This window comes from Roseibaca calidilacus (assembly GCF_001517585.1).
Lineage (GTDB): Bacteria > Pseudomonadota > Alphaproteobacteria > Rhodobacterales > Rhodobacteraceae > Roseinatronobacter > Roseinatronobacter calidilacus.
In genome coordinates, this window is sequence record NZ_FBYC01000001.1 from 336,717 (window position 1) to 392,113 (window position 55,397).

General features: G+C 61.5%; 56 protein-coding genes (2 of these 56 cut by a window edge). 34 read left to right on the forward strand and 22 right to left on the reverse strand.

Features of this window, described 5'->3' with window-relative positions:
* From AWT76_RS01545 to hslO, 7 genes are all read right to left on the reverse strand, one after another.
* Positions 1 to 600: the 5' portion of a L,D-transpeptidase family protein gene (locus tag AWT76_RS01545; protein WP_072244406.1), read on the reverse strand. It extends 54 nt beyond the left edge of the window; the window shows 600 of its 654 coding nt (coding positions 1-600); it begins with the start codon at positions 598 to 600; its stop codon lies off the left edge, out of view.
* Positions 601 to 677: 77 nt separating this feature from the next.
* Positions 678 to 1,454, reverse strand: coding sequence for an ion transporter (locus AWT76_RS01550; RefSeq protein ID WP_072244407.1), 777 nt, complete (start codon positions 1,452 to 1,454; stop codon positions 678 to 680).
* 36 nt (positions 1,455 to 1,490) lie between these two features.
* Positions 1,491 to 2,702, reverse strand: coding sequence for a class I SAM-dependent RNA methyltransferase (locus AWT76_RS01555; RefSeq protein WP_072244408.1), 1,212 nt, complete (start codon positions 2,700 to 2,702; stop codon positions 1,491 to 1,493).
* A gap of 9 nt (positions 2,703 to 2,711) precedes the next feature.
* On the reverse strand, positions 2,712 to 4,592 hold the full coding sequence (locus AWT76_RS01560) for an ABC transporter ATP-binding protein (protein ID WP_072244409.1): 1,881 nt from the start codon (positions 4,590 to 4,592) through the stop codon (positions 2,712 to 2,714).
* Between the two features lie 49 nt (positions 4,593 to 4,641).
* The gene (locus tag AWT76_RS01565) at positions 4,642 to 5,775 is read right to left on the reverse strand and encodes a CCA tRNA nucleotidyltransferase (RefSeq protein WP_072244410.1); all 1,134 of its coding nucleotides are present in this window, start codon (positions 5,773 to 5,775) and stop codon (positions 4,642 to 4,644) included.
* Positions 5,766 to 6,350, reverse strand: a complete 585-nt coding sequence (locus AWT76_RS01570) for a CoA pyrophosphatase (protein ID WP_082700048.1) — start codon at positions 6,348 to 6,350, stop codon at positions 5,766 to 5,768. Before AWT76_RS01570 ends, AWT76_RS01565 begins: the two co-directional genes overlap by 10 nt.
* Complete coding sequence (gene hslO, locus AWT76_RS01575; protein ID WP_072244412.1) at positions 6,343 to 7,284, reverse strand: Hsp33 family molecular chaperone HslO; 942 nt, start codon at positions 7,282 to 7,284, stop codon at positions 6,343 to 6,345. The genes AWT76_RS01570 and hslO overlap by 8 nt, the downstream gene beginning before the upstream one ends.
* A gap of 82 nt (positions 7,285 to 7,366) precedes the next feature.
* Here hslO and AWT76_RS01580 point away from each other — a divergent pair, with 82 nt between their 5' ends.
* Together AWT76_RS01580 and AWT76_RS01585 are read left to right on the forward strand one after the other, a co-directional pair.
* Positions 7,367 to 7,801: an NUDIX domain-containing protein gene (locus AWT76_RS01580; RefSeq protein ID WP_072244413.1), complete on the forward strand. Its 435-nt coding sequence runs from the start codon at positions 7,367 to 7,369 to the stop codon at positions 7,799 to 7,801.
* On the forward strand, positions 7,801 to 8,253 hold the full coding sequence (locus AWT76_RS01585) for a GNAT family N-acetyltransferase (RefSeq protein ID WP_072244414.1): 453 nt from the start codon (positions 7,801 to 7,803) through the stop codon (positions 8,251 to 8,253). The genes AWT76_RS01580 and AWT76_RS01585 overlap by 1 nt, the downstream gene beginning before the upstream one ends.
* Before the next feature lies 1 nt (position 8,254).
* Here the strand turns inward: AWT76_RS01585 and AWT76_RS01590 are convergent, their stop codons facing one another.
* A complete protein-coding gene (locus AWT76_RS01590) occupies positions 8,255 to 9,562 on the reverse strand; it encodes a PP2C family protein-serine/threonine phosphatase (protein WP_245638746.1) in 1,308 nt (435 codons plus the stop codon).
* 185 nt (positions 9,563 to 9,747) lie between these two features.
* Between AWT76_RS01590 and AWT76_RS01595 the strand changes: the two genes are divergently transcribed.
* Positions 9,748 to 10,083, forward strand: coding sequence for an Hpt domain-containing protein (locus tag AWT76_RS01595; protein WP_072244709.1), 336 nt, complete (start codon positions 9,748 to 9,750; stop codon positions 10,081 to 10,083).
* An 8-nt stretch (positions 10,084 to 10,091) separates the two neighbouring features.
* Here AWT76_RS01595 and ilvA read toward each other — a convergent pair whose 3' ends face one another.
* Entirely contained in the window at positions 10,092 to 11,339 is a 1,248-nt protein-coding gene (ilvA, locus tag AWT76_RS01600; protein WP_072244415.1) for a threonine ammonia-lyase IlvA, read from the reverse strand.
* The gene (locus tag AWT76_RS01605) at positions 11,336 to 11,887 is read right to left on the reverse strand and encodes an acyl-CoA thioesterase (protein WP_082700050.1); all 552 of its coding nucleotides are present in this window, start codon (positions 11,885 to 11,887) and stop codon (positions 11,336 to 11,338) included. The genes ilvA and AWT76_RS01605 overlap by 4 nt, the downstream gene beginning before the upstream one ends.
* Here AWT76_RS01605 and AWT76_RS01610 point away from each other — a divergent pair.
* From AWT76_RS01610 to AWT76_RS01630, 5 genes are all read left to right on the forward strand, one after another.
* Positions 11,886 to 13,118: an argininosuccinate synthase gene (locus tag AWT76_RS01610; protein ID WP_072244416.1), complete on the forward strand. Its 1,233-nt coding sequence runs from the start codon at positions 11,886 to 11,888 to the stop codon at positions 13,116 to 13,118. The two genes, AWT76_RS01605 and AWT76_RS01610, sit on opposite strands and share 2 nt — an antisense overlap.
* Before the next feature lie 79 nt (positions 13,119 to 13,197).
* Positions 13,198 to 14,712 (forward strand): 2,3-bisphosphoglycerate-independent phosphoglycerate mutase, encoded by a 1,515-nt coding sequence (gene gpmI / locus AWT76_RS01615; RefSeq protein WP_072244417.1) that lies wholly within the window; start codon positions 13,198 to 13,200, stop codon positions 14,710 to 14,712.
* Positions 14,709 to 15,833 (forward strand): murein hydrolase activator EnvC family protein, encoded by a 1,125-nt coding sequence (locus tag AWT76_RS01620; protein WP_072244418.1) that lies wholly within the window; start codon positions 14,709 to 14,711, stop codon positions 15,831 to 15,833. The genes gpmI and AWT76_RS01620 overlap by 4 nt, the downstream gene beginning before the upstream one ends.
* A gap of 54 nt (positions 15,834 to 15,887) precedes the next feature.
* A complete protein-coding gene (locus tag AWT76_RS01625) occupies positions 15,888 to 17,219 on the forward strand; it encodes a S41 family peptidase (protein ID WP_072244713.1) in 1,332 nt (443 codons plus the stop codon).
* Positions 17,220 to 17,223: 4 nt separating this feature from the next.
* Entirely contained in the window at positions 17,224 to 17,709 is a 486-nt protein-coding gene (locus tag AWT76_RS01630) for an RNA pyrophosphohydrolase (RefSeq protein WP_072244419.1), read from the forward strand.
* 98 nt (positions 17,710 to 17,807) lie between these two features.
* Here AWT76_RS01630 and AWT76_RS01635 read toward each other — a convergent pair whose 3' ends face one another.
* Positions 17,808 to 20,000: a primosomal protein N' gene (locus AWT76_RS01635; protein WP_072244420.1), complete on the reverse strand. Its 2,193-nt coding sequence runs from the start codon at positions 19,998 to 20,000 to the stop codon at positions 17,808 to 17,810.
* Positions 20,001 to 20,079: 79 nt separating this feature from the next.
* Here AWT76_RS01635 and fsa point away from each other — a divergent pair, with 79 nt between their 5' ends.
* The 5 genes from fsa to AWT76_RS01660 all read left to right on the forward strand — a co-directional run bounded on the left by fsa (position 20,080) and on the right by AWT76_RS01660 (position 24,072).
* Positions 20,080 to 20,733, forward strand: coding sequence for a fructose-6-phosphate aldolase (gene fsa / locus AWT76_RS01640; RefSeq protein WP_072244421.1), 654 nt, complete (start codon positions 20,080 to 20,082; stop codon positions 20,731 to 20,733).
* Positions 20,734 to 20,790: 57 nt separating this feature from the next.
* On the forward strand, positions 20,791 to 21,504 hold the full coding sequence (locus tag AWT76_RS01645; RefSeq protein ID WP_072244422.1) for a DUF484 family protein: 714 nt from the start codon (positions 20,791 to 20,793) through the stop codon (positions 21,502 to 21,504).
* Positions 21,501 to 22,421, forward strand: coding sequence for a tyrosine recombinase XerC (locus AWT76_RS01650; protein WP_072244423.1), 921 nt, complete (start codon positions 21,501 to 21,503; stop codon positions 22,419 to 22,421). Before AWT76_RS01645 ends, AWT76_RS01650 begins: the two co-directional genes overlap by 4 nt.
* Positions 22,422 to 22,437: 16 nt before the next feature.
* Positions 22,438 to 23,127 carry a CDP-alcohol phosphatidyltransferase family protein gene (locus AWT76_RS01655; RefSeq protein ID WP_072244715.1) on the forward strand — a complete coding sequence of 230 codons (690 nt, stop codon included), beginning with the start codon at positions 22,438 to 22,440 and terminating at the stop codon, positions 23,125 to 23,127.
* A gap of 69 nt (positions 23,128 to 23,196) precedes the next feature.
* Entirely contained in the window at positions 23,197 to 24,072 is an 876-nt protein-coding gene (locus AWT76_RS01660) for a 3-hydroxybutyryl-CoA dehydrogenase (RefSeq protein WP_072244424.1), read from the forward strand.
* Between the two features lie 5 nt (positions 24,073 to 24,077).
* Here AWT76_RS01660 and copM read toward each other — a convergent pair whose 3' ends face one another.
* The 5 genes from copM to AWT76_RS01690 form a co-directional block, all read right to left on the reverse strand.
* Positions 24,078 to 24,473 (reverse strand): CopM family metallochaperone, encoded by a 396-nt coding sequence (gene copM, locus AWT76_RS01665; protein ID WP_072244425.1) that lies wholly within the window; start codon positions 24,471 to 24,473, stop codon positions 24,078 to 24,080.
* A 483-nt stretch (positions 24,474 to 24,956) separates the two neighbouring features.
* Positions 24,957 to 25,550, reverse strand: a complete 594-nt coding sequence (locus AWT76_RS01675) for a hypothetical protein (RefSeq protein WP_072244427.1) — start codon at positions 25,548 to 25,550, stop codon at positions 24,957 to 24,959.
* A 2-nt stretch (positions 25,551 to 25,552) separates the two neighbouring features.
* Positions 25,553 to 27,502: a DNA topoisomerase IV subunit B gene (gene parE / locus AWT76_RS01680; RefSeq protein ID WP_072244428.1), complete on the reverse strand. Its 1,950-nt coding sequence runs from the start codon at positions 27,500 to 27,502 to the stop codon at positions 25,553 to 25,555.
* 84 nt (positions 27,503 to 27,586) lie between these two features.
* Positions 27,587 to 28,639, reverse strand: a complete 1,053-nt coding sequence (locus tag AWT76_RS01685; RefSeq protein WP_072244429.1) for a permease — start codon at positions 28,637 to 28,639, stop codon at positions 27,587 to 27,589.
* A 41-nt stretch (positions 28,640 to 28,680) separates the two neighbouring features.
* Positions 28,681 to 28,995: an ArsR/SmtB family transcription factor gene (locus AWT76_RS01690; RefSeq protein WP_072244430.1), complete on the reverse strand. Its 315-nt coding sequence runs from the start codon at positions 28,993 to 28,995 to the stop codon at positions 28,681 to 28,683.
* A 342-nt stretch (positions 28,996 to 29,337) separates the two neighbouring features.
* Here AWT76_RS01690 and AWT76_RS01695 point away from each other — a divergent pair, with 342 nt between their 5' ends.
* A complete protein-coding gene (locus tag AWT76_RS01695; RefSeq protein ID WP_072244717.1) occupies positions 29,338 to 31,092 on the forward strand; it encodes an acetolactate synthase 3 large subunit in 1,755 nt (584 codons plus the stop codon).
* A gap of 9 nt (positions 31,093 to 31,101) precedes the next feature.
* Positions 31,102 to 31,662, forward strand: a complete 561-nt coding sequence (gene ilvN, locus AWT76_RS01700; RefSeq protein WP_072244431.1) for an acetolactate synthase small subunit — start codon at positions 31,102 to 31,104, stop codon at positions 31,660 to 31,662.
* Between the two features lie 55 nt (positions 31,663 to 31,717).
* Here the strand turns inward: ilvN and AWT76_RS01705 are convergent, their stop codons facing one another.
* A complete protein-coding gene (locus AWT76_RS01705; protein WP_072244432.1) occupies positions 31,718 to 32,146 on the reverse strand; it encodes an FKBP-type peptidyl-prolyl cis-trans isomerase in 429 nt (142 codons plus the stop codon).
* A gap of 160 nt (positions 32,147 to 32,306) precedes the next feature.
* On the opposite strand from AWT76_RS01705, the gene trmB reads away from it, so the two are divergent.
* Positions 32,307 to 33,005 (forward strand): tRNA (guanine(46)-N(7))-methyltransferase TrmB, encoded by a 699-nt coding sequence (gene trmB, locus AWT76_RS01710; protein WP_072244433.1) that lies wholly within the window; start codon positions 32,307 to 32,309, stop codon positions 33,003 to 33,005.
* A 56-nt stretch (positions 33,006 to 33,061) separates the two neighbouring features.
* Here the strand turns inward: trmB and AWT76_RS01715 are convergent, their stop codons facing one another.
* Entirely contained in the window at positions 33,062 to 33,784 is a 723-nt protein-coding gene (locus tag AWT76_RS01715) for a lipase family protein (RefSeq protein ID WP_072244434.1), read from the reverse strand.
* Between the two features lie 47 nt (positions 33,785 to 33,831).
* On the opposite strand from AWT76_RS01715, the gene AWT76_RS01720 reads away from it, so the two are divergent.
* The 5 genes from AWT76_RS01720 to AWT76_RS01740 all read left to right on the forward strand — a co-directional run bounded on the left by AWT76_RS01720 (position 33,832) and on the right by AWT76_RS01740 (position 39,477).
* A complete protein-coding gene (locus AWT76_RS01720; RefSeq protein WP_072244435.1) occupies positions 33,832 to 34,281 on the forward strand; it encodes an NUDIX domain-containing protein in 450 nt (149 codons plus the stop codon).
* Positions 34,282 to 34,377: 96 nt separating this feature from the next.
* Entirely contained in the window at positions 34,378 to 36,990 is a 2,613-nt protein-coding gene (gene topA, locus AWT76_RS01725) for a type I DNA topoisomerase (RefSeq protein ID WP_072244436.1), read from the forward strand.
* A gap of 103 nt (positions 36,991 to 37,093) precedes the next feature.
* Positions 37,094 to 37,789 (forward strand): CoA transferase subunit A, encoded by a 696-nt coding sequence (locus AWT76_RS01730; RefSeq protein ID WP_072244437.1) that lies wholly within the window; start codon positions 37,094 to 37,096, stop codon positions 37,787 to 37,789.
* A gap of 12 nt (positions 37,790 to 37,801) precedes the next feature.
* Positions 37,802 to 38,824: a PAS domain-containing protein gene (locus tag AWT76_RS01735; RefSeq protein ID WP_072244438.1), complete on the forward strand. Its 1,023-nt coding sequence runs from the start codon at positions 37,802 to 37,804 to the stop codon at positions 38,822 to 38,824.
* Between the two features lie 23 nt (positions 38,825 to 38,847).
* Positions 38,848 to 39,477, forward strand: a complete 630-nt coding sequence (locus AWT76_RS01740; RefSeq protein WP_072244439.1) for a CoA transferase subunit B — start codon at positions 38,848 to 38,850, stop codon at positions 39,475 to 39,477.
* On the opposite strand, the gene AWT76_RS01745 is transcribed toward AWT76_RS01740, so the two are convergent.
* Positions 39,474 to 40,313: a lytic transglycosylase domain-containing protein gene (locus AWT76_RS01745; RefSeq protein WP_072244440.1), complete on the reverse strand. Its 840-nt coding sequence runs from the start codon at positions 40,311 to 40,313 to the stop codon at positions 39,474 to 39,476. The two genes, AWT76_RS01740 and AWT76_RS01745, sit on opposite strands and share 4 nt — an antisense overlap.
* Positions 40,314 to 40,614: 301 nt before the next feature.
* Between AWT76_RS01745 and AWT76_RS01750 the strand changes: the two genes are divergently transcribed.
* The 12 genes from AWT76_RS01750 to AWT76_RS01805 all read left to right on the forward strand — a co-directional run bounded on the left by AWT76_RS01750 (position 40,615) and on the right by AWT76_RS01805 (position 52,327).
* Positions 40,615 to 40,848 carry a Flp family type IVb pilin gene (locus AWT76_RS01750; protein ID WP_072244441.1) on the forward strand — a complete coding sequence of 78 codons (234 nt, stop codon included), beginning with the start codon at positions 40,615 to 40,617 and terminating at the stop codon, positions 40,846 to 40,848.
* Between the two features lie 218 nt (positions 40,849 to 41,066).
* Positions 41,067 to 41,891: a Flp pilus assembly protein CpaB gene (gene cpaB, locus AWT76_RS01755; RefSeq protein ID WP_072244442.1), complete on the forward strand. Its 825-nt coding sequence runs from the start codon at positions 41,067 to 41,069 to the stop codon at positions 41,889 to 41,891.
* 232 nt (positions 41,892 to 42,123) lie between these two features.
* Entirely contained in the window at positions 42,124 to 43,482 is a 1,359-nt protein-coding gene (locus AWT76_RS01760) for a type II and III secretion system protein family protein (RefSeq protein ID WP_072244443.1), read from the forward strand.
* Between the two features lie 34 nt (positions 43,483 to 43,516).
* Positions 43,517 to 44,131: an OmpA family protein gene (locus AWT76_RS01765; protein WP_072244444.1), complete on the forward strand. Its 615-nt coding sequence runs from the start codon at positions 43,517 to 43,519 to the stop codon at positions 44,129 to 44,131.
* Positions 44,132 to 44,350: 219 nt separating this feature from the next.
* Positions 44,351 to 45,580 (forward strand): CpaE/TadZ family protein, encoded by a 1,230-nt coding sequence (locus AWT76_RS01770; RefSeq protein ID WP_072244719.1) that lies wholly within the window; start codon positions 44,351 to 44,353, stop codon positions 45,578 to 45,580.
* Between the two features lie 12 nt (positions 45,581 to 45,592).
* A complete protein-coding gene (locus AWT76_RS01775; protein ID WP_072244445.1) occupies positions 45,593 to 47,041 on the forward strand; it encodes a TadA family conjugal transfer-associated ATPase in 1,449 nt (482 codons plus the stop codon).
* A 2-nt stretch (positions 47,042 to 47,043) separates the two neighbouring features.
* Positions 47,044 to 48,012, forward strand: coding sequence for a type II secretion system F family protein (locus AWT76_RS01780; protein WP_072244446.1), 969 nt, complete (start codon positions 47,044 to 47,046; stop codon positions 48,010 to 48,012).
* Between the two features lie 28 nt (positions 48,013 to 48,040).
* A complete protein-coding gene (locus tag AWT76_RS01785) occupies positions 48,041 to 49,021 on the forward strand; it encodes a type II secretion system F family protein (protein ID WP_072244447.1) in 981 nt (326 codons plus the stop codon).
* Between the two features lie 86 nt (positions 49,022 to 49,107).
* Positions 49,108 to 49,602 (forward strand): tetratricopeptide repeat protein, encoded by a 495-nt coding sequence (locus AWT76_RS01790; RefSeq protein ID WP_141655848.1) that lies wholly within the window; start codon positions 49,108 to 49,110, stop codon positions 49,600 to 49,602.
* Positions 49,603 to 49,621: 19 nt separating this feature from the next.
* On the forward strand, positions 49,622 to 50,476 hold the full coding sequence (locus AWT76_RS01795; protein WP_072244449.1) for a tetratricopeptide repeat protein: 855 nt from the start codon (positions 49,622 to 49,624) through the stop codon (positions 50,474 to 50,476).
* Positions 50,476 to 50,967, forward strand: coding sequence for a prepilin peptidase (locus tag AWT76_RS01800; RefSeq protein WP_072244450.1), 492 nt, complete (start codon positions 50,476 to 50,478; stop codon positions 50,965 to 50,967). The genes AWT76_RS01795 and AWT76_RS01800 overlap by 1 nt, the downstream gene beginning before the upstream one ends.
* Before the next feature lie 55 nt (positions 50,968 to 51,022).
* Positions 51,023 to 52,327 (forward strand): P-loop NTPase family protein, encoded by a 1,305-nt coding sequence (locus AWT76_RS01805; RefSeq protein ID WP_072244451.1) that lies wholly within the window; start codon positions 51,023 to 51,025, stop codon positions 52,325 to 52,327.
* Positions 52,328 to 52,340: 13 nt separating this feature from the next.
* Here the strand turns inward: AWT76_RS01805 and AWT76_RS01810 are convergent, their stop codons facing one another.
* Positions 52,341 to 52,841 carry an Lrp/AsnC family transcriptional regulator gene (locus AWT76_RS01810; protein WP_072244452.1) on the reverse strand — a complete coding sequence of 167 codons (501 nt, stop codon included), beginning with the start codon at positions 52,839 to 52,841 and terminating at the stop codon, positions 52,341 to 52,343.
* A gap of 166 nt (positions 52,842 to 53,007) precedes the next feature.
* Between AWT76_RS01810 and trxB the strand changes: the two genes are divergently transcribed.
* Positions 53,008 to 53,967 (forward strand): thioredoxin-disulfide reductase, encoded by a 960-nt coding sequence (trxB, locus tag AWT76_RS01815; protein WP_072244453.1) that lies wholly within the window; start codon positions 53,008 to 53,010, stop codon positions 53,965 to 53,967.
* Here the strand turns inward: trxB and dprA are convergent.
* Positions 53,964 to 55,097 carry a DNA-processing protein DprA gene (dprA, locus tag AWT76_RS01820; RefSeq protein WP_072244454.1) on the reverse strand — a complete coding sequence of 378 codons (1,134 nt, stop codon included), beginning with the start codon at positions 55,095 to 55,097 and terminating at the stop codon, positions 53,964 to 53,966. The genes trxB and dprA overlap by 4 nt on opposite strands.
* A gap of 109 nt (positions 55,098 to 55,206) precedes the next feature.
* Positions 55,207 to 55,397, reverse strand: partial view of a hypothetical protein gene (locus tag AWT76_RS01825; protein WP_072244455.1) — the 3' portion only. It continues 196 nt past the right edge of the window; 191 of the gene's 387 nt are visible here — the last part of the coding sequence; its start codon lies beyond the right edge, outside the window — the gene reads right to left on this strand; its stop codon occupies positions 55,207 to 55,209.

Genomic DNA, 55,397 nt, shown 5'->3' on the forward strand with positions numbered 1-55,397 from the left:
CGTCAGCACCAACAGACCCGTGACCGGCGCCGCCGCAAGGCGAGGTCCGCTTGCCGCCATCGCCGGCGCGCTCATACCGCTGCGTTCCAGCTCTTGCTGTTTCGACGCAAAAATCGTGATGGGCGTGCCGTTGCGCACCATAGCGTAGATGTCTTCCATCTGTCGGTCGGTCACGGCAATGCAGCCGTTTGTCCAGTCGCCCCGCGCCCGCTGGTAGCGCGGCCCGCGCCCGTGGATGAAGATGTCACCTCCCGGCTCCCAGCCATTCGCCGCGGCATGGGCGCGGTCGGCTTCGTTCGGGTAGTCAAGCCCGATGGACAGATGAAAGGCGCTGTTGGGGTTGCGCCGGTCAATGATGTAATCGCCTTCCGGCGTGCGGCGGTCGCCCTCGCGCTCTTTATGGCCGAAGGGCTGGCCGCCAAGCTGCACCCGGTAGCTGCGCAGGACCGTGCCGAAATGCAGCAAGTCCATCTGGCGTTCGGCCTTGTAGACGACAACGCGGGTCACTTCGGGGCCGTCATAGGTCCGAAACTTCGTTGGCGCGCAGGCCGTCAGCAGGGCCAGAAACGCCACGGGCAGGAACAGGCGGAAAAGCTGCATCGAGGCCTCTGGGGTTTTTTGACAACTATGCCCGAACCCGCGCGGTCTGCCAAGCTGGCGCGGTGTTCACACACGCGTCATCCGTCGCGCTCTGCCAGCTTCTTCTCGATTTCGCGCAGGCGGGTCAGCACCTCGTCGCGGTATTCGTCGGTGGCCTTGTTGCTTTCGGCGGCATGGGCGTCTTGCATCGAATTCACAATCAGGCCGACCAGCAGGTTTACCACGGCGAATGTTGTGACCATGATGAAGGGCACGAAGAACAGCCATGCATAGGGGTATACTTCCATAACCGGGCGCACGATTCCCATTGACCAGCTTTCCAGCGTCATGATCTGGAACAGCGAATAGGCCGACGATCCCAGATCGCCGAACCATTGCGGGAAGCTGTTTTGGAACAGCTTGGTGGCCATGACCGAGCCGATGTAAAAGATCATGCCCATCAGCAAAAACACCGACCCCATGCCGGGCAGCGCTGTGATGAACCCTTCCACCACGCGCCGCAGGCTGGGGCTGACCGACACCACCCGCAGCAGTCGCAAGATCCTTAGCGCCCGCAGCACGCTGAAGCCTTGGGTCGCGGGCATTAGGGCAATGCCGATGATGATGAAATCGAAGATATTCCAGCCCGAACGCCAGAATTGCCAGCGATGGGCGTATAGCTTTAGCGCCAGTTCCACCACGAAAATGCCAAGGCAGATCTTGTCCAGCGTCAGGATGACCGGACCGATGGCATCCATCAGCGGGCGCGACGTTTCCATGCCCAGCAACACGGCATTGAACAGGATCACCCCGATGACCCCATTGCGCACCCAATTTTGGTCCAGAAATGCGGCGATGCTTGCGCGGCTGAACATGATATATCCCCGAAGAATGATTTCCGCGCAGATATGTTACCTTGCGAAGGCGGCTGCAAGCTCCACATGCGGGCTGAAGCGGAATTGATCGACCATCTGCACCCATTGCAGGCGATAACCCGCATCACACAGGATTTTCGCGTCGCGCGCGAAGGTAACCGGGTTGCACGATACCGCCGCAATACGCGGCACAGCACTTGCCGCCAGCGCGCGCGCCTGCGCTTCGGCCCCGGCACGGGGCGGGTCGATGACAACAGCGTCAAAGCGGGCAAGGTCTTCGGGCAAAAGCGGGTTGCGGAACAGGTCGCGGGTTTCATGGCTCAGGCGTTTTAGCCCGGTCGCATGCCGCCAACCGTGGTCAAGCGCGGCCAGCATGTCGGCCATGCTTTCGACCGCATGTATTTCCGCGCGTTCGGCCAAGGGCAGGGCAAAGGTGCCGCAGCCCGCGAACAGGTCGGCCACGCGCGGCGCATCGCCCACGGCCTTCGCCACGGCCGCTTGCAGCGCCGCTTGCGCATCGGCGGTGGCTTGCAGGAACGCGCCGGGCGGCGGAGTGACATGCGCGCGCCCAAAGCTGTGGACAGGCGGCGCGGCTTGGGCGATCACCTCGCCATCCCATGCCAGCCGGGCCAGCCCGTTTGCGCCGGCCCATTGCCCCAGCGTGGCTTGCAGCGGCCCGTCCAGCGGTTTGCCGCCTGTCACCGCCAGATCAAGCCCCACATTGGACAGGGTCAGCGACAGCGCCATCTCGCCCTTGCGCGATCCGGCCAGCGTGACCAGCTCTTCCAGCAGCGGCAAAGCGGCGGTCAGCTCGGGCCGCAGGATCAGGCAGTCGGGAACGGCTGTCACCGTATCCGATGCCCGCGCATGGAACCCCACCAAGGCCCCTTTTTTCAGTCGTCGGCCCGAAAACGCCGCCCGCCGCCGCGTGCCGAGCGGCGAGATATGAGCCGCGCGGAACGGCGCGTCCAACCCCTGCGCGGCCAAAGCCTGCCGGATCACGCCCTCTTTCCACTCGGTCACGAACCCCTCGCGGGCATGCTGCAACGCGCAGCCGCCGCAGGCCTTGTAATGCGGGCAGGGTGCGGCGATGCGCTCTGGCGAAGGCGTCAGAATGCGCGGGGCCGCGATGCGGCCATGCGTGACCTCGCCTTCCACCACCTCGCCCGGCAGGGCGCGCGGCACGAAAACTGGGCCATCGGCCACCCCGTCGCCATGGTGGCCAAGCCTAAGAATGGTCAGCCCCATAGCGCGGCCTTATGCGATTTCAGATGTCTCATCCGTGCCCAGAAACCCGCCCGATTGCCGTGCCCAGAAGCGCGCATAGGTGCCGCCCTTGGCCAAAAGCTGTTCATGGGTTCCTTGCTCAAGGATGCGGCCCGCGTCAAGCACGACAATCCGGTCCAGTTGGGCGATGGTCGATAGACGGTGCGCAATGGCCAGCACGGTTTTACCCTGCATCAGCGGTTGCAACGCGTCTTGCACAGCGGCTTCAACCTCTGAATCCAGCGCGGATGTCGCCTCGTCCAGCACCAGAATGGGCGCGTTTTTCAGAAAGGCGCGCGCCAGCGCAATGCGCTGGCGTTGTCCGCCCGACAGGCGCACGCCGCGTTCGCCCAGTTGCGCATCATAACCGCGGCGGCCTTCGTGGTCCTGCAAATCCTTGATGAAATCATGCGCTTCGGCCGCTTTGGCGGCGGCCTCAATCTCTGCCCGTGTGGCATCGGGGCGGCCATAGCGGATGTTTTCCAGCGCCGAACGGTTGAACATGGCCGTTTCCTGCGTGACCATGGCAATGTTGCGGCGCAGGCTTTCTTGCGTGATCTGGCGAATATCGCGCCCGTCCAGCGTGATGCGCCCGGCTTCCACATCATACAGCCGCAGCAAAAGCGCCACGAGGGTCGATTTCCCGGCACCCGACGCGCCGACGATCCCGATCTTCTCGCCCTTGGCAACCGCCAAGCTCAGCCCGTCCACCCCGCCTGCATCGCGCCCGTAAGCAAAGCCCACATCTTCGAAGGCGACGGCCCCTTCGGCGCGACCAATCTCGACCGCGCCCTTGGCATCGGTCAGGTCTGGGCATGGGGTTAGGGTGCGCATCCCGTCCTCTATTTCGCCAATGTTCGAATAGATCGCCATCAGCACGAAACTGACCCAGCCTGTCATCTGCGCAATGCGAATGGCCACGGCGCCTGCGGCGGCAATATCGCCGGTGCTGGCCATGCCCGCCGACCACAGCCACAATGTGCCGCCAATCAGCAGCACCGGCAAAATGCCCGCGACCAGCATCAGGCCAAAACGGAACCACACCTGCACTTCGCCAAATTCGACAGAGCGGTCACGGAACACGCTCATGGCGTTCAGCGCCGCGCGGTCCTCGAAATCGGCATGGGCAAACAGCTTGACCGTCTTGATGTTGCTGATCGTGTCCACCACCTGCCCGCTAACCTTGGCACGGGCACCCGCGCGCTTGCCAGAGCGTTCGCGCACTTGCGGCAGAAAATACCGGATCAACCACAGATACCCCACCAGCCAAACCGCCAGCACCAGTGCCATGCGCGGGTCGATGGTAAACAACAGCACGACCGACCCGATGATAGAAGACAGCGCGAAAGCCATGGTATTGATGGTTTCATTGGCCACATCGGTCAGCGCGCGGGCGGTCTGCACCTGCTTTTGCGCAATGCGACCGGCGAAATCATTGTCGAAGAATGTCACGGGCTGGCCCAGCGTCCAGCGGTTCAGCCGCGATTGCACCAGAACAAAGATATTGGGCTGCACCACGATGCTATTGGCCGCCGAGGATATGCCAAAGGCCAGCGGGCGCACCACCATGAAAAACACCACGAATCCGGTGATCAACCAGCCATGCGCAGCGATGAAACCCTGCGCGCCGGTGCCTACCGCCGCGTCAATGATCTGGCCCAAAAGCAGCGCCGAGATCACTTCGGTCGTGCCCACAATGGCGGAAATGACCGTGGCCAGTGCCAAGACCGGCCAAGACCCTTTGACCGACCACAGCATGAAGCGCAAAAGGCTTTGCGGCGGCGGCCCATCGGCATGGGCAAAGCCGTCGATCAACCCCGCCAGCCGAAAGGCAAGGGTCGGTTTTTGGGTGGGGTCTGTCTTTTGCAACATGGCCTATCCTTTGGGACAGGACATAGGGCGTTTGTCGCGCCCGCGCCAGTCAGCCCAGCAGATCGTCGCGCGTGGCGCGGAAATCCGACGTGATCCAGCGCGCTTCCAAGGCCTTCAGTCTTTGTCCCAAGGCTGCGCCGTCCAGCCCCGGCAGGTCTGCTGCGCGGATCGGGAAGCGCGCGGATGCGCCGCGCGCGATCTCTGCCTGCCAATCGGGGGGCAGGGGGCTTTCAAAGGTTGCAGCACGCGCCAGCACGGCATCCGTGCCCAGTTCCGCGCCCAAGCGGTAGCCCAGAAGGGCCGGTGCGGTCATGTCGCCCAACGCGCCGCGCAGGCAGGTCAGGTCACGCGCTTCAGCCTTGGTCAGGCGCAGCGCGCTGGTCTCTCCGCCCAGCACGGCCAGACGCCGCAGCCAGCGCGGCGGCACGCCCGCGTCCAAATGCACCAACGGGGCCAAGCCGCGCGGGTCTGCCCCTGGCAGCACGCGCACCAACACACTGGCATGATGCATTGCCGCGACCGAAGGGCTGGGGTCGTGCGCAGACAGCAATTTGCGCAACTCGCCCGTGACCCGTTCGGCGGATAGCCGCGCCAGCCCCTCGGCCCCATCGGCGCAGGCCGCCAGCCCGTCCGGGTCCAGCCCGTGATCGGGGTCGCCATATTGCGCGTGAAAGCGAAAGAACCGCAGGATGCGCAGGTAATCCTCGGCAATGCGCTGGGCCGGGTCGCCCACGAAGCGCAGCCGCCGCGCGCGCAGGTCGTCCATACCGCCCAGCGGGTCCAGCACATGCCCCGCCGCATCGGCATAAAGCGAGTTCATCGTGAAATCGCGGCGCGCCGCGTCGTCCTCCATCCGGTCGGAAAAGGCCACCTCGGCATGCCGCCCATCGGTTGCCACGTCGCGGCGGAAGGTTGTGACCTCGAATCCTTCGCCGTCCACCACCAGCGTGACCGTGCCATGCGCCAGCCCCGTGGGCACGGCGCGCAGGTTTGCTGCTTCGGCCAAGGCGATGACCTGTTGGGGCCGCGCCGATGTGGCGATGTCCACATCCGTCACGACCTCGCCCAGTGCGGCATTGCGCACGCAGCCGCCCACCGCATAGGCCGCATGGCCCGCGCCGGTCAGCAAGCCCAGCACTTTTTGCGTGCGGTCGTTTTCCAGCCAGTCGCCGCTTACGCGCATCGTGCCATCCGTTCTGCCAAGCCCCGCAGAATACGCGCGCTGGCCCCCCATATATAATATGGCCCCCATGGCACGGCATAGAAATGCCGCCATTGCCCGCGCCAGATGCGCCGTTCGATCACATAACAGGCCGGGTCGATGACATGCGCCAAGGGCGTGCGGAACACCTCTGCCACCTCGCCCGGTTCGGGGCGCGGGGTAAAGGCCCCGTCCAGCCGCGCCACGAAAGGCGTGACCAGAAAACCGGTGACGGTTTCATGCGTGGGCAGCGTGCCAAGGATGCGCACCTGTCCTGCATCTAGCCCGATTTCTTCGCGCGCCTCGCGCAGCGCGGTGGTGGCCAGATCGGGGTCGGTCGCGTCTTGCCGCCCGCCGGGAAAGGCGATCTGGCCGGGATGGTGGCGCAGATGCGAGGCGCGCTTGGTCAAGATAACGCCGCCCGCATCATCTACCGCGATCAGCACGGCAGCGGGGCGCAGCTTGCGCGCTGGTCCCTGCCTGAGCGCCGGGTTCAGGTCGAAATCGCTCGACGCATTCGCAGGCAGGGCCAGCGCCGCGCGCAGGCGATCATCCATCCTTGCCCTCGAAGCCCAGCGTTGCCGGGTCCATGACATAATGCGCGCCGCAGAACTGGCAGTCGGCGGTGACTTTGCCGTCCTCGGTGGTCATGGTGGCAATGTCCTTGGCCGAATAGATGGACAGCGTGCTGCGGACCTTATCCTCGGAACAGGAGCAGCCGAAATGCACCGGTTGCGGGTCGTAGACGCGGGGCGCTTCCTCGTGGAATAGGCGGGCCAGCAATTCGGGCGGGCCGACATGCGGGCCGATCAATTCCAGCTCTTCAACCGTGTCCAACAGCATGTTGGCGCGGGTCCAATTCTCTGCCTGCTCGGCTGTGTCGCGCTTGGGCGCTTCCGAATTGCCGGGCATGTGCTGCAACATCACGCCCCCTGCGCGCCAAGCTTGCGCCTGACCGGGCAGGGTGGCGCGCCCAAAGGACAGCGCAAAGCGGGTGGGCAACTGTTCGGATTGCGCGAAATAGGTTTCTGCGCAGGCGCTTAGCGATTGCCCGGCCAAAGGTGTAATGCCCTGATACGGCGTCATATCCGGCCCTTGGTCAATCAGTATAGCGAAATACCCCTGACCGATCTGGGTATAGGGATTGGTGTTTTCCGCCAGCCGGTCACCGTCGAAGCTGGCATAAGCGCGAATGCGCGCGGGCGCGCCCTCTTCTTCGGGGGCGTAATAATCGGTTGCGATCAGCCGCAGCGGGCCGTCGCCGCGAATCTGCAAGGACAGTTTCCAGCGCAGTTTGATGGTCTGGCCGATCATCGCGGTCAGCAACGTGGCCTCGGCCACCAAGGCTTCGACAAGCGGCGGATAATTGTGTTTTTCCAACACCTTTTCCAGCGCGCCATCCAGCCGCGCCACGCGGCCGCGAATGTCGCTATTGTCCAGTTGGAACGGCAGAACCGTGTCGTCCCAGGCGATTTGTTCGCCAATGCTCATGATGTATTTCCTTGCTGGTGCTGCGCGCGGCGCGCGCCTAGGCTTGCCCCCACATATAGGAATCACGACCGGAGGGCCAAGGATGATCCGCAGATTCGGAGAGGCGCGCGTGGATGGGCAACGCTACACCCGCCGCCACGGGGCCTATGCTATTGTCCTAAGCGGGGATTCGGTGCTGCTGACGCATCAGGCTTGGCCGGATGACGAATGGCAACTGCCGGGCGGCGGAATTGACGCGGGCGAAAGCGCGCTGCAAGCCCTGCGCCGCGAGGTGCTGGAGGAAACCGGCTGGCGCGTGCGCCCCGTGCGGCGGCTGGGTGCGTTCCGGCGGTTTTGCTACATGCCGGACTATGCGCTGTGGGCCGAAAAACTGTGCACGATTTACATAGCACAGCCCGTGCGGCCCGTCGCGCTGCCGTCAGAGCCGGGCCATTCCGCGCATTGGTGCCCGGTGGCCAAGGCCGTGACCTTGCTTGGCAATGATGGCGACCGCGCCTTTTTGGCGGCCCTGCTGTAATGATTCGACCCGCCATCTTGGCCGATGCCCAGACGATCCGCGCCTGCTCTCGCGCGGCTTTCGCGCGCTATGTTGGGCGGATGGGGCGCGAACCAGCGCCCATGCAGACCGATCCGGCAGCGGCGATCGTGGCTGCCGAGGCCTATGTCGCCACCGGCCCCGATGGGCGCATTCTTGGCCACGTCATCTGCCGCCATGCCGGGGGTGACATGGTGCTCGACACGCTGGCGGTCTGGCCCGACGACGCGGGGCGCGGCGTGGGCAAACGCCTTGTTGCGCATGTAGAGGCACTGGCTCGGCAACAGGGGCTGGACGCTGTAACGCTTTACACCAATGCGGCGATGACGGAAAATCTGCCTTTCTACGAAAGCCTTGGCTACACGCGCATTGCTCGCCAGATGCAGGACGGATTCGACCGGGTTTTCTTTCGCAAATCCTTGAGCGCGGGGTAAGCTAGCTGTCTGCCGGCTGCTCAGGGTAATAGCTGTGCGCGTTGGGGCAGACGGTTTTATAGGCGCTGAACTCCAGCAAGGCGCCGGAAACGTCATCGCTGAATTCATCGCGCCCGGACCACAGCGCCAGTTCCCATTTCAGGGCGTCCAGCAGGGACAGCCCGCGCTGGTCGGCCAGTTTGGTGAACAGCTCGCGCAGGCCATTTTCGCCGAATTCGTTGTCATCTTGATCCGCGCATTCGGTAATCCCGTCAGAATACAAGAACAGCCGATCGCCGGGCCGCAATTCTGCTTCGAAACTGGTATAGGTCGCGCCGTCGATCAGGCCGATGGGAAGCCCACCCTCGCCAATAAATTCGATCGTGCCGTCCTGCCGCTGAATGACCGGGTGCGGATGGCCCGCCTGCACTATAACCAGCCGCCCGGTGGTCAGGTCCAGATCGGCATAGGCCACGGTCAGATAGGCTTCGGTGTCGATTTCTTGCAACATCAGGCTGTTCATGCGCGCAGCGACATCATGCGGGGCGACCGCTTCCATTTGGCCGGTCGTGAAATTGCGGGTCAGCGCGATATTCTGTGACTGCGCACCGCCGAACATGCCGCCAATCCGCGCGCCCAGCAGGGCAGCGGCCACGCCATGGCCCGACACATCCAGCGAATAGATGCCGATTCGCTGCGCATTGATCGGGAATGTGCCGACCATATCGCCGCCCACATGGCCGGATGAATGCAACATCAGCGACAATTGGCTGCCCCCGAAGTCGTGGAACCGGTCGCGGATCATAGATTGTTGCAGCTTGCGCGCTTCCATCAGGTCGCGATCCACCGCATCGTACAAGGCCTGAAGTTTGCGCAGCGCGGCCTGCAATTCTTCATTGCGGGCTTTGACCTGCCGTTCCATTGCCAGCAAACGTTCGCCTGCAAAGATCCGCGCGCGCAATTCCGATGTGCCAACGGGTTTCGACAAAAAGTCATCCGCGCCAACGTTCAACCCTTCGGCGACCGCGTTCTTTTCGTTATTGGAGGTCAGCAGAATGAAATAGGAATAACTTTCGTGATCGAGCGCACGAAAGGCGCGGCAAAAATCCAGCCCGTTCATGCCCGGCATCATCCAGTCGGACAGAATCAGATCGAAGCGGTTGGTCTGGCAGAGTTGTAGCGCCGTGTCGCCTGACGCGGCCTGTGTGACCTGATACCCCCAGCGTTCAAGGTTCTTGGCCAATACAAGCCGTTGGGCCGCACTATCATCAACCACCAGCGCCTGTTTTGCGCCGATCGTCGCGGTCGCGAAGGTATCTTGTGGTGTCACACTGGTATCCACGCCAATCATCCATAGGTTCAGAGCCGCACAGGGGTCGAGCGGCACCAGTATTGCAGCGACGAATTAACACCCGATGAAAACGCGCCGCCCTGTCCAACAAACGGTCGCGTCCTTACGAATCCTTAGGGGCTTTGTCGCAGTCTTGCAGGTGCATGATGAATTGGGGGTCAGACGTGATAGATTGGTCAAGAGTATCCGAATTGCACGAAGAAGTTGGTGACGACGCCTTGGGCGAAGTGCTGGAGCTGTTCAGCTCTGAAGTGGCCGAGGGGCTGGCGCGGTTGGCGCAGGCCAACAGCGCGACGGCCATTGCAGCAGAATTTCATTTCCTGAAGGGTGCGGCGCTTAACCTTGGGCTGGACGAGGTCGCCCAAATCTGCGCCAAGGGCGAGGAAAACGCCCGCAACGGTGTGATGACCGAAGCACAACGGCTTGCCGTCACGGAACAATTCCCGGCCTCTTGCCAAGAATTGTCTAGCCAATGGCGCGACCGGATTGGCGCGAATTAGGTGCCGTTTCAGATCACGAAATTGGCCATGATCTCGTCTTCGGTTATATCGGAATAGGCAAAGCCTGCATCGTCCAGCCGCGAAAACAGCCCGCTGAAATTGTCGGGGTTCGTGGTTTCGATCCCCAGCAAAACCGTGCCGAAATTGCGTGCGGTTTTCTTCAGGTATTCAAACCGGGCAATGTCGTCTTCCGGCCCCAGAATGCCCAGAAAATCGCGCAGCGCGCCGGGGCGTTGGGGCAGGCGCAACAGCAGGTATTTCTTGGTGCCGGCGAATCGCATGGCGCGTTCCTTCACCTCTGGCAGGCGCTCAAAGTCGAAATTCCCGCCAGAGACGACGCATACCACCGTCTTGCCCGCGATCTGCTCGCGCAGGCTGTCCAGCACATCCAGCGACAGCGCGCCCGCCGGTTCCAGCACAAGCCCTTCCACGTTCAGCAGGTCCAACATGGTAATGCAGATGCGGTTTTCGGGCGCGATCAGCACATGGTCGGGCGCGACATGGCGCAGCCGCGCGAAGGTGCGCGCGCCGATCCGCGCCACAGAGGCACCATCGACGAAACTGTCGATGCGCGGCAAGGTCACGGGTTCGCCCGCGCGCAAAGCCGCCTGCAAAGATGCGCCGCCCGCGGGTTCGACATAGCGCAGCGCGCAGCCGGGCGCGGTTTGGGCCAGATAGCTTGTCATCCCCGCGCTCAGGCCGCCGCCGCCCACGGGCAGCACCACCATATCGGGCGCATGGTCCATTTGGGCCAGCATTTCGACCGCCACGCTGGCTTGGCCTTCGATCACGTCCTCATCATCGAAGGGTGACAGGAAATGCGCGCCGCGTTGCGTGCAAAACGCTTGCGCCGCCGCCAGCGACTGGTCGAACGTGTCGCCGGTCAGTTCGATCGTGACCTGCGCCCCGCCGAAACTGCGGGTTTTCATGATCTTCTGTTGCGGCGTCGTGACCGGCATGAAGATCGTGCCCTGCACCCCGAAATGACGGCAGGCAAAGGCCACGCCCTGCGCATGGTTGCCCGCACTTGCGCACACAAACGCGCGCCCCTCTGGCACCCGGTCCAACTGTTTGCGCATGGCGTTCAGGGCACCGCGAATCTTGTAGCTGCGCACGGGGCTTAGGTCTTCGCGCTTCAGCCAGATTTCGGCGCTGTATTTCTGCGACAGGTAGTCATTGCGCAGCAGCGGTGTGGGTGGAAACAGCGCGCGCATGGGCGCGCAAGCGGCGGTCGCGCGGGCGGCAAAGTCGGTCATACCAGCGCGGTCTCCAGCTTGCGGCGCACCGTGTCCGGCATGGCGGTGGACCCGCGCGTGGCGGGGTCGAAAAACACCTCGACCACTTCATAAGTGGCGTGCAGCGCGCCGGTATCGGCATGGCGCATCTCGAACAGGAAGGTGCAGCTTTTCGTGCCGATCTTGGTGACCACCCCGGTAATCACGATCAGGTCACCGGCCTGCAATTCGGCCACGAACCGCGTGCAGGCCTGCGCAGTCACGGTATGCACGCCGTGCTCGGCCAGCATATCACGGTAGGCCAGCCCCAGCCGGGTCCACATATGGTAGCAGGCATCGTCGAAAAATGGCGCGTAATGGCGCACGTTCATATGCCCGAAATGGTCGTGGTGCCACGGGTGGATCACCCCGCGCAAAAGCTCTGGCGCCATGTCGCCCCCTTTGTCGTTCAAACCCTTGGCATAGCATATCCGGGCGCGGTGCAAACCCCGTGCGGCCTCTTGCAGCAGGGGCGCAAAGCCAATAGACCGCTTGCCAACCGCGATCCTTGCAATGTTCGGAGCCACCATGCCCAGCCATGCCCCCAAGAAAGTCGTGCTCGCCTATTCCGGCGGGTTGGATACGTCCATCATCCTGAAATGGCTGCAAACCGAATACGGGTGCGAGGTCGTGACCTTCACCGCCGATTTGGGGCAGGGAGAAGAGTTGGACCCCGCCCGCAAGAAAGCCGAACTTTTGGGCATCGCGCCCGAAAACATCTACATTGAAGATCTGCGCGAAGAATTCGTGCGCGATTTCGTCTTCCCCATGTTCCGCGCAAACGCGGTCTATGAGGGGCTGTATCTGCTCGGCACCTCTATCGCGCGCCCGCTCATTTCCAAGCGGCTGGTCGAGATCGCGGCCCAGACCGGGGCCGATGCCGTGGCCCATGGGGCGACCGGCAAGGGCAATGACCAGGTCCGGTTCGAACTGTCCGCCTATGCGCTGAACCCCGATATCAAGGTCATCGCACCGTGGCGGGAATGGGATCTGACCTCGCGCACCAAGCTCTTGGAATTCGCCGAAGCGCACCAGATCCCGATCGCCAAGGACAAGCGCGGCGAAGCGCCGTTCTCGGTCGATGCGAACCTGCTGCACACCTCGTCTGAAGGCAAGGTGCTGGAAGACCCGGCAGAGGACGCGCCCGATTACGTCTACCAGCGTACGGTCGCGCCAGAGGCCGCGCCCGATACGCCCGAATACGTGGAAATCAGCTTCGAGCGTGGCGACGCCACCGCCATCAATGGCGAGGCGCTCTCGCCCGCGACCATTCTGACCAAGCTGAACGAGCTGGGCGGCAAGCACGGCATCGGGCGGCTGGATTTCGTGGAAAACCGTTTCGTCGGCATGAAATCGCGCGGAATCTATGAAACGCCGGGCGGCACGTTGCTTCTGGAAGCGCATCGCGGGATCGAACAGATCACGCTGGATTCCGGCGCGGGCCATCTGAAAGACAGCCTCATGCCACGCTATGCCGAACTGATCTACAACGGCTTCTGGTTCTCGCCCGAGCGCGAGATGTTGCAGGCACTTATCGACAAAAGCCAGGAACATGTCACCGGAACGGTGCGCCTGAAACTTTACAAAGGGTCGGTGCGCTGCGTGGGCCGTTGGTCGGACCATTCGCTTTACTCCGAAGCCCATGTCACGTTTGAAGACGACGCGGGCGCCTATGACCAGAAAGATGCCGCAGGCTTCATTCAGTTGAACGCGCTGCGCCTGAAACTGCTGGCCGCGCGCGACCGGCGGTTGCGGGGCTAAGCCCCGTCCTCTTGCCCCAAATGCTCTTGCCGGGGGCGCATTTTCGCCCCCGGCCCCTCTGCCAAGGAAAGGCCGCGCCATGACCAAACCCGTCGTTTTGTGCATCCTTGATGGTTGGGGATTGAACGCTCAGCGCGCGGGCAATGCGGTGGCGCAGGCGAATACCCCCAATTTCGACCGCCTTATGGCAGATTGCCCCAATGCCACGCTTATCACCCACGGCCCCGATGTGGGCCTGCCGCGCGGGCAGATGGGCAATTCCGAAGTGGGGCATACCAATATCGGCGCAGGCCGCGTGGTGGCGATGGATCTGGGGCAAATTGATCTTGCCATTGAAGAGGGCAGCTTTGCCCAAAACCCAGCCTTGGGCGAGTTCATCACCAAGCTGAAAACCACCGGCGGCACGGCGCATGTGTTTGGCGTGGTGTCGGATGGCGGGGTGCACGGCCATATCACCCATATGAAAGCGGCGGTGGCCGCACTGGCAGCGGCGGGCGTGCCGGTCGCCATTCACGCCATCACCGATGGGCGCGATGTGGCGCCCAAATGCGCCGAAGCATTCTTGGCCGATCTGCAAGCCAGCCTGCCGCAAGCTGCGCGTATTGCCACCGTCATTGGCCGTTACTGGGCCATGGACCGCGACAACCGATGGGAGCGCGTGGAACGCGCGTGGCGCGCGATCACGCTGGCCGAGGGTGAACAGGTCGCCAACCCAGCGCAGGCCGTGGCGCAAGCCTATGCGCGGGGCGAAACGGATGAATTCCTATCGCCTAGCATTATTGGCAATTACAGAGGCGCGCGCGGGGGGGACGGGGTGTTCTGCCTGAACTTCCGCGCCGACCGGGCGCGCGAAATCCTTGCGGCACTTGGCGCGCCCAGCTTCACCGGCTTCAACCGGGGCCAGCCGCCGCATTGGGCGGCGATGTTGGGCATGGTCGATTACTCGACCGCGCATAACGCGTTTATGACCACCGCTTACCCCAAGAACCAAGTCAAGAACGGTTTGGGCGAATGGGTGGGCGCGCATGGTTTGCGCCAGTTCCGGCTGGCCGAGACAGAGAAATACCCCCATGTCACCTTCTTCCTGAATGGTGGCACCGAAGCGCAAGCCGAGGGCGAGGATCGCGCCATGCCCGCCAGCCCCAAGGTCGCCACTTACGATCTGCAACCCGAAATGTCGGCGGGCGAGGTGACGGATAAACTGGTTGCCGCCATCGGCGCGGGCTATGACCTGATCGTGGTCAACTATGCCAATCCCGACATGGTCGGCCATACGGGCGATCTGGAGGCCGCGAAACGCGCCTGCGAAGCGGTGGATGCGGGGCTTGGGGCGGCCCTTACGGCGCTTGACGCGGCTGGCGGTGCAATGCTGGTCTGTGCAGACCATGGCAATTGCGAAACCATGATCGACCCAGATACCGGCGGCCCGCATACCGCGCATACGCTCAACCCGGTTCCGGTGGTGTTGGTCGGCGGGCCTGCGGGCGCGGGCCTGCGCGACGGGCGGCTGGCCGATGTCGCGCCCACCATTCTTGCCTTGTTGGGGCTGGACCAGCCATCCGAGATGACCGGTCAAAGCCTGATCGTCCCATGACATTGTGGCGCGCGGCCTGTCTGGCGGTTGCGCTATATGCCACGCCCGCGTTGGCGGACCCGGCAAGCCGCGCGCTGGAAGCCGCGCGTGCGCTGGAAGCGGCAACCGAAACGCTGCAAGCCGCCACCCGCCAGAAAGACCGCATAGAGGCGCTGACCCAGACGGTGCAAGCCTACGAGGTCGGGCTGGCCGCGCTGCGCGAAGGCCTGCGCGAGGCGCAACTTGCCGAGGCCGCCCAGACACGTGCCCTGTCAGACCGCAGCGCCGATCTTAGCCGGTTGCTGGCGGTGTTGATGGGCACGGCCAGCCTTGATGACGCCACGGTGCTGGCGCATCCCGAAGGCGCGCTTGCCGCGGCGCGTGCGGGCCTGTCGCTGCGCGACGTGGCCCCGGCACTGGGGGCCGAAGTGGCCGATCTGCGCGACGCGCTGGATGACATTTCCGCCCTACGCCGTGCGCGCCAATACGGGCTTTTGGCTTTGGAGCAGGGCCTGTCGGTTGCGCAACAGGCCCGGCTGGCACTGACACAGGCGATTGCCGAACGCGGCCCGCTTCCCAAGCGCCTGTCCGAAGACCCCGACGCAATGGCCGCGCTTGCCGCCAGCGCCGCGTCACTGGATGCCTTCGCGCAGGATTTGGCGTCGCGCAGCCCGGTTTTGTCCGACAGTGCGACGCATGCGATTCGGGGTTTTCGCAACGCCAAAGGGCGGCTGGCCATGCCGGTGCGGGGCAATGTGGCGCGCGGTTTCCAGCAGGCCGATGCGACCGGCGTAGAGCGTCCGGGGCTGGATATTGCAACGCTGCCGGGGGCGCTTGTCAGCGCGCCATGGGCGGGCACGGTGCGCTATGCGGGGCCATTGGCCGGGCGTGGTCAGGTTGTGATCCTTGAACCTGACGAGGACATCCTGCTGGTCCTTGTCGGCCTTGCAGAGCTCTTGGTCGAAACCGCCGCCATCGTGCCCAATGGCACCGCGCTGGGGATCATGCCGGGAGCAGATGACGCAAACGGCACCGGGTCAGAGGCTGGCGGTCACGGTCAAACACTCTATTTTGAGATGCGTGAGCAGGGAAAGCCCATTGACCCGGCGACATGGTTCGCATTGACTGGCGCTCGACCCTAAAGCGAAATTCTTGGCCGTCCGTGACCGGGCGTGCGACGAACGGAAAGCGAGATGATGACAAAATTTGCTCTGGCAAGCCTTGGCGGCGTTCTCGGCGGCGTGCTGATCGCGATGAATGTGACCGGTCCGCTGCTGGCGCAGGAACGCCAGCAGGCGCCGAATGTGTATGAACAACTGGACCTGTTCGGCAATGTCTTTGAACGTATTCGCAATGAATACGTGGAAGACGTGGACACGTCCGACCTGATCGCCGCCGCAATCAACGGTATGCTGACCTCGCTTGACCCGCATTCCAGTTATCTTCCGCCCGAGGATTTCGACGATATGCGCACCCAGACGCGCGGCTCTTTCGGAGGGTTGGGCATAGAGGTGACGCAGGAAGAGGGTTTCATCAAGGTTGTCACCCCCATGGATGACACGCCCGCCGACAAGGCCGGCGTGGAACCGGGCGACCTGATTACGCATGTCGATGGCGAGCCGCTGCTGGGCATGACCTTGGCAGAGGCGGTCGAATTGATGCGCGGCCCCGTCGGGTCCGAGATTATCGTGACGATTGCCCGCGAAGGGGTGTCCGAACCGTTCGACCTGTCGATCATCCGCGATACGATTCGCCTGCAAGCCGTGCGCGTGCGCACCGAGGGCGACACGGTCATCCTGCGGCTGACCACCTTCAACGAACAGACCTTTCCCAACCTGCGCGACGGTTTGGCCGAAGCGGTCGAGGAGCTGGGCGGCATCGACGAGCTTGGCGGTGTTGTGCTGGACCTGCGCAACAATCCCGGCGGGTTGCTGACACAGGCGGTCAGCGTGTCCGATGCTTTCTTGGAGCAAGGCGAGATCGTGTCCACTCGTGGCCGTGCCGAAGGCGAAGGCGAACGCTACAATGCGCAGGCGGGTGACCTGATCGAAGGCAAGCCCATGGTGGTGCTTATCAATGGCGGTTCTGCCTCTGCGTCCGAGATTGTTGCCGGGGCGCTGCAAGACCACCGCCGCGCAATCATCGTGGGCACGCGCAGTTTCGGCAAAGGATCTGTCCAGACCGTGATGCCGCTGCGTGGCGACGGCGCGATCCGCCTGACCACCTCGCGCTATTACACCCCGTCGGGACGGTCCATTCAGGCGCTGGGCGTGTCGCCGGATATTCTTGTGGAACAACCGTCGCGCGCCCCGATTGAAGAGGCTGAAACCCCGACGCCGAACAGCCGGTTCGAAGCCGATCTGCGCGGACGCTTGGACAATGGCGATAACCTGTCCGAGGAAGAACAGCGCCAGATGGAAGAAGAACGCGCCCGCGTCGAAGAAGTGGCGCAGTTGCGCGAAGAAGATTACCAGCTTGCCTATGCGCTGGATATCTTGCGCGGTCTGACGGCGTTGAACGGGCGGTAATGTCGTGACGCCGGAACAGGTTGCCGCCTTGCCCTACCGCCCTTGCGTGGGTGTCATGCTTATCAACGCGCAAGGGCTGATCTTTGGGGCGCAGCGCATCGACAGCGACAGCCCGGCTTGGCAAATGCCCCAAGGCGGGATTGATCTGGGTGAGAACCCCGGTCTGGCCGCCCTGCGAGAACTGGAAGAGGAAATCTCTGTCACGCCTGATCTGGTCGGCCCTTTGGCCGAAACGCCCGATTGGCTGCATTATGACCTGCCTGCGGAATTGCTGGGCAAGGTCTGGGGTGGCAAATATCGTGGCCAGAAACAGCGCTGGTTCCTGATGCGCTATTTGGGCCGCGACGACCAGATCGACCTTGCCACCGAACACCCGGAATTCAGCGCGTGGCGCTGGATGCAGGCAGATGAGATGCTGGCCGCCATCGTGCCCTTCAAGCGCGACATTTACGCCGCCGTCATGGACGAATTCCGCGATTGGCTGGCCTAGAGCATGTCGCGCAAAAGTGGTTCCCGGTTTTGCGCAAAAGACATGCGATCATAAAATGTTAGAGTGGGTCGCATGAACGCGACGCGCTCTAGGCACCTTCAGTAAAAGCTCTGCGGGTCGATATCGACCACCAGCCGCATATTGGCCCCCAGCTTGTGGGGGCGTGTCCAGTCGCGCAAGGCGGTCTGCAAGGGTGCGCCCTTGGCGGCCTTGACCAGCAGGCGCACCCTGTGTTGCCCGCGAATGCGGGCAATCGGGGCGGGGGCGGGGCCGAAGACCTGCGCATTGATCCGTCGCAAGGGCGCGTCATTCTGCGCCAGCGCGTTGCCCAGCGCGAACACCGCCTCTAGCTCTGGTCCCGACAGGATGATCCCCGCCAAACGCCCATAGGGTGGCATTCCCATGGCTTGGCGGGCGTCGGCCTCTGCCTGCCAAAAGGCTTCCTCGTCGCCCGACAGGATGGCGCGGATCACGGGGTGTTCGGGCTGGCTGGTCTGGATCAGCGCGCGGCCCGGCTTGTCGGCGCGCCCGGCGCGGCCTGCAACTTGGCGCGTCAGTTGAAACACGCGCTCCGCCGCGCGCAGGTCCGACCCCGACAGCCCCAGATCGGCGTCGATCACGCCTACCAGCGTCAGATGCGGAAAGTTATGCCCCTTTGCCACGATCTGCGTTCCGATGATGATATCGGCCCCGCCCTGCGCAATCTCCTCTATCTGGGCTTTCAGCGCGCGGGCGGACCCGAACAGGTCCGAGGACAGCACCGCCACGCGCGCGTCGGGCCACAGCGCGCGGGCCTCTTCCTCCAGCCGTTCCACGCCGGGGCCGACGGGGGCCATGCGGTCTTCGGCGCTGCATTCGGGGCAGGTGGTGGGGATGGGCGCGGTTGCGCCGCATTGGTGGCAAACAAGGCGCTGCAAGAAACGGTGTTCCACCATCCGCGCATCGCAATCCGTGCAGGCGATCTGGTGCCCGCACGCGCGGCACATGGTCAGCGGCGCATAGCCGCGCCGGTTCAGGAATAACAGCGCCTGTTCGCCTGCGTTCAAACGCGCCGTAACTGCCGCTTGCAGTGTGGGCGAGATCCAGCGGTTCGTGGGCAGGTCTTGCCCCCGCAGGTCAATCGCTGCCATCTCTGGCAAGGCATTCGGGCCAAAGCGCGTGGTCAGGTCCAGCCGCGTGTATTTGCCCGCTTGCGCGTTGGCCCATGTCTCTAGGCTGGGCGTGGCCGACGCCAGCACCACTTGCGCGCCGTTCAGCGCGCCACGCAGCACCGCCATATCACGGGCATTGTAGAACACACCCTCTTCCTGCTTGTAGGATGTGTCATGTTCCTCATCGACCACGATCAGCCCAAGGTTCTGGAAGGGCAGGAACAAAGCTGACCGCGCCCCCACCACCATTTGCGCGCAGCCTTGGCCGACCATGCGCCACAAGCGGCGGCGCTCCGCTTGGGTGACACCCGAATGCCATTCGGCGGGCTTCGCGCCAAAGCGCTTTTCGACCCGCGTCAGGAACTCTGCGGATAAGGCGATTTCGGGCAAAAGCACCAAGGCTTGCCGCCCTGCGCGCAAGGTTTCGGCCACTGCTTCCAGATAGACTTCGGTCTTGCCAGAGCCTGTCACGCCTTTCAGAAGCCATGTGCCATAGCCGCCCTGACCCTTGCGCAGGGCCTCTGCCGCGCGGGCTTGGTCGTCGGACAAAACGGGGCCGGGGCGCGCAGGGTCTAGCCGCGCGAATGGCTGGTCGCGCGGTGCTGCGCGTTCTTGCAACGCCCCCGCCGCGACCAAGCCGCGCACCACGCTTGTGCCAACCCCCGCCGCTTGCGCCAACTCGCCGGGCGACAGCCCCGCGCCGCCAAATTCATCAAGCGCGGCCATGACGCGGGCGCGCGCATCGGTCATCCGGTCGGGCAAGCCATCGCCGCGAAACAGCAGCTTGCGCGTGACCGGACCATCGGCCAGCCCCGGCACGCGGGTGGCCAGCCGCAGCACCATGGGCAGTTGCGTCAGCGTGTAGTCCGCCAGCCGGGTCAGAAATTCGCGCAACTCTGCGCGCATGGGGGCTGCATCCAGCACGCGGATGATCTGGCGCAGTTTCGCACGGTCGAACCGCCCTTCGGCAGGCCCCCAGACCACGCCCACCACGCGGCGCGGCCCCAGCGGCACCTGCACGAAAGCGCCCAGCCAGCAACCGCCTTCGGGCGCGCGGTAATCCAGCACCCGGCCCAAGGGTTCAGCGGTCAAAACCCCGCAGGGCATGCCTTCGTCATAGAATTCCGGGGCGTTTTGCATCGACGTTTCGGGGTTCCTTGAGGGCTTGGCTTACGGTATGACGCCCGCAGCACAAGGTCGCAAGCCGAAGGGAGCAACCATGAAATTCTTTGTCGATACCGCCGATGTTACCGCTATCCGGGAGTTGAACGATCTGGGCATGGTGGATGGGGTTACAACCAACCCCTCTCTTATTCTGAAGTCAGGCCGCGATATCATAGAGGTTACGCGCGAGATTTGCGAGATCGTGGATGGCCCGGTGTCTGCCGAAGTGGTGGCGCTGGAGGCGGACGCCATGATCGCCGAGGGCCGCAAGCTGGCCGAGATTGCACCGAACATCACCGTCAAGCTGCCGCTGACTTGGGATGGTCTGAAAGCCTGCAAGGTGCTGTCGGGCGAAGGCAAGATGGTCAATGTCACCCTGTGTTTTTCCGCAAATCAGGCGCTTTTGGCCGCGAAGGCAGGGGCGACCTTCATTTCGCCCTTCATTGGGCGGCTGGATGATATGGCACTGGATGGTTGCGAGCTGATCGAGGATATCCGCACCATTTACGACAATTACGGGTTCGAGACGCAGATCCTTGCGGCGTCGATCCGCTCTGTCAACCATGTGCTGGACGTGGCGCGCATTGGCGCAGATGTCATGACCGCCCCGCCAGAGGTGATCCGCAAACTGGCCAACCACCCGTTGACAGATGCAGGTTTGGCACAATTTATGAAAGATTGGGAAAAAACAGGTCAAAAAATCCTGTAAGCTTTGCTATAGTCCGCCAAAGAACACGAAAAACAGCAGTTAACGGACAGGCACATCATGTCATCAGCGGCCCTTGGCGCAGAGCTGGAACAGCTTCGCGCGCAAATCCTGTCGGACCCGGCCCTTATTCTGGATGACAAGGACGTTATGCGCGCCCTTGTCGCCGCTTCCGAGCGCGAGATGGGCACGAATATCGTGGACCTGCGCGGACTGGCCATGGAACGGTTGGAAGCGCGCCTTGACCGGCTGGAAGAAACCCACCGCGCGGTAATTGCGGCAGCTTATGAAAACCTGTCGGGCACCAATCAGGTGCATCGCGCCATTTTGCGCATGCTGGACCCCACCCAATTCGAGGAATTCCTGCGCAATCTTGGGTCGGATGTGGCCGAGATATTGCACGTGGATGCGATCAAACTGGTGCTGGAAAGCCCCGAAGCCGGGCCTGACCCGGCCTTGGAGCGGATTTCCGATGTGTTGGTCGTGGTCGAGCCGGGCTTCGTCGATGATTATATCAATCTTGGCCATGCGCCGACCTCGCGGCAGGTGATCTTGCGTCAGGCCGTGCCCGCGACCACCCGGCTTTATGGCCAGCGCGCCGCCGATTTGCGGTCAGAAGCCTGTTTGCGGCTGGACCTTGGCACGCAGCGCATGGGCGGGATGCTGGTCATGGGGTCAGACAACCCGCATACGTTCAAGCCGGGGCAGGGCACGGATCTGCTGTCTTTCTTCGCGGGCATCTTCGAGAGGTCGATGCGCCGCTGGCTGGCATGATCGCGCCGGCGCTGGGCGACGCGCTGACGCGCTTTTTGCAGCGCAAGCAAAGCTTGGACGGGGCGTCAGCCAATACGATCGCGGCTTATGCGACCGATCTGCGCGGCTTTCTGGGGTTCATGGCGCAGCATCTGGGCGGGCTGGACAGCCCCCGCGCCTTGGGCGGTATCACGCAATCCGACATGCGCGCTTGGATGGCGGATGCGCGCGGACAGGACTTGTCGGCACGCGCCTTGGCGAGGAAACTGTCTGCCGTGCGCGGCTTTGCGCGGTTCATCGCGGATGACACCGGCATAGACATTTCCGCCATTCTGGCCACCCGTGCGCCGAAACATGCCCGTGCATTGCCCCGGCCCTTGTCGGCCGCGGATGCCCGAGAGGTGCTGGACCGTGTTGCCTTGCAAACCTGCGCCGAATGGGCGGGACTGCGCGATATGGCCGTGGTCACGCTGCTCTATGGCTGCGGGTTGCGCGTGTCGGAAGCGCTGTCGTTGACCGGGCGCGACGCCCCCTTGCCAGAAGTGCTGCGCATCTCCGGCAAAGGCGGGCGCGAACGGTTGGTGCCGGTGCTGCCCGTGGCGCGCCGCGCCGTGGATGCCTACCTGCGCGCCTGCCCCCATGCGCAAGCCCCCGATCTGCCGTTGTTTCGTGCCATGCGCGGCGGCGCGCTGGACCGCCGCCATGTTGCCCGCGTGATGGAAGCAACCCGCCTGCAACTGGGCCTGCCCGCAAGCGCCACGCCCCATGCGTTGCGCCACTCCTTTGCCACCCATCTGCTGGCCAAGGGCGGCGATCTGCGCGCCATTCAGGAATTGCTGGGCCATGCCTCTTTGCGCTCGACCCAAGTCTACACGGCGGTTGACACGACCCGCCTGATGGATGTTTACGAACGCGCACACCCGCGTGCGCGCGGCTAACCTAAAAGGCCCGCCTGTGCTGCTGACCCTCAAAGCCTATTCCGTGCACTTGTTTACGGCTACCGGCGCAGTGTTCGCCATGCTGGCGCTGCTGGAAGCCGCCAAGGGCGATTGGGCGATGATGTTCCTGTGGCTGGTCGTGGCCTTCATTGTCGATGGCATCGACGGCCCGTTGGCGCGGCGCTACCACGTCAAGAAAAACGCGCGGGTCATTGACGGCGTGCTGCTGGACCTGATTATCGACTACCTGACCTATGTCTTCATCCCCGCTTTCGCGCTGTTCCAGTCGGACCTGTTGCCGGGCTGGACGGGCTGGGTGGCGATCATCGCGATCACCTTCACCTCGGCACTGTATTTTTCCGACTCGCGGATGAAAACCGCCGATAACAGCTTTCAGGGCTTTCCGGGCTGCTGGAACATGGCGGCATTGGTGTTCTTCGCCGTGCAGCCCTCTGCCGGGGTGATCCTGGCGGCGGTGGTGTTTCTGGCCGTGGCCATGTTCACGCCGCTGAAGTTTATCCACCCGGTGCGCACCGCGCGCTGGCGGGTGGTCTCGCTGCCCGTGGCGTTGGTCTGGACGGCGCTGGCAGGCTGGGCGGCTTGGGAAGGGTTCGCGCAACCAACGGCGGTCACATGGGGGCTGATCGTGACCAGCGTGTATCTGATGACCGTGGGCATCGTGCAACAACTGATCCCGCCACGCTAAGGCCATTCGCGCTTGCAGCATACCCCGCCACGGCCCTATGGTGGCGCCACCACCAGACAGGAGCGGCAGATGGAGATCAAGACAGTCGGCATCGTGGGTGCGGGGCAAATGGGCAGCGGCATTGCGCATGTCTTTGCGCTGTCGGGGCATGATGTGCTGCTCAGCGACATGTCCGCCGATGCGCTGACAAAGGCCGTTGCGCTGATTGACCGCAACATCGACCGGCAGGTGTCGCGCGGCAAGGTTTCGGCAGAGGATAAGGCGGCCGCGATGGCCCGCATCCGCACCACGACCAAGCTGGCCGATCTTGGCCCGACCGACCTGATTATCGAAGCCGCGACCGAACGCGAATCCGTCAAGGCCGCGATATTCGAAGACCTGCTGCCGCATATCCAGCCGCATACGATCCTGACCTCGAACACCTCGTCCATTTCCATCACGCGGCTTGCCAGCCGCACTGACCGGCCGGAAAAGTTCATGGGCCTGCACTTCATGAACCCGGTGCCGGTGATGCAACTGGTAGAGCTGATCCGGGGCATCGCCACGGATGAGCCGACCTATAAAACCCTGTTGGGCGTGGTCGAGAAGCTGGGCAAAACGGCGGCGAGTGCAGAGGATTTCCCGGCCTTCATCGTCAACCGCATTCTGGTGCCGATGATAAACGAGGCGGTGTATACGCTTTACGAAGGCGTGGGGTCGGTGAAGTCGATTGACGAGTCGCTGAAACTGGGCGCGAACCACCCGATGGGGCCGCTGGAACTGGCGGATTTCATCGGGCTGGACACCTGCCTTGCCATCATGAACGTGCTGCATGACGGGTTGGCAGATACCAAGTATCGGCCTTGCCCGCTGCTGGTGAAATATGTCGAAGCGGGCTGGCTGGGGCGCAAGACGCAGCGGGGGTTCTACGACTATCGCGGCGAAACCCCGGTGCCGACCCGTTAAGGGGGTCAATACCCCCGTTCAGCCAGCCACGCGCGCATCCATGCGATCTCGCGTTCCTGCGCCTCGATGATCTCGCGCGCAAGGTTTGCGGCGTCGGGGTCTGATCCGTGCTCCAGCACGATCTGCGCCATGGCGACCGCGCCTTCGTGATGGGGGATCATGCCGCGTATGAAATCGACATCGGCGTCGCCGGTGAAGTCTATCATCATGTCGGAATGCATGGCGTCATTCGCGGCCATATAGGCGGCGGTCGAGGGGGGCAGATCGGATGTGTCGCCATGGCCCATGGCGCTGTGGTCCATTGTGGAATGGTCCATATTGCCATGGTTCATCTGGGCATAAGCCACGCCGCCAAGGGTGAGGGCGGTGGCAATGGCGGCGATAAGGGTGGTTTTGGTCATGGGGGTCCTCCGGTTTGACTGTGTGAATAGCAGGTTCCAGTAGGGGGAAGGAAAGACACGTTGGCGTGAGGCATGGAGAATGTTTCACGTGAAACCTAAGCTATTGAATTTAAATGTAAATGATTTCTTTGTTGAGCGTGCGGTGGGGCAGGGTGCGTCGCGTCCCGGACGTGATCCGGGGCCTTGCCGCCCGCGCGGGTTGGCCCAGAGGCCCCGGCTCGGGGGCCGGGGCGTATGGTGCTGGAAGCCCCTGCGCCGTGCAACGTGAGGCACCAAGCGGCGCAAGCGACGTCGCGCGCGGTGGCGCAGCGCGGGGTGATCTGTGGCGCTTTATGGTGGCCATGTCCGAAAGACGGGGGATCGGCGCGCAGGTGGATGTCAAAGCGCCGCCGCTCGGGGGCGCGTCATGCCGCAGGCATGCTTTCAGCATGACGCTTGCGCGGCGGGTCTGACGGCCCTTGATTCCGCGCGCGTTGAGCGGTTCTAGTAAGGCGCTTCTTCAGCGATTCTTTGTGCTATGCTTCGCATTTCTGAAATGATTGACTGACACCTGCCCTGCGTTTTAAGATAGCTCCCAGCTGTTCCAATCCTCTGAGCGCCGATAGAATCTAAGGCGCGCTTTTTAGACTGACTTGAATCGTGGGCTGCATAGTTGCGCAAAGCTAATAATTTATTCAAAGTATCTTTGTACGATGGATCTTTAAGTACAGTTGTCAAAAAATTGTTTTCACCAACGAAACGCTTGCACTTGTTGACTATTTCCTTCTGCCCCTTAAAGTCAAAGTAGCCATTTCCAATTATAAGATATTCACAAACCTCATCTGTAAGGTTCTTAGGAAATTCAAATCCCTGATAATCTGAAAGCGCACTAGTATTCCTATTGAGACCAGCGATTAAACACTCCAAGAGCATTTGCTCAAACTCACGGTATAACTTCATTATCGCATATTCATGCGCCCAACTTATGTGTTTATCACTAGCATTATTTGAGATCGTAAACTCAAGAAATTCGGTGATTTCAGCGCACTCAGAAATAAAGCGCTCAGCTGGTATTCTCGAACTCTTTTTTTTAGCCATCTTTAAACATCCAACTCCTCCACAAACCGCGCGTTCTCGGAAATATACTGAAACCGCAATTCCGGCTTCTTGCCCATCAGCCGCTCGACAAGGTCCGACGTCTCGCCCGGCAGATCGTCATCCACCGACACGCGGATCAGGCGGCGTGACGCCGGGTCCATCGTTGTTTCCTTCAAATCCTTCGCGTCCATTTCGCCCAAACCCTTGAAGCGGGACACGTCGATCTTGCCTTTGCCGCCCAGCCCCTCGGCCAGAAGCCTATCCTTCTCAACCTCGTCCAAAGCGTAAACGCGCTTGGCCCCTTGGGTCAGCCGGAAGAGCGGCGGGCAGGCCAGATACAGGTGGCCCGCGTCGATCATGGGGCGCATCTGGGTGTAGAAGAAGGTCATCAGCAGCGCCGCGATATGCGCCCCGTCCACATCGGCGTCGGTCATGATGATGATCTTGTCATAGCGCAGATCATCTAGCCTGAACTTGTTGCCCAGCCCCACGCCCATGGCCTGACACAGGTCGTTGATCTCGGCATTCGTGGTCAGCTTGTTCGACGCAGCCCCCAGCACGTTCAGGATTTTGCCGCGCAGGGGCAGCAGCGCTTGGGTTTTGCGGTCGCGGCCCATCTTGGCGGACCCGCCCGCCGAATCGCCCTCGACAATGAACAGCTCTGTCCCTTCCTTGTTGGTGGCGGAACAATCGACCAGCTTGCCGGGCAGGCGCAGCTTTTTCGTCGCGGTCTTGCGCGAGGTTTCCTTTTCCTGCCGCCGCCGCAGCCGTTCCTCTGCCCGCAGCACCAGAAAATCAAGGATCGCGCCCGCCGATTTCGGGTCTGCCGCCAGCCAGTTGTCGAAATGGTCGCGCACCGCGCCTTCGACCATGCGCGCAGCTTCGGTTGTGGCCAGCCGGTCCTTGGTCTGGCCCACGAATTCGGGTTCGCGGATAAAGCAGGACACCAGCGCACAGCCGCCCGCCGCCATGTCCTCTCGGGTGATCTGGGCGGCTTTCTTGTTGTTGGCGAGTTCGCCGTAAGCGCGGATGCCTTTCAGCACCGCCGCCCAGAAGCCCGCCTCATGCGTGCCGCCTTCGGGGGTGGGGACGGTGTTGCAGTAGGATTGCACGAAGCCGTCGCGTGCCGGTGTCCAGTTGATGGCCCATTCAACGGAACCGGGCTGGTTGAACTTCTCCTGAAAGCTGACCTTGCCGGCGAAGGGTTTGTCGGAATAGGTGACATTGCCGGTAAGCTGTTCGTTCAGGTAATCGGCCAGCCCGCCGGGGAAGTGGAAGGTCGCTTCCATCGGGGTGTCGCCGTCGGGGATGGCCGATTTCCAGCGGATTTCCACGCCGGAAAACAGGTAGGCCTTGGAGCGCACCATGTTCAGCAGCCGCGCGGGGCGGAATTTCAGCGCGCCAAAAATCTCTGCATCCGGGTGGAAGGTGAAGGTCGTGCCGCGCCGGTTCGGGGCGGGGCCGATCTTGGCCACCGGCCCTTGCGGAATGCCGCGCGAGAAGTCTTGCGCATAAAGCTCTCGATTGCGGGCCACTTCCACGCGCAGCCGGTCCGACAGCGCGTTGACCACCGACGCCCCCACGCCGTGCAAGCCGCCCGATGTGGCATAGGCCTTGCCGCTGAACTTGCCGCCTGCGTGCAGGGTGCAGAGGATCACCTCTAGCGCGGATTTGTCGGGGAATTTCGGGTGCGGGTCGATGGGGATGCCGCGGCCATTGTCGCGGACGGTGATGGCGTAATCGGCGTGCAGTTCGACTTCGATGCGGTTGGCATGGCCCGCGACGGCTTCGTCCATGGAGTTGTCGAGCACTTCGGCCACCAAATGGTGCAGGGCGCGTTCATCCGTGCCGCCGATATACATGCCGGGGCGCTTGCGGACGGGTTCCAGCCCTTCCAGCACCTCGATGGACGACGCATCATAGCTGTCGGATTGCGGCAAAAGGTCGGACATGGGCGCGCGATTCCTGATTGGGGGAAGGACACCACCAATAGACCACCGCGCGCGGCAGGGCGCAAGGGATTGCGCCCTGTGTGGTTATAGGGTGAGCCAGACTTGGAACAGAAGCCCGGATGCAAACGCGCCGCCCAGCGAAATCGCGATATACAGCGCAAACACCCGCAGCTTGACCAGCGCCCAGACCGCTATCGCGGCGGGCAGCGAGGTCACGCCCCCCGCGATCAGGAACGCCATACCTGCGCCGCCCAACATGCCTTGGTCCATCAGCCCACCGATCAGGGGCAGTGCCGCGTAACCGTTGAAATAGGCGGGCACGCCAACCAGCGTGGCAATGGCGATGGGGGTCAGGCCCGCGCCGCCCAGGGTCTGGGTCACCATCTCGGCCGGGATATAGGCCAACATCAGGCTTTCCAGAAGGAACGCGAGCGACATCCATTTCAGCAGGAACAGGAAGGTGCGCGTGCCCTCCGTGCGGAATTTGGTCACGCGCGCGGGGTCGGTCCAGAAGGCCCAGACAGGCGGCTTTGGGTTGCGCGCCTTGGCACCACCGCAGCCGCCATTGCCAATGCCCTCGCGCAGCGGGTCACTCAGGCCGCCCGCGCGCACGACCAAATGCACCACCGTGCCGCCCAGCACGCCCATGCCCAGCGCGATCAGGGTTTTGGCCACGGCAAATTCCAGCCCCAGCACACCCGTGGTCAGCGCGAACATGGACGGGTCCATCAGCGGAGAGGCCAGCCAGAACGCCATGACCGGCGCCAGCGGCACGCCCATGGCCAGAAAGGCCGCGATCAGCGGGATCACCCCGCAGGAGCAAAAGGGCGACAACCCGCCCGCCAGCGCGCCCATCGCGATCATCATGGCTGGCGCGCCGGTAAACGCCTTGGCGATCAGGTTATCCGCGCCGGTTGCCCCCGCCCATGCTGCGATCAGGATGGATGCGGCCAGAAACGGGCCGACCGACAGCAGCGACGCCACGACCTTGTCGAAGGACGGCGCAAGCTGGCCGGGGTCTAGAAGCGCGATGGCCAGAACGATCAGCGCAAAGGCCAGCCAGACCCGTTCCTTGCGCCAGATATAGGCCCATGCGCTGGCAATTGGGCCGGGGCGGGGCAGGGATTGATCGGTCATATCTACATCTCCAGAAAAGTAGTTATTTAGCGTAAGCCTGTTCAGGCCGCATCGGTTACAGCGGGCAGGCCGGCACAGCAGTCGGTCAGCAAGAAATCGAGCACATGGCGCAGTTCATCGGTGCGGGCAGAGGTGCGCACCTCGCGGCCATGACGGGTCTGGGCGATCAGCCCGGCATCCTTCAGGCTGCGCAGATGGTGCGCCAGTGTCGAGAGCGGCATATCCAGATGCGCGGCAATTTCGCCCACCAGCAGCCCATCGGGGCCTGCGCGCACCAACAGGCGGAACACGTTTAGCCGGGCGGCGTGGCCAAGGGCGGCAAGCGCGATGGCGGCAGAATCGGGTGTAATACTCATGCGTGAAAAATAACCAAAATTCTGGTTATGTAAAGGTATTCTTCATGCGTGGCCCGATCGCCCATCGATGCGCAAGAAATGCAAAGAAACCCCCGGCCTTTGCGCAAGTTTGCGGCCATTTTGGCATTGACCCGCCCTGCATGGGCGCTTACTTTCCGCCTACGTTAAAGCAACGGATGGCGGCAATGCGGAACGCACTTGTAATTGTAGTAGGAAACACGCGCATGGGCCGGTAACGGACTTCCCAAATGGAACCCATGCGCCCCCGAGAAGACCGGGGGCTTTTTTATTGCCGCAACCCGCGCTAAAGCGCCTTTGACATGACGGTGGATGGAGCAAGCGATGACACGTCAGATGACCGGAGCCAAGATGGTGATAGAGGCCCTGAAAGATCAGGGTGTAGAGGTGGTGTTCGGCTATCCGGGTGGCGCGGTTCTGCCCATCTATGATGAGCTGTTCCAGCAAAACGATATTCGTCATATTCTGGTGCGCCACGAACAGGGGGCCATCCACGCCGCCGAGGGCTATGCGCGCTCTACCGGCAAACCGGGCGTTGTGCTGGTCACATCCGGCCCGGGTGCCACCAACACGGTCACAGGCATTGTCGATGCGCTGATGGATTCGATCCCGATTGTGGTTCTGACGGGGCAAGTGCCCACGTTCATGATCGGGTCTGACGCGTTCCAAGAAGGTGACACCGTTGGCATTACCCGGCCCTGCACCAAGATGAACTGGCTGGTGAAGGAAACTGACAAGCTGGCGGGCACCATCCATGAGGCGTTCCATGTCGCCACATCGGGCCGCCCCGGCCCGGTGCTGGTGGATATCCCCAAAGACGTGCAGTTTGCCACCGGGGTCTACAAGGAAAAGGCCGAAACGCGCACCGCGCATTATGCGCCGCGCACCAAGGGCGACCCCGAGATGATCGCCCGCATGGTCGAGTTGATCGAGACCGCAGAACGCCCGGTATTCTACACCGGCGGCGGGGTCATCAATTCGGGCGACCGGGCCACGGAACTGTTGCGCGCTTGGGCAGAGGCGACGGGCTTTCCTGTGACCAGCACGCTGATGGGCTTGGGCTGTTACCCCGCCAGTGGCAAGGCATGGCTGGGGATGCTGGGCATGCACGGCACCTATCAGGCCAATTGGGCGATGCATGATTGCGACCTGATGCTGAACATTGGCGCCCGGTTTGATGACCGGATCACGGGCCGGATCAACGCGTTCAGCCCCGGCTCGACCAAGGTGCATATCGACATTGACCCATCGTCCTTGAACAAGGTCATTCACACGCATGTGCCCATTGTCGGCGACGTGGCAGAGGTGCTGGAAGAGGCGTTTGCATTGTGGAAATCGCGCGGCTCGAAGGTGAACCGCGAGGCGCTGGCCAAGTGGTGGAAGCAGATCGACGAATGGCGCGCGGTGGATTGCTTGGCCTACAAGCCCGGCGTGAACGCCATTCGCCCGCAACATGCCGTGGCCCGGCTGGAAGCGCTGACCAAGGGGATGGACCGCTACATCACCACCGAAGTGGGCCAGCACCAGATGTGGGCAGCGCAGTATCTGGGCTTTGAAGGGCCGAACCGCTGGATGACCTCTGGGGGCCTCGGGACCATGGGCTATGGCGTGCCTGCGTCCATCGGCGTGCAGATTGCGCACCCGGAGGCGTTGGTCATCAACGTGGCGGGCGAGGCAAGCTGGCTGATGAACATGCAGGAAATGGGCACGGCGGTTCAGTATCGCGCGCCGGTCAAGCAGTTCATCCTGAACAACGAACGTCTGGGCATGGTGCGCCAGTGGCAGGAACTGCTGCATGGCGAGCGCTATTCAAGTTCCTGGTCCGAAGCCCTGCCCGATTTCGTCAAGCTGGCCGATGCGTTCGGTTGCAAGGGCATTCGCTGCGACAACGAGGCCGATCTGGATGACGCGATCCGCGAGATGCTGGCCTATGACGGTCCGGTGATCTTTGATTGCATCGTGGAAAAGCATGAAAACTGCTTCCCCATGATCCCCTCGGGCAACGCGCATAACGACATGCTGCTGGGCGATGCGGAAACCCAAGGCGTGATCGGCGCCAAGGGCGCGGTTTTGGTGTAAGGAAAGAACATGTCCCCCCTCAATATCCAAAAAGGCGCGTCCAAACATAGCGCCTATGACCTGCGCGACCCGAATGCGGATGTAATTGAAACGCATACGCTGGCCGTGATTGTCGATAACGAATCCGGCGTGTTGGCGCGGGTGATCGGGCTGTTTTCGGCGCGTGGCTATAACATCGACAGCTTGACCGTGGCCGAAGTGGACCATCTGGGCCATCTGTCGCGCATCACTGTGGTCACCTCTGGCACGCCGCAGGTGATTGTCCAGATCAAGGCGCAGTTGGAACGTATGGTGGTTGTGCACCGCGTGCATGACCTGACGCTGGAAGGCCCGAATGTGCAGCGCGAATTGGCGCTGTTCAAGGTCAAGGGCAGCGGCGAGCACCGGATCGAAGCCCTGCGCCTGGCAGAGATTTTCCGCGCCAATGTGGTGGATTCCACGCTGGAATCCTTCGTGTTCGAAATGACCGGCACGCCGCAAAAGGTCGATGCTTTTGCCGAACTGATGCAGCCCTTGGGGTTGATCGAAGTGGCGCGCACCGGAGTTGCCGCTATTTCGCGCGGGGTCTGACCCACGCAAAAGGCCGCCCAAACTGGGCGGCCTTTGTCACTCCGGGTCTGTGCCCTTAGGTGACAGAGACCAATTCAACCGCAAAGGTCAGATCCTTGCCCGCCAGCGGGTGATTGGCGTCCAGCGTGACGGTGGTGTCAGTCACTTCGGCCACCTGAACCGGAATTTGCCGACCGTCGGGCGTTTGCATGTTCAGCATGGTGCCGGGATCAAGCGGAATATCCGCCGGGATCTGGTCGCGCGGCACATCCTGACGCGCTTCGGCCTGATAGTCGCCATAGGCTTCGGTCGCCGGGATGGTGACGGTTTTCTGTTCGCCCGTGGCCATGCCGTCGATGGCGCGGTCCAGACCGGGAATGATCTGGCCGGACCCGACGATAAATTCCAACGGGTCACGGCCTTCGGAACTGTCAAAAACAGAACCGTCTTCCAACGTGCCGGTATAATGAATGCGAACAGTCTTGCCCGCGGTTGCGTGCGTCATGGGGTATCCTTCCAGATGTGGGGAGTGGGTTGGGCGAGGCGCGCAATCTCGCGCGGTAACTCTGGCCCCAATGCTGCCCGGAGTGTAAACCCCGCCGCTTTTGGGCGCTTGACCCCCCCGTTTCGGCGCGCCATACCCCCGCCGCGACAAGAGGTGCAAGATGACCGAACAGGCACGCAATTTCTACGGGCGGATCAAGGGCAAGGCCCTGAAACCGGCGCAAAAACGGTATCTGGACGAAGATCTGCCGGCACTCGAATTGCATGGCGTCAACCGCGAGGAAAACCCGGACCGCCAGACCGTGGACGCGAAGGGGTTTTTCGCCCAGCCGCGGCCCTTGTGGCTGGAAATCGGCTTTGGGGGCGGCGAACACCTTGTGTATCAGGCCAAGCGCAACCCCGAGATCGGGATCATTGGCTGCGAGCCTTATTTGAACGGCGTGGCCATGGCGCTGGGCAAGATCAAGGCGGCAGGGGTGTCGAACCTGCGCCTTTATACATGGGACGTGCGCGACCTGTTCGACGTGCTGCCCGATGCCTGCCTTGAGCGTGCCTTTCTGCTGTATCCCGACCCATGGCCCAAGGTGCGCCACCACCGCCGCCGCTTCGTGACACCCGACCACCTGCTGCCCTTGGCGCGGGTGATGGTGCCCGGCGGGATCTTGCGCGTTGCGACGGATATTGTCGACTATGTCCGCCAGACCATGGAAGAAGTGCCCCAAGCCGGGTTCGACTGCCTGTCACCGGACCCAGAGGAATGGCATATCCCATGGGAAGACTGGGTTTCGACCCGGTATGAGCAAAAAGCACTGCGCGAGGGGCGGCGCCCGCATTACCTGACCTTCCGGCGGCAAGGCTAGGGGCGCGCGGCATATCGCGCGAAACCGGGGTTCGGTATTGCGCAACAAGATGTGCGCTAGGGGCTTGCCAGTTTGCGCATTGCGCCGACAAAAGTAATGCCGTGGTCAAACTGCCCGTAGCGCAGGAATTCCAACACTTCGGCCATCACCACCGGGTTCGACATGATAAAGGTGTGGCTGGCCGCCAGCACGATATGGTCGGTCATCCCTGCCAGTTTGGTGCTTTCGACCGACACTTTGCCGTCATCCACCCCGTCAATCAGCGCAGAGGTGATGGGGTTCAGCGACAAATCCCCCGCCACGACACCCAGTTCGTAATCCGGGAAAGCGGGCAACTGGTTGGGGGTTGCGTCTTTTTGCGTGCCCAGTTCCAGCCCGGCGGGGCCGTTCAGCCATTCGAACGCGTCGATATCGGAAAGTACATCGACCAGTTCAGACCCATGGTTGGGCGGGGCCAGCATGACCACACGGCCCATCTGCGCGGGCCGGTGGCGGGCCAGCCATCCGCGCGCCAGAATCCCGCCCATGGAATGGGTCACGAAATGCACTGGCGCCGTGCCGCAGGCCGCAACGCTTTCGCCCACATGGTCCAGCAATTCGGCAATGGGTTTTGCGGTCGAAGGGTAGCCGTGGTTGACCACGGTGTAGCCGTGCAATTTCAGGGTTTCTTCCATGACCAACATGGAATTTTCCGTCCGCGCCAGACCGTGCAGCAGCACAACGCAATCGGCCATGGCCGTTCCCGGCAGCAACAGCAGTGACAGGATAATCGCTTTCATTGCGTTTATATAGTAGGGCAGGGCACCGCTTGCCAGAGGACGCCGCCATGACCTTTCCCCGCCTTGCCGTGCGCGCGCTGATTGTTCACGCGGGCCGGTTGCTGATTGTCAACGCATGGCCCGACGGCAAGAGCGACCTGTGGTGCGCGCCCGGTGGCGGGGTTGTGCGGGGCGCGTCGCTGCCCGACAACCTGAAGCGCGAGCTCTATGAGGAATGCGGGTTGCAGATTGCCGTGGGCGCGCCCTGCCTTGTGAACGAATTTCACGACCCGAAGGGCAGCTTTCATCAGGTCGACATCTATTTTTACGCGCGCATCACCGGCGGGCAGATCGACCCGGCATGGTCCGACCCCGAAGGCGTGGTGACACAGCGCCGTTTCGTGACCGAAGCGGAACTGCGGGCCTTGCGCTTCAAGCCCGACAGCCTGCCCGACCTGGCCTTTCATGGCGGGCAGATGGCCGCGTTTTATGACCCTTTGGAACCGATCGTTCTGTAGGCGGCGCGCGGCGGGGTGCATTGACATTCCCCCCTTGCGTCTCACATGTAAGCGCGCATCACCGGGGTAATCCCGCAAGACAGATTTGAGGAATTCATGGCCGTTGTCGTCGTCGAATCGCCTGCCAAGGCCAAGACAATCAACAAATATCTGGGCGCGGGCCATACGGTTCTGGCATCTTACGGGCATGTGCGCGACTTGCCGCCCAAGGATGGATCGGTCGACACGGATCATGATTTCGACATGAAATGGGAGGTGGCGAGCGATTCGCGCAAGCACCTGAAAGCCATTGCCGACGCGCTGAAAACCGATAACGAACTGATCCTTGCGACCGACCCCGACCGCGAGGGAGAGGCGATTTCGTGGCATCTGACCGAAGCGCTGACCAAGTCGCGCGCGTTGAAAAAGGACACGCCGGTCAAGCGCGTGGTGTTCAACGCCATCACCAAATCTGCGGTGACAGAGGCGATGAAAAACCCCCGCGACGTGGATATGCCGCTGGTGCGGGCCTATCTGGCGCGGCGGGCTTTGGATTACCTTGTGGGGTTCAACCTGTCGCCCGTGCTGTGGCGCAAACTGCCCGGCGCGAAATCGGCAGGGCGCGTGCAATCGGTCTGCCTGCGGCTGATCGTCGAGCGCGAGATGGAGATCGAGGCCTTCAACGCGCAGGAATACTGGACGGTCGAGGCCGAGTTGGCGACCCCGCGCGGCGTGCAGTTCAACGCCAAGCTGGTCAGCCTTGCGGGCAAGAAGCTGGACAAGTTCGATCTGGCCAATGCCACGCAGGCGGAAATGGCGGTTCAGGCAGTCACGTCGCGCGATCTGACGGTCACCTCTGTCGAAGCCAAACCGGCTAGCCGCAACCCGTCCGCGCCCTTTATGACCAGCACTTTGCAGCAGGAAGCCAGCCGCAAATTCGGCATGGGTGCCAAACACTGCATGAGCACGGCACAACGTCTGTATGAGGCGGGCTACATTACCTATATGCGGACCGACGGGATCGACATGGCGCCCGAAGCCGTGATGGCGGCGCGCGATGTCATCAAGGACCGTTACGGGGCCGATTATGTCCCGAAATCGCCCCGCATGTATAAAAACAAGGCCAAGAACGCGCAGGAAGCGCATGAATGCATTCGTCCCACGGATATGGCCGTCAGCCCCGACAAGCTGCGCCTGTCCGACAGCGACCAGCGCAAGCTCTATGACCTGATCTGGAAGCGCACCATCGCGGGCCAGATGGAAGCCGCGCGGCTGGAGCGCACGACCGTCGAAATCGGGTCCAAGGATGGGCAGGTCGGCCTGCGCGCCACAGGGCAGGTGGTGCTGTTCGACGGGTTCCTGAAGGTCTACGAGGAAGGCCGCGATGACGTGGTCGATGACGACGACAAGCGCCTGCCGCAAATGGCCGAAGGCGACGCGATGGACAAGCGCGCCATCACGCCAGAGCAGCATTTCACCCAGCCGCCCCCGCGTTATACTGAAGCGACCTTGGTCAAGCGCATGGAAGAATTGGGCATTGGCCGCCCGTCCACCTATGCCAGCATTGTCACGACCATTCAGGACCGGGGCTATGTCATCAAGGACAAGAACCGCCTTATGCCAGAGGACAAGGGCCGCTTGGTCACGATCTTTCTGGTCAATTATTTCCGTCGCTATCTGGAATATGATTTCACCGCAGCCCTTGAAGGGCAGTTGGACGATATCTCGGCGGGTCAAGCCGACTACAAAGAGGTATTGGACCGGTTCTGGCGTGACTTCTCGGCGGCGATTGCGGAAACCTCGGAACTGCGCATCACGGAAGTGCTGGAGAAGATCGACGAGGTTCTGGCCCCCCAGCTTTATCCCCCGCGCGAGGATGGCAGCGATCCGCGCATCTGCCCCAAATGCCGCGAGGGCCGTCTGCACCTGAAAACCGCGCGGTCCGGTGGCGCGTTCATCGGGTGCGGCAATTACCCCGAATGCCGCTTTACCCGCCCCATCGGCGTTGTGGACGAGGCGCAGGCCGAACTGTCGGGCGATGGCAAGTTGCTGGGCCATGATGCGGGCAGCCCCATCAGCCTGCGCACCGGGCGTTTCGGCCCCTATGTGCAGCGCGGAGAGGCCACCAAGGAAGACCCCAAACCGCCCCGCGCCTCTGTGCCCAAGGGGTGGGACGTGGACAGCATGGACCTTGAGAAGGCGCTGATGCTGTTATCCTTGCCGCGCGCGGTCGGCCCGCACCCGGAAGATGGCGTGATGGTCTGGGCCAATATCGGGCGCTATGGCCCGTATCTGAAACATGCCGAAACCACGTCGGATCGGGGTGGCACCAACGCCAACCTTGACAGCATTGATGAGGTCTGGACCGTCGGGATGAACCGCGCCGTGCAGCTTCTGGCCGAAAAGGTTGCCAGCCGTGGCGGGCGTGGTCAGGCCGCGGCGCCGCTGCGGTCCTTGGGCGCGCATCCCGCAGATGGCGAAGCCGTGGATGTGATGAAGGGCAAATACGGTCCCTATGTGAAATGGGGCAAGATCAACGCGACCTTGCCGGACACGTTAACACCCGAAGCCGTGACCATGGATCAGGCGGTCGAATTGCTGGATGCCAAGGCCGCGACCAAAGGCAAGAAGAAGGCCCCGGCCAAGAAGGGCACCAGCAAGAAAACTGCCGCCAAAAAGCCGGCAGCCAAAAAGCCAGTTGCCAAGGCGAAGCCAAAATCAGAAGAATAAAAGTTGATGTTTATGCTTGGCGCGACATGTGTCAGGCGTCACGATATTGACTCTGTGGTTCCCTCGGGCCACTGATATGGAAACAAATTCAGGGGCAAATGTCATGCAAAAGATTTTCGGTTCCGCTGCCGAGGCTCTGGATGGACTTCTGTTTGACGGCATGACGATCGCCGCAGGCGGCTTTGGGTTGTGCGGCATTCCCGAATTGCTGATCGCCGCAATCCGCGAGGTCGGGACCAAGGATCTGACCATCGCGTCCAACAACGCAGGTGTGGACGGCTTCGGGTTGGGCATTTTGCTGGAAAGCCGTCAGGTCAAGAAGATGATGTCGTCCTATGTGGGCGAGAATGCCGAATTCATGCGCCAATACCTGTCGGGAGAGCTGGAGCTGGAATTCAACCCGCAAGGCACCTTGGCCGAACGGATGCGGGCCGGTGGGGCAGGGATTGCGGGCTTCTACACCCGCACCGGCGTTGGCACGCAGATTGCCGAGGGCAAGGAGCACAAGGAGTTCAACGGAGAAACCTTCATTCTGGAAGAAGGCATCTTTGCGGACCTGTCCATTGTGAAAGCGTGGAAAGCTGACACCACGGGTAATGCGATCTTCCGCAAGACCGCGCGCAACTTCAACCCGCCTGCCGCGAAATGCGGGCGCGTCTGCGTGCTGGAGGTGGAGGAGATCGTCGAACCGGGCACGCTGGACCCCGACGCGATCCACCTGCCGGGGATCTATGTTCACCGCCTGATTCAAGGGGAACACGAGAAGCGCATCGAACAGCGCACTACGCGCGCCGCGTAACGAGGAGGGGCGATGGAGGGGCAATCACTTTCAAGGGCGCTGGGCACCAATGACGCTTTTTCCGGGTTCTCGCGGATGAGCATTGCCATGGTCCTGACGGACCCGAACCAAAACGACAACCCCATCGTTTATGTCAATGACGCGTTCGAGCGCACGACTGGCTATAGCAGTGCCGTGGCCGTTGGGCGGAATTGTCGATTTCTGCAAGGCGAGAAGACCGACAAGCGCGACGTGGACCGCATTCGCATGGGGATCGCGACCAAGCGCGAAGTGTCGGTCGATATCGTGAATTATCGCGCCAATGGCACGCCCTTTTTCAACCGCCTGATTATCGCCCCGATTCTGGATGACTGCGGCGAGGTGGTGTTTTTCTTCGGCATCCAGAAAGAACTGACCGAAAATGACCGTGGCGCCGATAACCGCATTTCCGGCGACAATCTGACGGTCGTTCAGAACTTGGTGCAGCGCGATCTGGCGCTTATCCTGACCAGTCTGCGCGAACCTGCGGCCGCCGACGAGATGTCGACCCGGCGCGAGTTGGAAGCCCTGCCGCGTCGCTTGGAAACGCTGCAACTGGTCTACGAGGAAATGCGCCTGACCGGCGGGGTTGATGGGCGCGGCAAGATTGACATTGGCACGCTTCTGGGGCGCGTGGCTTCGGCCATTGCGCATGACGAAGGGCGCGCGGGCATTCGCTTTGTGCAGACGGTAGAACGCGCCGAGATCTCTTTGGACCACGCGACCCGTCTGGCGATGATCGTGTCGGAAACCCTGCACAATGCGTTCAACCACGCGTTCAACCTGCAAGACGAAGGCCGGATAGAACTGCGCGTCACCAACCTGTCGGGCGGCGGCGTGCGGATCATGATTAGCGACGATGGCGAAGGCTTGTCCGCTGATCTAGCTTGGCCGAATGAAAAACACGCGGGCGGACGCCTGGTGCGCGGCTTGTTGAACGGCCTTGACGCCACGCTCAATGTGGTGCGGGGGGCCGCTGGAACGGTGGTGCTGTTGGACGTGCCAGTCAATTTATAGGTTTGAACCCAAAAGGATCACAAATGCCCTGGGACCGTAACCAGATGGCCGCGCGCGCGGCGCAGGAACTGCAAGATGGTATGTATGTCAATCTTGGCATCGGCATTCCCACGCTGGTGGCCAATTACATTCCCGAAGGCGTGCATGTCACCTTGCAATCCGAAAACGGGATGCTGGGCATTGGCCCCTTCCCAACAGAGGATGAGATTGACCCCGATCTGATCAATGCCGGCAAGCAGACCGTCACGGCGCTGCCCCACACGGCCTATTTCGACAGCGCCGAGAGCTTTGCGATGATCCGGGGCGGCAAGATCAACATGGCGATCCTTGGCGCGATGGAAGTGGCCGAGAATGGCGATATCGCGAACTGGATGATCCCCGGCAAGCTGGTCAAGGGCATGGGCGGCGCGATGGACCTTGTTGCGGGCGTGAAGCGCGTGATCGTGGTGATGGACCACACCAACAAGGCGGGCGAATCGAAACTGCTGAAAGCCTGCACCCTGCCATTGACGGCGACGGGTGTGGTCAAACGCATTATCACGAATCTGGGCGTTCTGGATGTGGTCGAAGGCGGTTTGAAGATCGTCGAATGCGCCGATGGCGTGTCAGAGGATGATATCCGCGCCGCGACAGAGGCCGCGATCGTCGGTTAACCCGATTGCGCGACCTTGAACACGCAAGGGTCGCTGGGCAATTCCGGCACGGTCGCGCATAGCCCGCGCGCGACCTGCCATGCAGCCAGCACCTTTGGCACATAGTCGCGGGTTTCGGCATAGGGCGGCACGCCGTCATTGCGCTCTACCGCGCCTTCGCCTGCATTATAGCCTGCCAAGGCCAGCACCACGTCGTTGTCAAACCGTTCCATCAGCCAGTTCAGGTATTGCACACCGCCGGTTATGTTCTGTGTGCTGTCGAACGGGTCCGTCACGCCAAAGCGTTCTGCCGTGGCGGGGATAAGTTGCATCAGCCCTTGTGCATTGGCGGAACTGACGGCATCTGCGCGCCCTGCCGATTCGACAGCGATCACCGCCAGCGCCAGCGCGGGCGATACGCGTGTGCCGATCGTGGCCAGCAAGATTGCAGGCGCGTGCGATTGCGCAATGTTCTGTAGGTCTTGCAGGCGCGGTGCGCGGATCGTCGCGCCCGTGGGGGGCGCCAAAAGCGCATCGCGCGCGGCCAGAAAACGCGACAGGTCTGGTCCGCCGGCAGCGGGCACAGCGCTCCAGAACCACGCGAATTGCCCTACATCCCCGGCATCCGGTCGCTCGGCCGTGGCAGGCGGCGGCGTTTGCGGAACACGGGGGGCTGCCGCCAGGCGCGCGGCCTGTTCCTCGGGGTCGATCTGCACGGTAATTCGTCGCCCAACACCGCTTTCGCCCACAGCAATGCGCCGAAAGGTGAAATCGCCCTGCCTCTGGTCCTGCGCTGGGGCAAATGCCGGGGCACATGCCACGCAAATTGCCGCCACGAGAATGCGTTTGGGCCTCATGTGATTAACTGCTCTTTTATGCTTTTGCGGCAGGATGCCGATAATACACCCACGAATCCAGCAGATTCGGCTTTGTGTGCTACGGAATGCGGGTTCTGTTGCTGACCGAACAGCGGTGCCTTGTGCTGCCGCGAACGGATGTACGAAAATCGTCAAATGCTCTGAAATGGTCTGAATCGTGCCCCATTCCTGCCATGCTCCGGGGGCTATATGGTCCTCAGCCAAGCGGTGAATGACAAATCACCTTTATGAGTAACCGGTTCGGCTGAGTAGAAACTGTTCAAATGTTGGAGACTTGAAAATGAAACTGTTCGCAAACATCAAAACCTTCGCCGCTGACGAATCTGGTGCCGTGACCGTTGACTGGGTTGTTTTGACCGCAGCTATCGTGGGTCTGGGCATTGCCGTTGTGACCTCCGTTCGCACTGGCGTGAACGATCTGGCTGGCGACATCAACACCTCGCTGGCAGGTGCGACCGTGGCCAACCTGACCGGGACCACCCTGGGCACGACCGGCGCAGCTGATCCCGACTGATACACGGCCCTTGCATGAGCTTCCTGAGCGCTCCTTTTTGGGGGCGCTCTTCCTTTTCATACCGCGTGGGTTCGATGCTTGGGGGCAGCTGTTCCAGCAGGGACCAGAGCTTCCAGTTCTTAACGCGGTGTGAACAATAATCTGCCATATTCCAGTGGCATAGGATTAACTGGTGCTTTCCCCGGCACGTCCGGGCGATTAATTGAAAGGAATTCGCAATGCGCCTTGTTTTCGGAGCTGTCCTTGTTGCGGGTCTTGGCTTGGCCGGTGCGGCCGCCTATCAAACCCATGGCTACATCTCGCAAATGCAGGTCGAACTGGCCCATGCTCGTGCCAATGCGAATACCGTCAAGATGGTTGATGTGTACTTGGCCAAACGCCCAATGACCTATGGCGAGCGGCTGACGCGCGATGATGTTCTGGTGGCCCCGTTCCCCGACTACGCCGTGCCAGCAAACGCACTGGGCAAGGTCGAAGACCTGTTCCCCGACAATATTGACCATCGCATCGTGCTGCGCACCATGGACGAGCGCGAGCCGATCTTACTGAGCAAGCTGACGGCTCCCGGCAAAGATGCAGGTATCACCTCGCATCTTAGCCCCGGAATGCGTGCCATCACTATTCCTGTCAACCAGATCAGCGGTGTCGCTGGCTTTCTGCGGCCCGGCGACCATGTCGATGTCTTCTGGTCCGGGCGGCGAAATGGGCAAGAGATGACGCAGCTAATCGAATCCCAATTGCGCATCATCGCGGTGGATCAGTCCGCGAATATGGACCGGTCCGAGAAGATCCGTCCCGCTGGCAACGTCACAGTAGAGGCAAGCCCAGAGCGGGCGGCAGCTTTGGCGCTGGCACAAAATTCTGGCCGCTTGTCGCTGGCGCTGGTCGGTGTCGATGACCGCGCGCAATCCGCCGCCGTTGAAATGACCCAAGACCGTTTGTTGGGTGTCGTCCCCGAAGAGCAGGTGGCGGAAGAAAAATGCCATATCCGCACCCGGCGTGGCAACGAGTTGGTCAAGATCGAAATACCCTGCACGAACTAGCCCTTTGGTGCGAAACGGGCGCAAGACGTGCCAGGTTGTGGCTGCGGCGTGATGCACCCTCACCAGATAGGGTAGTTGGTTGCGCGCGCCCCGCCAGATTTGCTGGGCTGTTGCCGAAAACACATAAAGAACGGCGCGCAACTGTCTGGAATCTTGATAAGTTGTCTTGGTTCGGGCATAGTGTTGGAAAATAATCGGCAAAGCCCGGGCAGTTTTCAAAGGCAGGCATCTAATGAGCATCAAGAGTTTGGCAGTCATGTTGCTGGCCTGTGCCGGTCTGGCGCTGGCACAGGGCGCGCCCGCGCTGGCCCAAAATGTCCGCGTTATCAACGCGGATTCCGCATCGACCCTGCGCGTTCCAATGAACCGGGCCGTGGTTGTCGAAACCGAACAGCCCTTTGCGGAACTGTCCATCGCGAACCCCGGCATCGCCGATATCTCGACCTTGTCCGACCGTTCGATCTACGTTCTGGGCAAGGCGCCCGGGCGCACGACCCTGACTGTTCTGGGCGTGAATGGCGACCTGATGTCGAATGTCGAAGTGCAGGTGACACCCGATATTGCCGAATTCCGCGAACGGCTGCGGCAGATCTTGCCCAATGAGCAGATCGAGGTGCGCACCGCGAATGACGGCGTTGTGCTGTCGGGCACCGTGTCTACACCCGCCCGGCTGGATGCTGCGATGCAGCTTGCGCAACGCTATGCGCCTGACCGCGTGTCAAACCTGATGAGCGTGGGTGGCACGCAGCAGGTGATGTTGAAAGTTCGGTTTGCCGAAATGCAGCGCGGCGTCAGCAAGTCCCTTGGTGGCAGCTTGCAGGTTACCGGTGGCACACATGGCACGCTGAACACCGGCAATTTCGCCACGGCAAGCGTGGGGGACCCCGCAGGAACGCTTGGTTTTCGGGTCGGCGGCGGTAGCCTGACGGCGCAAGTGCTGATAGAGGCGCTGGAAACCCAAGGCATGGCGCGCACGCTGGCCGAACCCAACTTGACCGCCTTGTCGGGGCAAGAGGCGTCGTTCCTTGCCGGTGGGGAATATCCCATCCCCGTGGTCGAAGATGGCAATGTATCGATCGAGTATAAACCGTTCGGCGTGGAACTGACCTTTACGCCCCGTGTGCTGGACGACAATGTCATCAATCTGGAAATGGAAGCGGCTGTCAGCTCGCTGGATGGCGCGAACACGGTGTCGGTCAGCGGCACGGTCGTCAATGCGTTCCGCCGCCGCGCGACACAGACCACCGTCGAATTGCGCGATGGCGAAAGCTTCGCCATCGCCGGATTGTTGGAAGACGACTTCCGCTCGGGGTCCACTGCCGTGCCGTGGCTGTCGGAATTGCCGGTTCTGGGCGCTCTGTTCCGCAGCGTGGATTATCAGCGCAGCCAGACCGAACTTGTCATCATCATCACCGCGCATCTGGTCACGCCCACACGCGGCGAGGCGCTGATGCTGCCCACAGACCGTGTGCGCCCGCCAAGCGAGCGAGAGCTGTTCCTGAACGGGCGCTTGTCCGCGCGTGGCGGCGGTGCCGTTGGCGAGGTGGCACGGCAAGATTTCGGTGGATCATACGGCTATGTGATGGAATGACCATCTTGCCATACCCTTGGTGCAGGAGCTTGCCATGGCTGTAGACAGACGTTTTTTCTTGCTTGGTGCTGCTGGCTTCGGCCTGTCGGCCTGTGGCAGCTCTTTCGAGCGCGAGGCCGGGATTGGTTTGGATGAGGGCGCCTTTGGCAACCCCACCATGCACAATCACCTTGTCCAGACGGGGCAGATCAGCTTGGCCGAGATCATGACCCGCCGCTTCCATGACGAAGTTCCCTCAATGGTGAATTTCGACTTTGGCAGTGCTGCGCTGTCGTCAGACGCCAAGAGCATCCTGCTAAAACAGGCCGACTGGATGAAGCGTTTCCCCGAGTTGCGTTTCACCGTTTATGGCCATACCGATGCGGTGGGCAGCACGGCATCGAACTATCGACTTGGGTTACGCCGTGCGCAGGCCGTGCGGAACTACCTTGTGGCGCGCGGCGTGCCGCATCGCAGCATCATCGCGATCGTGTCGCGCGGCGAAGAACAGCCGCTAATCGTCAGCGAAGGCCGCGAACCGGCCAATCGGCGCACCGTGACAGAGATTTCCGGCGCCATACGGCGGCACCCCAACGTTATGAATGGCGAATATGCGCGGATCATTCACCGCGAATACGTGGCATCTGGTGCGCAGGTCTCCACGCGATAACATCACGCCAAACGATGCCTGTTCAGTTATGCCCTGCAAGCCCGCGCCACCAACGCGGGCTTTTTCATGAAATCGGGTCTGTGCCGAACAATTCCGGGATTTAAGCCCAAATCTTGCCAGATTTATCGACAATCTTTGTTTCAGAGGTGCTCTGCCGAAGTGTCGCCAAAAACAGGCGGCACGGTTTTTGATATCTCGCAATATTTCAGGATGACCGCCATGACCGCCATATCGCCGACCAATACAGACCTGATCCGCGCCTGCACGGTGTCTCGCGATGTGCAGAATTTCGACCTTTTGATCGAAGACATGGAAACCGAGTTCGGAGAGTCTTGGGGCGATCTGACATTTGCAGAGGCGCATGCCTTCATGTCGGAACCCGATGCCGGCGCGTTGGAGGTGATCGCCATAGCGCTAGACGATGCGGACGAGCCATCTGTCAACATCGTGCGCGCCATTATCGAAAAGGCTGCGGCTCGTGGCATTCATATTCTGCTGATTGCAGAAGCTCTGTCGCCGATCCTGCTGCACCAGTTGTTGCGCGCGGGCGCAGAGGATTTCGTGCCATATCCGTTGCCGGAAAACGCGCTGCATGAAGCGATAGAGCGGCTGCACAAAACCGATCAGGCCCAGGTCGATTATGCATCCGCTATGGCCGCGCCCGGTGGCAAACATGGCTCTGTTCTTGCGGTGCAGGCACTTTGCGGCGGCGCTGGTGCCACGAATTTCGCCATCAATCTGGGGTGGGAACTGGTTCAGCTTTCCAAATCGGATAGCAGGTCCGTCTGCATTCTGGATTTCGATTTCCAGTCCGGGTCGGTGGCGACCTATCTGGATCTGGCACGCACGGAAAAGGTCTACGAACTTCTGTCGCAGACCGCATCTATGGATGCGGACGCGTTCTTTGCCGCGTTGCAGGTCTTCCAAGACAAGCTGCATGTGCTGACCGCGCCGTCCGACATGTTGCCGCTCGACTTGCTCAGCCCAGAGGAAATTGATCGCATTGTCGCCATGGCCTGCGCCCATTTCGACTATGTGATCGTGGATCTGCCGCGCGCGATCATGCATTGGACGGAAACGGTGCTGAACATGTCCGACACGTTCTTCGCCCTGATGGAACTGGATATGCGTTCGGCCCAGAACACGCTGCGCATGATTCGGGCGCTAAAGGCCGATGGCATCGACCTGTCCAAACACCGTTTCGTGCTGAACCGCGCCCCGAAATTCACCGATCTGGGGGGCAAGTCGCGGGCCAAGCGCATGGCTGAAAGCCTTGGGATAGAGTTGAATATCTACCTGCCCGATGGCGGATTACAGGTGCGCGATGCCAACGACCATGGGCTGCCCTTGGCCGAATTCGCGGCCAAGAACCCGCTTTTGAAAGAAATTCGCAAAACGGCGACAGAACTTCACAGCGTCGCCACAGCCACCAAGATGGCAGCAGAGTAACGAGGACCAAGTATGTTTGCACGTTATCGCAAGAACGCAGAGAATACCGCGCAGCCTTTGCGCACTTCGGCTGGAAGCACGCCCCGCGCCACGGTGCCCGACATGCGCAAGCCCCCCGTCAAGGCCCCCGTGGAACCAAAGACGCAGGCCGCTGCGGCACCCGTGCCCGGTTCCAAGGACGAGCAGCGCAAGCAGCGCATGAACAAGATCAAGTCCGATTTGCACCGACGCCTGCTGGACAACCTGAATCTGTCGGCGCTGGAAAACGCCAGCGAGGCAGAGCTGCGCGACGAAATCAACGCCATCGTTGTCGAGGCCCTGTCCGAGATGGATGTCGTGCTCAACAGCGAAGAGCGCTCGACACTGAATCGCGACCTGTTTTTCGAGGTGATGGGTCTTGGCCCGCTGGAGCCCCTGTTGCAGGATGACACGGTAAACGACATCTTGGTGAATGGCCCGAAGAAAGTGTTCGTCGAACGTGCGGGCAAGCTGGAATTGACCGATGTCACCTTCCGTGACGAACGCCACTTGCTGCGCATTATCGACAAAATCGTGTCGGCCGTGGGCCGTCGGGTTGACGAATCGAACCCGTATGTCGATGCGCGCCTGGCCGACGGATCGCGCTTTAACGCCATGGTGCCGCCGGTTGCGGTCGATGGGTCGCTGGTTTCCATCCGGAAGTTCAAGAAAGAGAAGCTTTCGGTGCAAGACCTAGTCAATTTCGGGGCGTTCTCTCCGGAAATGGCGCTCTATCTGGAAGCGGCGGTTTCCACGCGGCTGAATGTGATCGTCTCTGGCGGCACGGGGTCGGGCAAGACCACGACACTGAACGCATTGTCCAGCTTTATCGGCCATTCTGAACGTGTGCTCACGATCGAGGATACGGCCGAATTGCAGTTGCAAGGGGACCATGTGGGCCGGATGGAAAGCCGCCCTGCCAATATGGAAGGCAAAGGGGCGGTCACCCAGCGCGACTGTTTGCGCAACGCACTGCGGATGCGCCCTGACAGGATTATCGTTGGCGAAACCCGCGGCGAGGAGGTGATCGACATGTTGCAGGCCATGAATACCGGCCATGACGGGTCAATGACCACGATCCACGCCAACTCTGCGCGCGACGGGATCAGCCGTCTGGAAAACATGGTTGCCATGGCTGGAATAGAAATGCCGCTGAAGGCAGTGCGCAGCCAGATCGGCTCTGCTGTGAACATCATCGTGCAGGTCTCGCGCCTGCAAGACGGCTCGCGCCGGATGATGTCGATCACAGAGATCACGGGCATGGAAGGTGAAATCATCACCATGCAGGAACTGTTCCGTTTCGAACGCACCGGCATCGAACCTGATGGGACCATCCTTGGCCATTTCACCGGGACCGGCCTGCGGTCGCATTTTGCCGATCGTTTCAAGCGTTGGGGGTTCGACCTGCCAGCGGCGATCTATGACCAAGTGAAAGGAAACTGACTATGGAACTTTCGCTTAGCCCTCTGATCTACATTGCGATTTTCGGTTCGGTCCTGCTGGTCATACAGGGGCTTTACCTGCTTCTCTACGGCAAGAGCATCCAGCATGATTCGAAGTTGAATCGTCGGCTTGAATTGATGTCCAAGGGCAAATCCAAGACCGATGTCATCGAACAGCTGCGCAAAGAGCGTTCGGTGCATGTCAAGCGCGATATGATTCCGCTTTATGGGTTGCTCTCGGACCGCGCGCAAAAGGCCAATATTGCCTTCACGCCCAAAACGCTTCTTATGCTTATGGGTGGGCTTAGCCTGTTCAGCTTTGTCATGCTGACCTTGGGCACCAGTGCGCCCTTGCCCGTGCGCTTGGTGATCGGCATTGCCATGGGTGTGGGGGGCGTGTTTTTCTGGGTGTCCAGCAAGGCCAAGAAACGGATTTCCGCAATCGAGGAACAACTTGCGGAAGCTGTCGACCTTATGGTGCGCAGTCTGCGCGTTGGCCACCCGTTCAGCGCCGCGCTTGCCATTGCCGCAGATGAAATCGCCGACCCGCTTGGCACCGAATTGGGCCTGATCGCGGATGAGATTGCGTATGGCCGCGATGCGGGCGAAGCGCTTGCTGAATTTGGCAACCGCGTCGGTCTGCCCGATATCGGGTTTCTGGCTGTTGCGGTTTCCATCCAGCAGAAATCCGGCGGCAACCTGGCCGAGATTCTGAATGGCCTGTCGAAGGTCATTCGCGCGCGCTTCAAGCTGTTTCGCCGCGTCCGTGCCATCACCGCCGAAGCCAAGTGGTCCGGCATGTTCCTGTCCGGCTTCCCAATTCTGGCCATGGTCATGATTCAGATCATCAAACCTGACTACTACGATCCGGTGAAGGGCACGCCGCTCTATATCCCATTGGCCATTGTTGTCGGGCTATTTCTGGTCGTCAACGTGCTCTACATGCGCAAGATGACCGATATCAAAGTATAACTGCGTCAGCAGAAAAGGAAGTTTTCCGATGTTCGATATCTTTCAAGGTGGGTTTGGCACGATCCTGCTGCTGGGGATTGTTGGTTTTGGGCTGGTGGCGATTGCAGGTTTCGCGGCGGTCAATGACAAATCCAATGATCCGATGAGCAAGCTGAAGGAACAGGTGCAAGTGGCGGATACCGCTAAGCCTGCAAAGCCGAATGCAAGTTTGCGCCGCAAACAAAGCAACGGCCTGAAGGTTCTGGAAAAATATGCCAAATTTCTAGAACCAGAGGACGCGAAAGAACTGTCTGCCGCACAGCAACGGATGATTCAGGCCGGCTATTACGGCAAGCACGCGGTGCGCGACTTTCAGGCACTCCAATTCATCCTTGCGGTCGGGCTTTTGTTGTTGTCCCTGCTGGTGGTCTTCGTCATCGCGCCGGACAATTTCGAAAGCACGCCAATGCGGGCGGCGGCGATCATTATTCCCATGCTGATCGGCTATTATGGCCCGCGCAAATGGATTGATGGACGGGTTGAGGCGCGCAAGGAAGAGATCCTTTCGGGCTTCCCTGACGCGCTTGATATGTTGCTGATCTGCGTCGAGGCTGGGCAATCGCTTGACCAATCGATTCAGCGGGTCGCAACCGAGATGAAGAACACCTACCCGGCCTTGAGCGAGGAATTCACCACTGTCGGCGAACAGGTAAAGGCGGGGCGCGAGCGGAGCGAGGTGCTCAAAGACCTTGCCAAGCGCTGCGACATTTCTGACATCACCAGCTTCACAACGGTGATGATCCAAGCGGCGACCTATGGCACCTCTATCACCGATGCGCTGCGGGTCTTTGCGGCAGAAATGCGTGACAAGCGCATCATGCGGGCCGAAGAAAAGGCGAATATCTTGCCAACCAAGATGACGCTTGGCACCATGATGTTTACGGTTCCGCCCTTGCTGATTATCTTGATCGGTCCGTCCATCGTCGGCATCGTAACGGAACTGAACAGCAGCAATATCTCGGGCATGTAATGCAACGATACCTCTGGCTTGGCCTCGTATTCGCGGTCGCGGGCTGCACGCCCCCCGGTGACGGGGGGCGCAATGGCGTGCGCGACATGGGCGCAGGGCCAGATCAAATCGTGTCGCAGCGCGCCGATGTTGCGGAAGCGGTGGACGGGCTTGTGGTCGGGCACAGGCTGATGGCCGCAGGGGAGTATGAACTCGCTTTGCGGGCCTATTACCGGGCCTCTGCCGAACGGGGGGTCAATGTCGATATTTTGTCGGCCATTGGCTCTGCGAATCTGCGACTCGGCCGGGTTCAGCAAGCCGAACAGGTGCTGCGCCGCGCGCTGGAACAAGACGAAACCTTCGTGCCTGCCCATAACAATCTGGGGGTTGCGCTGGGTGAACAGGGCAAATGGGGCGAAGCCGGGCTGCATTTTCGCAACGCTTTTGCATTCGATGGCGGTCGATCCTCGGAAATTCGAGAGAATCTACGTTTGGCAATCGAAAAAACTCAGGAAACGGGGTATGGTGAGGCCGAGGCACACCAGCTTTCGCTGGTGCGGCGTGGGCAGGGCAGATTTTTGCTGCTGGACACGCCGTTATAACGAGCAATGAGGACGCAAAATGCGCCAACCCGTATTGTTGACGCTGCTTCTGGGCAGCGCAATCGTGATTTCCGCGTGCAGTGGTAGCAAGCCTGCAAATGTCAGCCGTGCTATCGACGCTGTAAATGCCGTTGACCAGAAGAATGTTGCCGAACTGATGTTGGCTTCGGGTAACCCGGAAGAAGCCGTGACCTATTTCGCAACACAGGTCGAACGTGACCCCGAAAATCTGGCCAGCCAGCGTGGGCTTGCACGGTCGCTGGTGCGCGCAGGCCGCCTTGCCGAGGCGATCCCGGCATGGCGCAAAGTAACCCAGCACCCTGATGGCACGCAGGATGACAAGGTCATGCTGGCAGAAGCTCATATGCGCGCCAATGACTGGGAATCCGCAGAATCTGTCTTGAACACGGTGCCGCCCACCCATGAAACCTTCGACCGTTACCGGCTGGAGGCGATGATCGCAGACGGCAAGAAAGATTGGGAAAAGGCGGATCATTTTTACGAAACCGCAGCCGGGCTGACCACGCGCCCGTCGGGCGTGTTCAACAACTGGGGCTTTTCGAAACTGACGCGCGGCGCCCCGCGCGAAGCCGAACAATTGTTTGCACAGGCCTTGCAGCACGATCCGCAATTGTTCACAGCCAAGACCAATATGGCGCTCGCCCGCGCTGCGCAGGGCAATTACAGCTTGCCGCTGGTGCGCATGACCCAGCAAGAACGTGCGATGCTGCTGCACACCATGGCGATTGCCGCCATTCGCAAAGATGATGTGAATGTCGGCCGCACCTTGCTACAAGAGGCAATTGATACGCATCCGCAGCATTTCGACGAAGCGGTGCGCGCCTTGCGGGCGCTGGATGGGGGGCTTGGCTGATGGCGCTTTCAGGCACTGCTGCGCTTTGGTTTTTGCCCTTCGTGGCCCCGATTGCGCTTTGGGTCGCGTTCAGCGACCTGAAATGGATGAAAATCCACAACTACGCCGTGATTGCGCTGGTTGCGGTTTACTTGGTCATCGGGCCGCTCGCCTTGCCATTGACGGTATGGGCCTGGGGCTGGGCCGGGCTGGCGCTTGTGCTGGTCGTTGGGTTCGTGCTTGCGTCCGTGGGCTTGTTGGGCGCGGGCGATGCCAAATTCGCGGCAGCCATGGCACCGTTCATCGCGCTGGCAGATCTGGGCAGTTTCATGCTTTTATTGTCCGGCGTGATTGTTGTCAGCTTTGTTGCGCATCGGCTGGCGCGCAGTTCTGCGGCCATCGTGGGCATGGCGCCGGATTGGGAAAGCTGGCAGCGCCGTGAATTTCCGCTTGGCTTGGCACTTGGCCCGGCATTGTTGTTATATCTGATCGCGGCTGTTTTAGCGGGCTAAGCCGCTTTGGGATTTTCCCGTGCCGGGTGGCAGGGTTGGAGTATCGGTCAAGATTATGCATAGCACCACCATTAAGGCGCCCAGCGTTCCGCGCAATTTGGACGATACCGGCCTGACGCTGGTGATGATGCGGGATATCCTGCTCAAGACGATGTATCGCATGAACCTGTCGCGGATCTCGGAAATCGCGCGCACGATCTGTTTGCCGATCCCGCAAGCCATCGAATTGATCGACCAGTGTCGTCACGGCAAGCTGCTAGAGGCAGTGGCGAGCGTGACGGCAAGCACATCAAGCGAGGCGAGCTTTCAATTGACCGAGGCGGGCAAGGCGCGCGCCATGGATGCGCTGTCGCAATCCGAATATTACGGCGCAATGCCCGTGCCGCTCGACCGCTATGCCGAGCAAGTCAAACAACAGTCGATCCGCAATGTGCAGATCACGCGCCGCCAGCTACAGATTGCGATGGGTGATCTGATCTTGCCGCCGACCTTGTTGAGCGACCTTGGCCCGGCGGTCAGTTCCGGGCGCTCCATTCTGATGTATGGGCCGCCGGGCAATGGTAAATCGTCGATTTCCAATGGCATTCGTGCGGCGATGGGCGACCGGATCTATGTCCCCCGCGCGATCACCCATGCCGGACAGGTCATCAGTGTGTATGACCCGATCGTTCACACGATTGTCGACACATGGGAGGACGACCCGAACCTGTTGCGCCAGACCGGCAACCGGTTCGATTCTCGTTATGTGTATTGCGAACGCCCCACCGTCATAACCGGGGGCGAGCTGACCTTGTCGATGCTTGATCTGACCTTCAACCCGGTATCCCGGACCTATCAGGCGCCCTTGCAGTTCAAGGCGACAGGCGGCGTTTTCATCATTGATGACCTTGGGCGCCAAGAAGAGCCACCTCAATCCATCGTGAACCGCTGGATCGTGCCGATGGAAATGAATTACGATATTCTTTCAATGCAATCGGGCGAGAAATTCGTGGTGCCGTTCGACACACTGGTGATCTTCTCGACGAATTTTCACCCGAACGAGATTTTCGACCAAGCCGCGCTGCGCCGGATTTTCTACAAGATCAAGATCGACGGGCCAAGCCAACAAGATTTCCTGAAGATTTTTGCATTGATCGCCAAGAAACGGGGCATGCCGTTGGATGAGGATGCGATCATCCACCTAATCAAGAACAAATATCCGACGATCAGGAATGTTTATGCAAACTATCAGCCGGTTTTCCTGATCGACCAGATGATCGCGATCTGCGATTTCGAAGGCACGCCGCGCCGCATGTCGCCAGAGTTGATCGACCGTGCGTGGAAGAACATGTTTGTCGAGATGGAAGACATCCTGCGCTAGTTGACCAGACCTCCTAGTCGACTTCGGCGGCGCGGGCTTCCAGAACGTCGAAAGGGACGCCGGGTTCCAGCTTGGCGCCGCGAATAACCAGCGATGTCTTGACCGTTATCACATTGTCCGCCGCCAGCAGGTCCTCTGTCAGGAAGCGTTGGAAGGTGGACAGGTCAGGGGCCACGCATTTCAGGATGAAGTCAATCTCGCCGTTCAGCATGTGGCATTCGCGCACAAGCGGCCAGTCGCGGCACCGTTGTTCGAAGCGCGACAGGTCAGCCTCTGCTTGGCTGTTCAGCCCGACCATGGCAAAGACTTGCACTTCAAAGCCCAGATCGCGGGTATTCACTTGCGCGTGATAGCCGCGAATGAACCCGGCTTCTTCCAATGCGCGGACACGACGCAGGCAGGGCGGGGCGGAAATGCCCACGCGCTTGGCCAGTTCGACATTTGTCATCCGGCCATCGGCCTGTAGTTCCGCAAGGATCTTGCGGTCAATCGGATCAAGCTTTCCGCCCGACATGGTTGTTCCCCTTGTTTTGCACTTATGTAAGCCGCCTTGCGGATTTGCGCAATAATATTTCAATTTCGGGCAATTTTAATTCTACTGCCAACGGTTGCGCTTGCCCTCTTGTGTCGCAAAGGGCAATGCCTAGATTGCAAGGTGATTACAGCCGAAAGGAAAGAAAATGTCAGAGCCGCGCCACACCCGATTGCTGATAATCGGTTCCGGTCCAGCCGGTTATACCGCTGCCGTCTACGGGGCGCGCGCGATGCTGGAGCCTGTGCTGGTGCAGGGCATTCAGCCCGGTGGACAGCTGACGATCACGACAGAGGTCGAAAACTGGCCGGGTGATACAATGGTGACCGGGCCGGAACTGATGGTGCGCATGGAAGCGCATGCGCGCGAAATGGGAACAGAGATTATCAGCGAGCATATTGCGTCGCTGGACCTGTCGGTGCGCCCGTTCCGCGCGCTGGGCGATAGCGGCGCGGTCTACACGGCCGATGCGGTGGTGCTGGCGACCGGCGCGCAGGCGCGCTGGCTTGGCCTGCCATCCGAGCAGAAGTTCCAAGGCATGGGCGTGTCCGCCTGCGCGACCTGCGACGGGTTCTTTTACCGGGGCAAGGAAGTGGTGGTTGTCGGTGGGGGCAATACAGCGGTAGAGGAGGCGTTGTTCCTGACCAACTTCGCCACCAAAGTCACGCTGGTGCATCGCCGCGATAGCTTGCGCGCGGAAAAGATCTTGCAGCACCGTTTGCTGAACCATCCCAAAGTGCAGGTGATCTGGGATCACACGCTGGAAGAGGTGCTGGGCGACACGGCGGGCGGCGGCGTGCAAGGCGTTCGTTTGGCCCATGCGACGAGTGGCGCCACACAAGAGCTGTCTTGCGACGGTGTTTTTATTGCCATCGGCCACAGCCCGGCGAGCGATCTGGTCAAGGACCAGTTGAAAATGCAGCCGGGCGGCTATGTCTGGGTCGAGCCGGGCAGCACGCGCACCTCGATTCCGGGCGTTTTCGCGGCGGGCGACCTGACCGATCACACCTACCGTCAAGCCGTCACAAGTGCCGGCATGGGCTGTATGGCCGCCCTTGACGCCGAGAAATTCTTGGCGGAACTGGGGCTGGATGCCGAAGCCGCCTAAGCGCGGCTGACCAGCCCGCCGGGATGGCGCTGCACGGCGCCATCCAGTTCCAATGCAACAAGGGCCGGAGAGATCACCGCCGCCGACAGCCCCATGTCGCGGATGACCAGATCTTCGTGGATGGGAGTTGGTCCAAGCAGGTTCAGGATTGCCGCGTTCAGGTCCGATGGCGGGGCGGTGCCTGTGGGCGGGGCCGGTTTGGCGGTCGGGTTACTGTCCCGTGCTGTGTCGCGGCGCAGGGTTTTCAACGCCTCCAGCACATCCTCGACATTGCGAACCAGCGTCGCGCCTTCGCGGATCAGCCGGTTGCAACCGCCTGCGCGCCCGTCGACCGGGTGGCCGGGCACTGCCATCACCTCGCGCCCCTGTTCGAGCGCGTCCTTGACGGTAATCAGGGTTCCGGATTTCTCTGCCGCCTCGACCACGATCACGGCCATCGACAGGCCCGAAATGATCCGGTTGCGCGGCGGGAAGTGGCGCGCTTGCGGATAGGTGCCCATGGGTTGTTCCGACAGGCGCAGGCCCTGATCGGAAATGGCTGCGGCCAGAACCGCGTTTTCCGCCGGGTAGATTACATCGACCCCGCCGCCCATGACCGCGAGTGTGCCGGTTTTCAGGCTGGCCTGATGCGCCGCCGTGTCGATCCCGCGCGCCAGCCCAGACACAATGGTATAGCCCGCCAGCCCCAGCCCTTCGGCCAGCATCCGCGCCATGCGTGTGCCAAGGCTGGATGCGTTGCGCGCCCCCACAAGGGCCACCATGGGTTGCAAAAGCGGCTTGCGCCCACCCATGCACCACAGCACCGGCGGGGCATCTGCAATGGCGGCAAGGCTGCCCGGATAGGCCTCTGTCCCGAAGCACAACATGCGCGCGCCCTTGGCGCGGGCCAGTTCAATTTCGGTTTGCGCCTGATCGGGGGTGAAGGGCGTGTAGCTATCGACCCCAGCGGCCTTGGCGACTTGCGGAAGTGCATCAAGCGCGGCCTGCGCCGTGCCATGTTCGCGCATCAGGCGGTGAAAGGTGGTTGGCCCCACGCGAGGGGAGCGAATGAGACGAAGCCAAGATAGCCTGTCCTCTTCCGTCGTGGGTGGGGTGAAGGGTGGGTGAGAAGAAAACAAATCTTTCGCCATCCGTTCTACCTCGTCTCATTCGCTTACGAATTTGCGCGCAGAGGGTTAAAGGTTGGTAAAGATTTATGGGTGCGGCCAGATTTTTTCACACCCCGACCACAAAAATGCCCTATTCGGGTTTTTGCGCGCGTTGCGCGGCTTTGCGCACCAGCACTTCGCGCAGGTCTTGCATGGCCAAAAGCAGCTCTTCTGTGGCAGCGGCCAATTCGGCTGGGCTGGCCTTGAACTGGGCCCAATGGGCGATATGGCCAATCTGTTCGGCGGCCTTGGCGGCATCGCCTTGCATGCCGTTGCCGCTTG

Coding starts and splice junctions, on each gene's coding strand:
- AWT76_RS01620 (WP_072244418.1), top strand. CDS start 14,709: ATGACATTGTGGCGCGCGGCCTGTCTGGCGGTTGCGCTATATGCCACG.
- AWT76_RS01650 (WP_072244423.1), top strand. CDS start 21,501: ATGATCGCGCCGGCGCTGGGCGACGCGCTGACGCGCTTTTTGCAGCGC.
- AWT76_RS01675 (WP_072244427.1), bottom strand. CDS start 25,550: ATGGCTAAAAAAAAGAGTTCGAGAATACCAGCTGAGCGCTTTATTTCT.
- copM (WP_072244425.1), bottom strand. CDS start 24,473: ATGACCAAAACCACCCTTATCGCCGCCATTGCCACCGCCCTCACCCTT.
- AWT76_RS01580 (WP_072244413.1), top strand. CDS start 7,367: ATGATCCGCAGATTCGGAGAGGCGCGCGTGGATGGGCAACGCTACACC.
- AWT76_RS01610 (WP_072244416.1), top strand. CDS start 11,886: ATGCCCAGCCATGCCCCCAAGAAAGTCGTGCTCGCCTATTCCGGCGGG.
- AWT76_RS01790 (WP_141655848.1), top strand. CDS start 49,108: ATGGGCGCAGGGCCAGATCAAATCGTGTCGCAGCGCGCCGATGTTGCG.
- AWT76_RS01760 (WP_072244443.1), top strand. CDS start 42,124: ATGAGCATCAAGAGTTTGGCAGTCATGTTGCTGGCCTGTGCCGGTCTG.
- AWT76_RS01770 (WP_072244719.1), top strand. CDS start 44,351: ATGACCGCCATATCGCCGACCAATACAGACCTGATCCGCGCCTGCACG.
- AWT76_RS01625 (WP_072244713.1), top strand. CDS start 15,888: ATGACAAAATTTGCTCTGGCAAGCCTTGGCGGCGTTCTCGGCGGCGTG.
- hslO (WP_072244412.1), bottom strand. CDS start 7,284: ATGAGCATTGGCGAACAAATCGCCTGGGACGACACGGTTCTGCCGTTC.
- cpaB (WP_072244442.1), top strand. CDS start 41,067: ATGCGCCTTGTTTTCGGAGCTGTCCTTGTTGCGGGTCTTGGCTTGGCC.
- parE (WP_072244428.1), bottom strand. CDS start 27,502: ATGTCCGACCTTTTGCCGCAATCCGACAGCTATGATGCGTCGTCCATC.
- AWT76_RS01560 (WP_072244409.1), bottom strand. CDS start 4,592: ATGTTGCAAAAGACAGACCCCACCCAAAAACCGACCCTTGCCTTTCGG.
- AWT76_RS01810 (WP_072244452.1), bottom strand. CDS start 52,841: ATGTCGGGCGGAAAGCTTGATCCGATTGACCGCAAGATCCTTGCGGAA.
- fsa (WP_072244421.1), top strand. CDS start 20,080: ATGAAATTCTTTGTCGATACCGCCGATGTTACCGCTATCCGGGAGTTG.
- AWT76_RS01705 (WP_072244432.1), bottom strand. CDS start 32,146: ATGACGCACGCAACCGCGGGCAAGACTGTTCGCATTCATTATACCGGC.
- AWT76_RS01765 (WP_072244444.1), top strand. CDS start 43,517: ATGGCTGTAGACAGACGTTTTTTCTTGCTTGGTGCTGCTGGCTTCGGC.
- AWT76_RS01750 (WP_072244441.1), top strand. CDS start 40,615: ATGAAACTGTTCGCAAACATCAAAACCTTCGCCGCTGACGAATCTGGT.
- AWT76_RS01780 (WP_072244446.1), top strand. CDS start 47,044: ATGGAACTTTCGCTTAGCCCTCTGATCTACATTGCGATTTTCGGTTCG.
- AWT76_RS01635 (WP_072244420.1), bottom strand. CDS start 20,000: ATGCAAAACGCCCCGGAATTCTATGACGAAGGCATGCCCTGCGGGGTT.
- AWT76_RS01800 (WP_072244450.1), top strand. CDS start 50,476: ATGGCGCTTTCAGGCACTGCTGCGCTTTGGTTTTTGCCCTTCGTGGCC.
- AWT76_RS01735 (WP_072244438.1), top strand. CDS start 37,802: ATGGAGGGGCAATCACTTTCAAGGGCGCTGGGCACCAATGACGCTTTT.
- AWT76_RS01715 (WP_072244434.1), bottom strand. CDS start 33,784: ATGAAAGCGATTATCCTGTCACTGCTGTTGCTGCCGGGAACGGCCATG.
- AWT76_RS01805 (WP_072244451.1), top strand. CDS start 51,023: ATGCATAGCACCACCATTAAGGCGCCCAGCGTTCCGCGCAATTTGGAC.
- AWT76_RS01585 (WP_072244414.1), top strand. CDS start 7,801: ATGATTCGACCCGCCATCTTGGCCGATGCCCAGACGATCCGCGCCTGC.
- AWT76_RS01555 (WP_072244408.1), bottom strand. CDS start 2,702: ATGGGGCTGACCATTCTTAGGCTTGGCCACCATGGCGACGGGGTGGCC.
- gpmI (WP_072244417.1), top strand. CDS start 13,198: ATGACCAAACCCGTCGTTTTGTGCATCCTTGATGGTTGGGGATTGAAC.
- AWT76_RS01775 (WP_072244445.1), top strand. CDS start 45,593: ATGTTTGCACGTTATCGCAAGAACGCAGAGAATACCGCGCAGCCTTTG.
- dprA (WP_072244454.1), bottom strand. CDS start 55,097: ATGGCGAAAGATTTGTTTTCTTCTCACCCACCCTTCACCCCACCCACG.
- AWT76_RS01720 (WP_072244435.1), top strand. CDS start 33,832: ATGACCTTTCCCCGCCTTGCCGTGCGCGCGCTGATTGTTCACGCGGGC.
- AWT76_RS01745 (WP_072244440.1), bottom strand. CDS start 40,313: ATGAGGCCCAAACGCATTCTCGTGGCGGCAATTTGCGTGGCATGTGCC.
- AWT76_RS01695 (WP_072244717.1), top strand. CDS start 29,338: ATGACACGTCAGATGACCGGAGCCAAGATGGTGATAGAGGCCCTGAAA.
- AWT76_RS01730 (WP_072244437.1), top strand. CDS start 37,094: ATGCAAAAGATTTTCGGTTCCGCTGCCGAGGCTCTGGATGGACTTCTG.
- AWT76_RS01605 (WP_082700050.1), bottom strand. CDS start 11,887: ATGGTGGCTCCGAACATTGCAAGGATCGCGGTTGGCAAGCGGTCTATT.
- AWT76_RS01785 (WP_072244447.1), top strand. CDS start 48,041: ATGTTCGATATCTTTCAAGGTGGGTTTGGCACGATCCTGCTGCTGGGG.
- ilvA (WP_072244415.1), bottom strand. CDS start 11,339: ATGACCGACTTTGCCGCCCGCGCGACCGCCGCTTGCGCGCCCATGCGC.
- topA (WP_072244436.1), top strand. CDS start 34,378: ATGGCCGTTGTCGTCGTCGAATCGCCTGCCAAGGCCAAGACAATCAAC.
- ilvN (WP_072244431.1), top strand. CDS start 31,102: ATGTCCCCCCTCAATATCCAAAAAGGCGCGTCCAAACATAGCGCCTAT.
- AWT76_RS01660 (WP_072244424.1), top strand. CDS start 23,197: ATGGAGATCAAGACAGTCGGCATCGTGGGTGCGGGGCAAATGGGCAGC.
- AWT76_RS01645 (WP_072244422.1), top strand. CDS start 20,791: ATGTCATCAGCGGCCCTTGGCGCAGAGCTGGAACAGCTTCGCGCGCAA.
- AWT76_RS01795 (WP_072244449.1), top strand. CDS start 49,622: ATGCGCCAACCCGTATTGTTGACGCTGCTTCTGGGCAGCGCAATCGTG.
- AWT76_RS01570 (WP_082700048.1), bottom strand. CDS start 6,350: ATGGATGATCGCCTGCGCGCGGCGCTGGCCCTGCCTGCGAATGCGTCG.
- AWT76_RS01685 (WP_072244429.1), bottom strand. CDS start 28,639: ATGACCGATCAATCCCTGCCCCGCCCCGGCCCAATTGCCAGCGCATGG.
- AWT76_RS01740 (WP_072244439.1), top strand. CDS start 38,848: ATGCCCTGGGACCGTAACCAGATGGCCGCGCGCGCGGCGCAGGAACTG.
- trmB (WP_072244433.1), top strand. CDS start 32,307: ATGACCGAACAGGCACGCAATTTCTACGGGCGGATCAAGGGCAAGGCC.
- AWT76_RS01565 (WP_072244410.1), bottom strand. CDS start 5,775: ATGCGCGTAAGCGGCGACTGGCTGGAAAACGACCGCACGCAAAAAGTG.
- AWT76_RS01690 (WP_072244430.1), bottom strand. CDS start 28,995: ATGAGTATTACACCCGATTCTGCCGCCATCGCGCTTGCCGCCCTTGGC.
- AWT76_RS01550 (WP_072244407.1), bottom strand. CDS start 1,454: ATGTTCAGCCGCGCAAGCATCGCCGCATTTCTGGACCAAAATTGGGTG.
- trxB (WP_072244453.1), top strand. CDS start 53,008: ATGTCAGAGCCGCGCCACACCCGATTGCTGATAATCGGTTCCGGTCCA.